55 protein-coding genes, 1 tRNA gene and 1 pseudogene (2 of these 57 only partly in view) are annotated in these 55,036 nt (G+C 65.1%); 40 read left to right on the top strand and 17 right to left on the bottom strand.

The genetic code is table 11. The annotated features are described in order from the left end of the window. Positions 1-159 carry the final stretch of a CPBP family intramembrane glutamic endopeptidase gene (locus NLM25_RS26290; protein WP_254138917.1) on the top strand. It extends 609 nt beyond the left edge of the window, so the window shows 159 of its 768 coding nt (coding positions 610-768); the start codon falls outside the window, past its left edge; its stop codon occupies positions 157-159. On the opposite strand, the gene NLM25_RS26285 is transcribed toward NLM25_RS26290, so the two are convergent. Together NLM25_RS26285 and ruvX are read right to left on the bottom strand one after the other, a co-directional pair. After that, positions 156-1,079 carry an AEC family transporter gene (locus NLM25_RS26285; protein WP_254138916.1) on the bottom strand — a complete coding sequence of 308 codons (924 nt, stop codon included), beginning with the start codon at positions 1,077-1,079 and terminating at the stop codon, positions 156-158. The genes NLM25_RS26290 and NLM25_RS26285 overlap by 4 nt on opposite strands. A gap of 3 nt (positions 1,080-1,082) precedes the next feature. Then, a complete protein-coding gene (ruvX, locus tag NLM25_RS26280) occupies positions 1,083-1,574 on the bottom strand; it encodes a Holliday junction resolvase RuvX (protein WP_254120257.1) in 492 nt (163 codons plus the stop codon). Between the two features lie 46 nt (positions 1,575-1,620). On the opposite strand from ruvX, the gene NLM25_RS26275 reads away from it, so the two are divergent. Further along, positions 1,621-1,839 (top strand): hypothetical protein, encoded by a 219-nt coding sequence (locus NLM25_RS26275; RefSeq protein WP_254138915.1) that lies wholly within the window; start codon positions 1,621-1,623, stop codon positions 1,837-1,839. A 56-nt stretch (positions 1,840-1,895) separates the two neighbouring features. Here NLM25_RS26275 and NLM25_RS26270 read toward each other — a convergent pair whose 3' ends face one another. Together NLM25_RS26270 and NLM25_RS26265 are read right to left on the bottom strand one after the other, a co-directional pair. Further along, positions 1,896-2,831 (bottom strand): cyclase family protein, encoded by a 936-nt coding sequence (locus NLM25_RS26270; protein ID WP_254120255.1) that lies wholly within the window; start codon positions 2,829-2,831, stop codon positions 1,896-1,898. A gap of 196 nt (positions 2,832-3,027) precedes the next feature. Next, positions 3,028-3,918: pseudogene (locus NLM25_RS26265) on the bottom strand (LysR substrate-binding domain-containing protein). 96 nt (positions 3,919-4,014) lie between these two features. On the opposite strand from NLM25_RS26265, the gene NLM25_RS26260 reads away from it, so the two are divergent. The 8 genes from NLM25_RS26260 to NLM25_RS26225 all read left to right on the top strand — a co-directional run bounded on the left by NLM25_RS26260 (position 4,015) and on the right by NLM25_RS26225 (position 11,905). Beyond that, complete coding sequence (locus tag NLM25_RS26260; RefSeq protein WP_254138914.1) at positions 4,015-5,034, top strand: nitronate monooxygenase family protein; 1,020 nt, start codon at positions 4,015-4,017, stop codon at positions 5,032-5,034. 148 nt (positions 5,035-5,182) lie between these two features. Continuing rightward, positions 5,183-6,259: a nitronate monooxygenase family protein gene (locus NLM25_RS26255; RefSeq protein ID WP_254138913.1), complete on the top strand. Its 1,077-nt coding sequence runs from the start codon at positions 5,183-5,185 to the stop codon at positions 6,257-6,259. Positions 6,260-6,337: 78 nt separating this feature from the next. Continuing rightward, positions 6,338-6,625, top strand: coding sequence for an Asp-tRNA(Asn)/Glu-tRNA(Gln) amidotransferase subunit GatC (gene gatC, locus NLM25_RS26250; protein WP_254120251.1), 288 nt, complete (start codon positions 6,338-6,340; stop codon positions 6,623-6,625). A gap of 18 nt (positions 6,626-6,643) precedes the next feature. Continuing rightward, the gene (locus tag NLM25_RS26245) at positions 6,644-6,856 is read left to right on the top strand and encodes a hypothetical protein (protein ID WP_212301069.1); all 213 of its coding nucleotides are present in this window, start codon (positions 6,644-6,646) and stop codon (positions 6,854-6,856) included. Next, on the top strand, positions 6,853-8,328 hold the full coding sequence (gene gatA / locus NLM25_RS26240; protein ID WP_254138912.1) for an Asp-tRNA(Asn)/Glu-tRNA(Gln) amidotransferase subunit GatA: 1,476 nt from the start codon (positions 6,853-6,855) through the stop codon (positions 8,326-8,328). Before NLM25_RS26245 ends, gatA begins: the two co-directional genes overlap by 4 nt. Then, a complete protein-coding gene (locus NLM25_RS26235; RefSeq protein ID WP_254138911.1) occupies positions 8,319-8,621 on the top strand; it encodes a hypothetical protein in 303 nt (100 codons plus the stop codon). The genes gatA and NLM25_RS26235 overlap by 10 nt, the downstream gene beginning before the upstream one ends. Then, positions 8,618-10,096, top strand: a complete 1,479-nt coding sequence (gene gatB, locus NLM25_RS26230; protein ID WP_254138910.1) for an Asp-tRNA(Asn)/Glu-tRNA(Gln) amidotransferase subunit GatB — start codon at positions 8,618-8,620, stop codon at positions 10,094-10,096. The genes NLM25_RS26235 and gatB overlap by 4 nt, the downstream gene beginning before the upstream one ends. A 1,542-nt stretch (positions 10,097-11,638) precedes the next feature. Beyond that, entirely contained in the window at positions 11,639-11,905 is a 267-nt protein-coding gene (locus NLM25_RS26225; RefSeq protein WP_254138909.1) for a hypothetical protein, read from the top strand. Between the two features lie 348 nt (positions 11,906-12,253). Here NLM25_RS26225 and NLM25_RS26220 read toward each other — a convergent pair. Beyond that, a tRNA-Ser gene (locus NLM25_RS26220) sits at positions 12,254-12,346 on the bottom strand. A gap of 705 nt (positions 12,347-13,051) precedes the next feature. Between NLM25_RS26220 and NLM25_RS26215 the strand changes: the two genes are divergently transcribed. After that, a complete protein-coding gene (locus NLM25_RS26215) occupies positions 13,052-14,623 on the top strand; it encodes a porin (protein ID WP_254138908.1) in 1,572 nt (523 codons plus the stop codon). Between the two features lie 131 nt (positions 14,624-14,754). Here NLM25_RS26215 and NLM25_RS26210 read toward each other — a convergent pair whose 3' ends face one another. Both NLM25_RS26210 and NLM25_RS26205 read right to left on the bottom strand, forming a co-directional pair. Continuing rightward, the gene (locus NLM25_RS26210) at positions 14,755-15,234 is read right to left on the bottom strand and encodes a MarR family winged helix-turn-helix transcriptional regulator (protein WP_254120246.1); all 480 of its coding nucleotides are present in this window, start codon (positions 15,232-15,234) and stop codon (positions 14,755-14,757) included. 149 nt (positions 15,235-15,383) lie between these two features. Then, positions 15,384-17,774 carry a lytic transglycosylase domain-containing protein gene (locus NLM25_RS26205; protein WP_254141269.1) on the bottom strand — a complete coding sequence of 797 codons (2,391 nt, stop codon included), beginning with the start codon at positions 17,772-17,774 and terminating at the stop codon, positions 15,384-15,386. A 279-nt stretch (positions 17,775-18,053) separates the two neighbouring features. Between NLM25_RS26205 and dapA the strand changes: the two genes are divergently transcribed. From dapA to NLM25_RS26185, 4 genes are all read left to right on the top strand, one after another. Further along, the gene (gene dapA / locus NLM25_RS26200) at positions 18,054-18,944 is read left to right on the top strand and encodes a 4-hydroxy-tetrahydrodipicolinate synthase (protein WP_254120245.1); all 891 of its coding nucleotides are present in this window, start codon (positions 18,054-18,056) and stop codon (positions 18,942-18,944) included. Between the two features lie 56 nt (positions 18,945-19,000). After that, entirely contained in the window at positions 19,001-19,408 is a 408-nt protein-coding gene (gene mscL, locus NLM25_RS26195) for a large conductance mechanosensitive channel protein MscL (protein ID WP_254141268.1), read from the top strand. Between the two features lie 73 nt (positions 19,409-19,481). Beyond that, the gene (gene smpB, locus NLM25_RS26190; protein ID WP_094891864.1) at positions 19,482-19,955 is read left to right on the top strand and encodes an SsrA-binding protein SmpB; all 474 of its coding nucleotides are present in this window, start codon (positions 19,482-19,484) and stop codon (positions 19,953-19,955) included. Between the two features lie 16 nt (positions 19,956-19,971). Next, the gene (locus NLM25_RS26185; protein ID WP_254138907.1) at positions 19,972-20,553 is read left to right on the top strand and encodes a peroxiredoxin; all 582 of its coding nucleotides are present in this window, start codon (positions 19,972-19,974) and stop codon (positions 20,551-20,553) included. Here NLM25_RS26185 and NLM25_RS26180 read toward each other — a convergent pair. Next, positions 20,550-21,224 carry a uracil-DNA glycosylase gene (locus tag NLM25_RS26180; protein WP_254138906.1) on the bottom strand — a complete coding sequence of 225 codons (675 nt, stop codon included), beginning with the start codon at positions 21,222-21,224 and terminating at the stop codon, positions 20,550-20,552. The two genes, NLM25_RS26185 and NLM25_RS26180, sit on opposite strands and share 4 nt — an antisense overlap. Beyond that, entirely contained in the window at positions 21,205-21,852 is a 648-nt protein-coding gene (locus NLM25_RS26175) for an NYN domain-containing protein (protein WP_014494741.1), read from the bottom strand. Before NLM25_RS26175 ends, NLM25_RS26180 begins: the two co-directional genes overlap by 20 nt. A 329-nt stretch (positions 21,853-22,181) precedes the next feature. On the opposite strand from NLM25_RS26175, the gene rpoZ reads away from it, so the two are divergent. The 13 genes from rpoZ to NLM25_RS26110 all read left to right on the top strand — a co-directional run bounded on the left by rpoZ (position 22,182) and on the right by NLM25_RS26110 (position 36,434). Then, positions 22,182-22,574, top strand: a complete 393-nt coding sequence (rpoZ, locus tag NLM25_RS26170; protein WP_014494742.1) for a DNA-directed RNA polymerase subunit omega — start codon at positions 22,182-22,184, stop codon at positions 22,572-22,574. Positions 22,575-22,782: 208 nt separating this feature from the next. Beyond that, a complete protein-coding gene (locus NLM25_RS26165; RefSeq protein ID WP_254120242.1) occupies positions 22,783-25,068 on the top strand; it encodes a bifunctional (p)ppGpp synthetase/guanosine-3',5'-bis(diphosphate) 3'-pyrophosphohydrolase in 2,286 nt (761 codons plus the stop codon). A 44-nt stretch (positions 25,069-25,112) separates the two neighbouring features. Continuing rightward, the gene (locus NLM25_RS26160; protein ID WP_254138905.1) at positions 25,113-25,865 is read left to right on the top strand and encodes a pyridoxine 5'-phosphate synthase; all 753 of its coding nucleotides are present in this window, start codon (positions 25,113-25,115) and stop codon (positions 25,863-25,865) included. After that, positions 25,862-26,281, top strand: coding sequence for a holo-ACP synthase (gene acpS, locus NLM25_RS26155; RefSeq protein ID WP_124157965.1), 420 nt, complete (start codon positions 25,862-25,864; stop codon positions 26,279-26,281). The genes NLM25_RS26160 and acpS overlap by 4 nt, the downstream gene beginning before the upstream one ends. A gap of 250 nt (positions 26,282-26,531) precedes the next feature. Next, positions 26,532-27,296: a signal peptidase I gene (gene lepB / locus NLM25_RS26150; protein ID WP_015685654.1), complete on the top strand. Its 765-nt coding sequence runs from the start codon at positions 26,532-26,534 to the stop codon at positions 27,294-27,296. Next, the gene (rnc, locus tag NLM25_RS26145) at positions 27,293-28,159 is read left to right on the top strand and encodes a ribonuclease III (RefSeq protein ID WP_254138904.1); all 867 of its coding nucleotides are present in this window, start codon (positions 27,293-27,295) and stop codon (positions 28,157-28,159) included. The genes lepB and rnc overlap by 4 nt, the downstream gene beginning before the upstream one ends. Further along, the gene (gene era / locus NLM25_RS26140; RefSeq protein WP_254120239.1) at positions 28,149-29,075 is read left to right on the top strand and encodes a GTPase Era; all 927 of its coding nucleotides are present in this window, start codon (positions 28,149-28,151) and stop codon (positions 29,073-29,075) included. Before rnc ends, era begins: the two co-directional genes overlap by 11 nt. A 21-nt stretch (positions 29,076-29,096) precedes the next feature. Then, the gene (locus NLM25_RS26135; RefSeq protein ID WP_254138903.1) at positions 29,097-29,477 is read left to right on the top strand and encodes a hypothetical protein; all 381 of its coding nucleotides are present in this window, start codon (positions 29,097-29,099) and stop codon (positions 29,475-29,477) included. Between the two features lie 133 nt (positions 29,478-29,610). After that, positions 29,611-30,363, top strand: coding sequence for a DNA repair protein RecO (gene recO, locus NLM25_RS26130; protein WP_254138902.1), 753 nt, complete (start codon positions 29,611-29,613; stop codon positions 30,361-30,363). Positions 30,364-30,488: 125 nt separating this feature from the next. Beyond that, on the top strand, positions 30,489-30,764 hold the full coding sequence (locus tag NLM25_RS26125) for a hypothetical protein (RefSeq protein WP_254138901.1): 276 nt from the start codon (positions 30,489-30,491) through the stop codon (positions 30,762-30,764). A 61-nt stretch (positions 30,765-30,825) separates the two neighbouring features. Beyond that, a complete protein-coding gene (gene parC / locus NLM25_RS26120; protein ID WP_254138900.1) occupies positions 30,826-33,084 on the top strand; it encodes a DNA topoisomerase IV subunit A in 2,259 nt (752 codons plus the stop codon). 250 nt (positions 33,085-33,334) lie between these two features. Next, a complete protein-coding gene (locus NLM25_RS26115) occupies positions 33,335-34,885 on the top strand; it encodes an ABC transporter substrate-binding protein (RefSeq protein ID WP_254138899.1) in 1,551 nt (516 codons plus the stop codon). Between the two features lie 4 nt (positions 34,886-34,889). Next, entirely contained in the window at positions 34,890-36,434 is a 1,545-nt protein-coding gene (locus NLM25_RS26110; protein WP_254138898.1) for a GMC family oxidoreductase, read from the top strand. Here NLM25_RS26110 and chrA read toward each other — a convergent pair. Continuing rightward, the gene (gene chrA, locus NLM25_RS26105; protein WP_254138897.1) at positions 36,431-37,816 is read right to left on the bottom strand and encodes a chromate efflux transporter; all 1,386 of its coding nucleotides are present in this window, start codon (positions 37,814-37,816) and stop codon (positions 36,431-36,433) included. The genes NLM25_RS26110 and chrA overlap by 4 nt on opposite strands. Then, positions 37,816-38,634 (bottom strand): chromate resistance protein ChrB domain-containing protein, encoded by an 819-nt coding sequence (locus NLM25_RS26100; protein WP_254138896.1) that lies wholly within the window; start codon positions 38,632-38,634, stop codon positions 37,816-37,818. Before NLM25_RS26100 ends, chrA begins: the two co-directional genes overlap by 1 nt. 196 nt (positions 38,635-38,830) lie before the next feature. On the opposite strand from NLM25_RS26100, the gene dmeF reads away from it, so the two are divergent. The 3 genes from dmeF (at position 38,831) to NLM25_RS26085 (ending at position 41,692) form a co-directional block, all read left to right on the top strand. Continuing rightward, positions 38,831-39,808: a CDF family Co(II)/Ni(II) efflux transporter DmeF gene (gene dmeF, locus NLM25_RS26095; RefSeq protein WP_254138895.1), complete on the top strand. Its 978-nt coding sequence runs from the start codon at positions 38,831-38,833 to the stop codon at positions 39,806-39,808. An 81-nt stretch (positions 39,809-39,889) separates the two neighbouring features. Then, on the top strand, positions 39,890-40,729 hold the full coding sequence (locus NLM25_RS26090; RefSeq protein ID WP_254138894.1) for an N-acyl homoserine lactonase family protein: 840 nt from the start codon (positions 39,890-39,892) through the stop codon (positions 40,727-40,729). A gap of 84 nt (positions 40,730-40,813) precedes the next feature. Beyond that, positions 40,814-41,692, top strand: a complete 879-nt coding sequence (locus NLM25_RS26085; protein ID WP_254138893.1) for a DMT family transporter — start codon at positions 40,814-40,816, stop codon at positions 41,690-41,692. Here NLM25_RS26085 and NLM25_RS26080 read toward each other — a convergent pair. Continuing rightward, entirely contained in the window at positions 41,689-41,880 is a 192-nt protein-coding gene (locus NLM25_RS26080; protein WP_254138892.1) for a hypothetical protein, read from the bottom strand. The two genes, NLM25_RS26085 and NLM25_RS26080, sit on opposite strands and share 4 nt — an antisense overlap. 31 nt (positions 41,881-41,911) lie before the next feature. Beyond that, positions 41,912-43,069: an MFS transporter gene (locus NLM25_RS26075; protein ID WP_254141267.1), complete on the bottom strand. Its 1,158-nt coding sequence runs from the start codon at positions 43,067-43,069 to the stop codon at positions 41,912-41,914. Between the two features lie 177 nt (positions 43,070-43,246). Here NLM25_RS26075 and NLM25_RS26070 point away from each other — a divergent pair, with 177 nt between their 5' ends. After that, positions 43,247-44,500: an adenylate/guanylate cyclase domain-containing protein gene (locus tag NLM25_RS26070; protein ID WP_254138891.1), complete on the top strand. Its 1,254-nt coding sequence runs from the start codon at positions 43,247-43,249 to the stop codon at positions 44,498-44,500. Positions 44,501-44,654: 154 nt separating this feature from the next. Here NLM25_RS26070 and NLM25_RS26065 read toward each other — a convergent pair whose 3' ends face one another. Then, positions 44,655-45,899, bottom strand: a complete 1,245-nt coding sequence (locus NLM25_RS26065; RefSeq protein ID WP_254138890.1) for an MFS transporter — start codon at positions 45,897-45,899, stop codon at positions 44,655-44,657. A 167-nt stretch (positions 45,900-46,066) separates the two neighbouring features. Here NLM25_RS26065 and NLM25_RS26060 point away from each other — a divergent pair, with 167 nt between their 5' ends. After that, complete coding sequence (locus NLM25_RS26060) at positions 46,067-47,419, top strand: Nramp family divalent metal transporter (protein ID WP_254138889.1); 1,353 nt, start codon at positions 46,067-46,069, stop codon at positions 47,417-47,419. A gap of 122 nt (positions 47,420-47,541) precedes the next feature. Here NLM25_RS26060 and NLM25_RS26055 read toward each other — a convergent pair whose 3' ends face one another. From NLM25_RS26055 to hemB, 3 genes are all read right to left on the bottom strand, one after another. Continuing rightward, positions 47,542-48,318 (bottom strand): arginyltransferase, encoded by a 777-nt coding sequence (locus tag NLM25_RS26055; protein WP_254138888.1) that lies wholly within the window; start codon positions 48,316-48,318, stop codon positions 47,542-47,544. A 165-nt stretch (positions 48,319-48,483) separates the two neighbouring features. Beyond that, entirely contained in the window at positions 48,484-49,026 is a 543-nt protein-coding gene (locus NLM25_RS26050) for an RDD family protein (RefSeq protein ID WP_254138887.1), read from the bottom strand. 340 nt (positions 49,027-49,366) lie between these two features. Continuing rightward, complete coding sequence (hemB, locus tag NLM25_RS26045) at positions 49,367-50,425, bottom strand: porphobilinogen synthase (protein WP_254141266.1); 1,059 nt, start codon at positions 50,423-50,425, stop codon at positions 49,367-49,369. Between the two features lie 123 nt (positions 50,426-50,548). Between hemB and NLM25_RS26040 the strand changes: the two genes are divergently transcribed. From NLM25_RS26040 to ribD, 7 genes are all read left to right on the top strand, one after another. Continuing rightward, positions 50,549-51,052, top strand: coding sequence for a DUF6163 family protein (locus tag NLM25_RS26040; RefSeq protein ID WP_254138886.1), 504 nt, complete (start codon positions 50,549-50,551; stop codon positions 51,050-51,052). Between the two features lie 507 nt (positions 51,053-51,559). After that, a complete protein-coding gene (gene ldtR / locus NLM25_RS26035) occupies positions 51,560-52,078 on the top strand; it encodes a transcriptional regulator LdtR (protein ID WP_011087797.1) in 519 nt (172 codons plus the stop codon). A 199-nt stretch (positions 52,079-52,277) separates the two neighbouring features. Continuing rightward, on the top strand, positions 52,278-52,514 hold the full coding sequence (locus NLM25_RS26030) for a hypothetical protein (protein WP_254120221.1): 237 nt from the start codon (positions 52,278-52,280) through the stop codon (positions 52,512-52,514). Positions 52,515-52,551: 37 nt separating this feature from the next. After that, entirely contained in the window at positions 52,552-52,773 is a 222-nt protein-coding gene (locus NLM25_RS26025; RefSeq protein ID WP_254120220.1) for a hypothetical protein, read from the top strand. A 265-nt stretch (positions 52,774-53,038) separates the two neighbouring features. Then, complete coding sequence (glyA, locus tag NLM25_RS26020; RefSeq protein WP_254120219.1) at positions 53,039-54,337, top strand: serine hydroxymethyltransferase; 1,299 nt, start codon at positions 53,039-53,041, stop codon at positions 54,335-54,337. Positions 54,338-54,353: 16 nt separating this feature from the next. Then, a complete protein-coding gene (gene nrdR / locus NLM25_RS26015; RefSeq protein ID WP_007603426.1) occupies positions 54,354-54,836 on the top strand; it encodes a transcriptional regulator NrdR in 483 nt (160 codons plus the stop codon). Then, positions 54,833-55,036, top strand: the 5' end (the start) of a protein-coding gene (gene ribD, locus NLM25_RS26010) for a bifunctional diaminohydroxyphosphoribosylaminopyrimidine deaminase/5-amino-6-(5-phosphoribosylamino)uracil reductase RibD (RefSeq protein ID WP_254138885.1). 945 nt of this gene lie beyond the right edge of the window; the window shows 204 of its 1,149 coding nt (coding positions 1-204); its start codon is at positions 54,833-54,835; its stop codon lies off the right edge, out of view. Before nrdR ends, ribD begins: the two co-directional genes overlap by 4 nt.

Raw genomic sequence — 55,036 nt, 5'->3', positions numbered from 1 at the left:
CATCTGCAATACGACATGTACTTCCTCGCCGAGGTCTTCACCATCGGCCTGTGGTTCGGCTACATGCGCTATCGCGCCAATTCGCTCTGGCTCACCATCGTGCTGCACGCGCTGAACAACCTGACCGCGGTGGTGCTGACGATGTGGCTGGGGAGCTAGGCCACCAGCGCGATCGCGACCGGCATCGTGATCGCCGCCAAAATCGTCTGCAGCGTGATGATCTGCGCCAGCAGCGGCGCATCGCCGCCCATCTGGCGGGCCAGCACATAGGCGCTGGGCGAGGTCGGCACCGCCGCGCAGATCGCGACGATCGCGAGGCTGTCGCCCGAGAGTCCGAACCAGGCGGCGAGCGCCAGCGCGAGCACGGGCATCAGCACCAGCTTGAACGCGACGCCGACCGTCGCGCTCACGCTCGGGCGGAGCAAACCCTCGAGCTGCAGGCCGGCGCCGGTGACGAGCAGGCCGATGGCGAGCGAGGACCGGCTCAGCGCGTCCGCCACGTCATGCCAGATCTTCGGCAACGGCAGGTGCAGCAGGTTGATGGCGAGCCCGATCACGCAGGCCCAGATCAGCGGATTGCGGACCACCGTCATGACGATGGCGCGCGCGGACTGCTTCTCGGGCGATGCATAGTGCGCGAGCACGGCGACGCTGAACACGTTGACCAGCGGAATGATCGCGACCATCGCCACCGAGGCCAGCGCCAACCCGACATCGCCGAACATGTTGGCGGAGACGGAGAGCGCGACATAGGTCTGCCAGCGCGTCGCGCCCTGGAAGATCGAGGTGAAGGCGGGACCGTCGATGTCGAGCCGCGCCAGCGCCGGGCGGAGCGCGAGGCAGAGCAGCGACATCGCGAGCACCGACAACAGCAGTGCGCCGCCGACGCCGGCGACCGGCACCCTTGAGAGGTCGGCCTTCACCAGCGTCTGGATCAGCAACATCGGGAACAGCACGAAATAGGTCAGCCGCTCCAGCCCGTGCCATTGCGTGTCGAGCCGCATCAGGGTGCGCCTGAGCACCACGCCGAGCACGATGAGGATGAAGACCGGCAGCAGCGCCGCGATCACGACCGCCATGGATCAGCCGGTCCCCGGGCTGGCGCGAAGATTGGCGAGGCGGTCGAGCGCGCCTTGCAGGATGAAAATCGCGGCATGCTCGTCGATCACCTCGGCGCGCTTGGCGCGGCTGACATCCATGCCGATCAGCTCGCGTTCGACCGCCGCGGTCGACAGGCGCTCGTCCCAGAGGCCGATGGGAAGCGTGGTCAGCCCGGCGAGGTTTCGAGCAAACGCCCGGGTGGATTGCGCCCGCGGGCCCTCGCTGCCGTCCATGTTGATGGGAAGGCCGAGCACGAAGCCGACCGCCTTGCGCTCCGCCGCGATCGCCAGCAACCGCGCCGCGTCCTGCTTGAACGCCTTGCGCTGGATGGTCTCGACGCCGGTGGCGAGGCGCCGGTCCGGATTGGACACCGCAACACCGATGGTCTTGGTGCCGAGATCAAGCCCGACCAACCCGCCGCGTTCGGGCCAATGGGTTGCAGCATCGATCAGGGGCAGGATAAGAGCGGGCATGGTCTAGCGCATATCATGCGTCGCGCTGCGGAGTGAACCCGGAACAATGGATGCGCTGACATTATTCGGCTTGTTCGCCGTCACGGCGATGCTGGTCACTTACGCCCTGGAAGACCGCAGCCACTGGTTCGTGCTGCTGTTCGCAATGTCCTGCGCGCTCGGCTCGGCCTATGGCTTCCTGCAAGGCGCCTGGCCGTTCGGCCTCGTCGAGGCGATCTGGGCCGTCGTGGCGCTGCGGCGGTGGCACGTGAAACCACAGGCATAGTTCGGGCGAGGGGCCTGCCGGATGGCAGGTGGATCCTCGCCCGCAGGTGGATCAGATCAGCGGATCGCGATCGGGTTGATCATTGCCTGCACGCCGCCGGTCCAGCGCGGCTGGCCCAGCACGAACAGGAATTCATAACCCTTGTCCCGCGCGAGCGCGGCCGTGTCCATGTTCTCGAGTATGTAGGTCCCGTTCATCGCGAGCAGGATCTGGTGCACCTCGAACACGTTCTTGGACTCGAACGGCAGCACCTCGAGCGCCCAGGTGTCGGCGCCGATCGCGACGACGCCCTTGCCGGTCAGGTACTTTGCGCCTTCGACGCCGAGCCCGGGCTCGCCCGCCGAGTACCGCTTGTCGTCCTTGCCGATCAGGCTGAGCCAGCCGGTATGGAAGATGACGACGTCGCCCTGGCGGATCTCGACGTTCTGTTGCTTGGCAGCTTCCTCGATCTCCTTGACGTTGAAGGCGGTGCCTTCCTTCACCACGTCGGTTTTGAAGTAAGCGGCCATGTCGAGCAGCACGCCGCGGGTGACCATCGGCGGCACCTTCTCGATGCCGAGCTTCTTCAGCCCGTTCGGATCGGCGAAGTCGGCGAGCTTGTTGCCGTTGTAATAGACGTGCTCGACGCCGAGATGGCCGAGACCGTCGAGCTGGCTGCCGATGCCGACCCAGGTGTCCAGGATGTCGTCATTGTAGGTGGCCTTGTTGGGTCCGAGGCCCGGGCTGCCGGCCTGTCCGGGCTGCACGATGGTGATCTTGAACGTGCGCGGCGGATAGGCGGGCGTCTGCGGCGTGACGGGGATGCCGAGTGCGTAGGTCTTTCCGGTCTTCACCAGAGAGGCGGCCTTCACCACGAGCTCGGGCGTCATGTAGTTGGCGGCGCCGATCTCGTCGTTCGGCCCCCATTTCGATTTGGTCCAGTCCTGAGCGCTTGCAGTTCCTGATATCGCCGAAAACGCGGCGACGCAGCACAACACGAGCGTATTGCGCATCGATAGTCCTCCCGATGTTTTTGCCGATGTTTGGGTTGCGTTATGGTTTCGCGCTGGCCAGTCGCTCATCCTAACGTAGAAGGGGCGCGCGCTTCAAAGTTTTTCGCGCGTATACTGCGTCGCGTCGACTGAACGCAGCGCAGTTTGAACGCGATGGATTTGTGACGAATTTCGTCGCGCGGAACACTGCGTCGCCTCAGGCCGCGATGACGTCGTCGTCTTTCTTCAGGCAGGAGATGAATCCGCCGAGTGCGCTGGTTTGGTGCCCGGCGCGGCGCTGGATGAAGAGCGTCTCGACGCGCGCGTGCGAGGCGCTCAGCGTGTGGATGGTCACGCTGCCGCTCATCGCGCTGCGTTCGACGACCGTGCGCGGCAACAGCGTCACGCCCATGCCGGCGGCGACGCAGCCGATCATGCCGTCGAGTGTGCCGAGCTCGAAGCGCGCCGCCGACGGCCAGCCGAACTCGACGAAGATCTGTTCGAGACGCTGGCGGTAGGTGCAGCCGGTGCGGAACGCCAGCGCCGTCGGGCCCGACTCCGGTGTGCCGGCGCGCAGCTCGGCGAGCGAACTCTAGCGCCGCGCGCTGACCAGCACCAGCTCTTCGCGGAAGGCGCTCGTCGCGGTGAGCTCGGCATGTGCGATGGGACCCGCGACGAAGGCGCCGTCGAGCGCGCCTTCGAGCACGCCGGCGACGAGGTCGGCGGTGGGCGCGGTGCGCAGGCTCAACCGGACGGCGGGGAAGTTGCGGTGGAAATCGGCGAGGAGGGGCGGCAACCGCACGGCGGCCGTCGTCTCCATCGAGCCGATCGCGAGCGGTCCCTTCGGCTCGCCATCGTCACGCGCAGCGAGCACGGCTTCGCGCGATAATGCGGCCATCCGCTGCGCGTAAGGCAAAAGACGTTTGCCGGCGCCGGTCAGAGTCATGCCGCGGCTGTGGCGTTCGAACAGCGGCGTGCCGATCTCTGCCTCCAGCGCCTTCACGCGCTGGGTGACGTTGGATTGCACCGTGTTGAGCTCTTCGGCGGCGCGGGTGATGCCGCCGGTGCGGGCGACCGCGGCAAAGGTCTGGATATCGCTGAGTTCCATGGCGTCGTTTCGCTTTTGAGATGGCAGCGTTCTCTAGAATTCAATTTTGAAGAATGCTATTCGCGCCTAATGTTCCTGTCCAGAGCGGGAGGACCCATGCCGATCACCACGCCGCTGACGGAGCTTCTCGGGATCAAGCATCCGATCCTGTCGGCGCCGATGGATACGATCGCAGGCAGCCGGCTGACCCGCGCCGTCAGCGGAGCGGGCGGATTTGGGATCCTGGGCGGTGGCTACGGCGACCGGGCGCGGCTGGAGGCCGAGACCAGGGAGCTGAAGGGTTTTGCGCCGTTCGGTATCGGCTTCATCACCTGGAGCCTGGCCAAGCAGCCCGAGCTTCTCGACATCGCGCTCGACGCCGAGCCGCAGGCCGTGATGCTGTCATTCGGCGATCCCGCGCCGTTCGCGCCGCGGATCACGACGCGCGGCGCGCGATTGATCTGTCAGGTGCAGAGCGAGGACATGGCGAAGCAGGCGCTCGATGCCGGGGCGGAGATTCTGATCGCACAGGGCACCGAGGCCGGCGGCCATGGCGCATCGCGCACCACGGTCGATATCGTGCCGGCGATCGTCGATCTCGCGGCAGGGCGGGTGCCGGTCGTCGCGGCCGGCGGTATCGCCGATGGCCGCGGGCTCGCCGCGATGATGATGCTGGGTGCATCCGGCGTGCTGATCGGCACGCGCTTCTATGCCAGCGTCGAGGCCAATGGCGCGGACGAGGCCAAGCAGCGCATTCGCGACGCCGACAGCAATGACACGGTGCGCGGCGTCATCGTCGACTGGTCGCGCAGCCTGTTCTGGCCGGCGCCGTTCACGGCGCGGACGCTGGTCAACGATCACATCAAGAGCTGGACCGGCCGCGAGGTCGAGCTGATGCAGCGCGCAGGCGAGGTTGCTGCCGCGTATGCCGCGGCGAGAGCCGCATGCAATTTCGAGGTCGCGGCGGTCTTTGCCGGCGAGGCCGTCGGCCTGATCCATGATATTCCCCCGGCGGCCGAGATCGTTGAACGCATCGCGATCGAGGCTGAGCAGTTACTTGCCGGCCGTCGCAATTCGGTGACGGCGGCGCAGAGTTCTTCACCCTCCCCTGGAGGGGGAGGGTCGCTGCGCATGTAGCGAAGCGCAATGCGTAGCGGGGTGGGGTGATCTCTCCACGCGGGCAGCGTCTCAATGGAGAGACCGTCACCCCACCCCGCTCGCGCTTCGCGCGATCGACCCTCCCCCTCCAGGGGAGGGTAAGGACAACAACTAGCGAGACCAAACCATGTGGCCTGACCGCCGACTGACCGACCTCTTCAAGACCGAACTCCCGATCGTGCTGGCGCCGATGGCCGGTGTGATGGATGCGGGGCTGGTGATCGCGGCCGCGCAAGGCGGTGCGCTGGGCTCGCTGCCCTGCGCGATGCTGTCGGCGGAGAAAGCGCGCGAGCAGGTCGGCCTCATCCGCCAGCGCGTGAAGGCGCCGGTGAACATGAACTTCTTCTGCCACACGCCCGTCGAGCTCACGGCCGAGGCCGAAGCGCGCTGGAAGCAACGGCTCACGGGCTATTATGCGGAGCATGGCCTCGACCCGGCGGCGCCCATCAGTGCGGCGAACCGTGCGCCATTCGATGCCGCCTTCTGCGAGGTCGTCGAGGAGCTGAAGCCGGAAGTCGTCAGCTTTCATTTCGGTCTGCCGGAGCCGGCGCTGCTCAAGCGCGTCAAGGCGGCCGGCTGCCTCGTCATCTCGTCCGCCACGACCGTGAAGGAAGCGGTCTGGCTCGAGCAGCACGGCGTCGATGCCGTGATCGCGCAAGGCGCCGAGGCTGGCGGCCATCGCGGCATGTTCCTGACCGACAGGATCTCCGAGCAGCCCGGCACGTTTGCGCTGGTGCCGCAGGTCGCCGACGCCGTGAAGGTGCCGGTGATCGCGGCCGGCGGCATCGCCGACGGGCGCGGCATTGCCGCGGCCTTTGCGCTCGGCGCCTCCGGCGTGCAGATCGGCAGTGCTTACTTGCGCTGTCCGGAATCCAAGGTCAGCGCGGGCGGCCGCAAGGCGCTCGCCGAGGCGGGCGACGATTCCACCGTCATCACCAACGTCATGACCGGACGTCCGGCGCGCGGGGTCCAGAACCGCCTGATGCGCGAGGCCGGCCCGGTCTCGCCGGATGCGCCGCCGTTTCCGCATGCCGCGACCGCGCTGGGGCCGCTGAAGACGGCTGCCGAAAAGCAGGGCAGGGTCGATTTCACCAATCTCTGGGCCGGCCAGGCCGTGGCCCTGGGCCGCGAGGTCCCGGCGGCCGAATTGACCCGGGATTTTGCCAAATCGGCGCTGGCCCGGATGAAGGCTCTGGCGGGGTAAGGTGGGAAGCGCCGGTTGCGGCGCAAAACCGGCCTCTGCTATACGGCACATAGGTTTTGCCGTGAGAGGCCTTATATAATGTCCGTCGACGCCGCTACCGTCCGCCGCATCGCGCATCTGGCGCGCATTGCGGTTTCCGAGGGCGAGGTTCCGCATCTGCAGGGCGAGCTCAACGCCATGCTCGCCTTTGTCGAGCAGCTCTCGGAGGTCAATGTCGAGGGCGTGGAGCCGATGACCTCGGTCACCCCGATGCAGATGAAGAAGCGGCAAGATTTGGTCAATGACGGCGAGATCGCCGAGGATATCGTTGCCAACGCGCCCGCGACCGAAGGTCACTTCTTTCTTGTGCCCAAAGTCGTCGAGTAACTTTCAGGACGCCGTCCGATGTGCATGCTTTGCGACGATGAGAAGGCCTATCAGGCCTACATGAACTATCTCGACAAGATGGAGCGGCAGGGCAAGGCTGCCGATCCCAATGTCGCCGTCAATGCCGTGCTCGACGAGCTCGAGGCCGCCGCGAATGCGGCCGCCAAAAAAGACGACCCGGCCAACGACAAAACCCTGTCTCCGTTCTTCTGCAGCCCGATCAATAAATGACCGATTTGACATCGCTGACGCTCGCCGAGGCCCGCAAGGGTCTCGCGGCAAAAACTTTCACGTCGCTCGAGCTGACCGACGCGCATCTGAACGCGATCGAAGCCGCGCGGGTGCTCAACGCCTTCGTGCTTGAGACGCCAGACCAGGCGCGCTCCATGGCGCGCGAGGCCGACGGCAAGATCGCCAAGGGCGATGCCGGTCCGCTCGCGGGCATTCCGCTCGGCATCAAGGACCTGTTCGCCACCAAGGGCGTGCGCACCACGGCGTGCTCGAAGATCCTCGGCAATTTCGTGCCGACCTATGAGTCCACGATCACCTCGCAGCTCTGGCGCGACGGCGCGGTGATGCTTGGCAAGCTCAACAATGACGAGTTCGCGATGGGCTCGGCGAACGAGACCTCGTGCTTCGGTCCCGTCGGCAATCCCTGGCGGCGCGACGGCTCCAACACCACGCTGGTGCCGGGCGGCTCGTCCGGCGGCTCGGCCTCGGCCGTGGCGGCGCTGCTCTGCATGGGCGCGACGGCGACCGACACTGGCGGCTCGATCCGCCAGCCGGCGGCATTCACCGCGACCGTCGGCATCAAGCCGACCTATGGCCGCTGCTCGCGCTGGGGCATCGTCGCCTTTGCCTCCTCGCTCGACCAGGCCGGTCCGATCGCCCGCAGCGTGCGCGACAGCGCGATGCTGCTGCGCTCGATGGCCGGGCACGATCCGAAGGACACGACCTCGGTCGACATTCCCGTGCCGGATTACGAGGCTGCGATCGGCAAGTCCGTGAAGGGCCTCAGGATCGGCATCCCCAAGGAGTATCGTCTCGACGGCATGCCGGCCGAGATCGAGAAACTCTGGAGCGAGGGCGCGGCCTGGCTGAAGGCGGCGGGCGCCGAGCTCGTCGAGGTGTCGCTGCCGCACACCAAATACGCGCTGCCGGCCTATTACATCGTGGCGCCGGCGGAAGCGTCCTCGAACCTGGCGCGCTATGACGGCGTCCGCTACGGGCTGCGCGAGCAGGGCAAGACGATCAACGAGCTGTACGAGAACACCCGCGCAGAAGGGTTTGGCGCAGAGGTGCGCCGCCGCGTCATGATCGGCACCTACGTGCTCTCGGCCGGCTATTACGACGCCTACTATCTGCGCGCCCAGAAAGTGCGCACGCTGATCAAGAAGGACTTTGAGGATTGCTTCGCCAAGGGCGTCGACGCGATCCTGACGCCGGCGACGCCGTCGGCGGCCTTCGGCATCGGCGAGAAGGGCGGTGCCGACCCGGTCGAGATGTATCTCAACGACATCTTCACGGTGACCGTGAACATGGCGGGCCTGCCCGGCATCGCCGTGCCCGCCGGCAAGGACGCGCAGGGGCTGCCGCTCGGCCTGCAACTGATCGGCCGTCCCTTCGACGAGGAGACGCTGTTCTCGCTCGGCGAGGTGATCGAGCAGGCCGCCGGCCGCTTCACGCCCGCGAGGTGGTGGTGAATGTCGCCGCGTTCATCGCAAGCCTCGACGGCGCGGCGCCCGCGCCTGGCCTGAACGCGCCGCTCGCCGGTCTCTGGTGGGCCGGCAAGGGCGACTGGGACCAGGCGCACAAAATCGTTCAGGACGACAACGGCCGCGACGCTGCCTGGGTGCACGCCTATCTGCACCGCGTCGAAGGCGATCTGGGCAATGCCGGCTACTGGTATCGCCAGGCCGGCCAGCCGACGGCAAAGGATTCATTGGAGGCAGAGTGGGAGCGGATCGCTGCCACGCTGCTCGGGAGCAAGACATGAGCACGGCCACGCACAAGCTTCTCAAGGGCGCCACCGGTGACTGGGAGATGGTCATCGGCATGGAGATCCACGCCCAGGTCACCTCGAAATCAAAATTGTTCTCGGGCGCCCCGACCGAATTCGGCGGCGAGCCGAACAGCCATGTCTCGCTGGTCGATGCCGCGATGCCGGGCATGCTGCCCGTGATCAATGAAGAGTGCGTCCGCCAGGCCGTGCTCACCGGGCTCGGCCTCAATGCGCAGATCAATCTGCGCTCGGTGTTCGACCGCAAGAACTATTTCTATCCGGACTCGCCGCAGGGCTACCAGATCAGCCAGTACAAGTCGCCGATCGTGGGCGAGGGCGAGGTCGTGGTCGAACTGGACGGCGGCAAGACCGCCACGATCGGGATCGAGCGGCTGCATCTGGAGCAGGACGCCGGCAAATTGCTGCACGATCAGTCGCCGACCATGTCCTATGTCGACCTCAACCGCTGCGGCGTGGCGCTGATGGAGATCGTGTCCAAGCCCGACATCCGCGATGCCGAGCAGGCCAAGGCCTACGTGACCAAGCTGCGCTCGATCCTGCGCTATCTCGGCACCTGCGACGGCGACATGGAGAAGGGATCCTTGCGCGCCGACGTCAACGTCTCCGTGCGCAAGCCGGGTGCGCCGCTCGGCACCCGCTGCGAGATCAAGAACATGAACTCGATCACCTTCATCGGCCAGGCGATCGAGTATGAGGCGCGGCGCCAGATCGAGATCCTGGAGGACGGCGGCGCGATCGAGCAGGAAACGCGGCTCTACGACCCCAACAAGGGCGAGACGCGATCGATGCGGTCCAAGGAAGAGGCGCACGACTACCGCTACTTCCCCGACCCCGACCTGCTGCCGCTCGAGTTCTCGCAAAGCTTCGTCGATGAGCTGAAGGCGGAGCTGCCGGAGCTGCCGGACCAGAAGAAGGCGCGCTTCGTTGCCAATTTCGGCTTGTCGGCTTACGATGCGAGCGTGCTGGTGGCCGAGCGCGAGAGCGCGGTGTTCTACGAGACGGTGCTGGACGCGCTCGGCAACCGTGCCCGCGACGGCAAGATGGCGGCGAACTGGGTGATCAACGAGCTGTTCGGCCGTCTCAACAAGGAAGGACGGGATATTACGGGCTCTCCGGTCAATGCCGAGCAGTTGGCTGCGATCATTGACCTGATCGGCGAGGGCACGATCTCGGGGAAGATCGCGAAGGATCTGTTCGAGATCGTCTGGCAGGAGGGCGGCGATCCCCGCGCGCTGGTCGAAAGCCGCGGCATGAAGCAGGTTACCGATCTGTCGGCGATCGAGAAGGTGGTCGACGACATCATCGCGGCCAATCCCGACAAGGCCGCGCAGGTCAAGGACAAGCCGCAGTCGCTCGGCTGGTTCGTCGGCCAGGTGATGAAGGCGTCGGGCGGCAAGGCCAACCCGCAGAGCGTCAACGACCTCTTGAAGTCGAAGCTCGGCGTCTGACGTCGCGCGTTCGAACGAGGTGACGGACACGCTTCGTCACCTCGCGCTGTGCTCGCGATGCGACGTTCGCGCGCATCTCGACGGCAAACTTCATCCCGATCAAGCCATGGCGTAGTTGCGAATCGCGGTGGTGCGATTCGCACAAAGCGGCGACTTCCACGCGCTCCGACGAGCGCCTCCGCCGTTAAGCATGAAAATAATTTCGTTGCCAAAATTCGCGACTCAGAGTCCGCGACTCGCCTCGGCGAGACGATCGAGCGCTTTGCAGCGCGCATCGTCACTCTGATCACGCGTGATGTGCGCGGACAGAATAATACTTGCTGCATAGGCTTTTCTTGCAATCACTGCACTTGCCGACGTCGATGTTGCGAGAAGCATTTGCAATCGCGGACGCGTGTCTCTGCGCGTCGGCAAATCAAGCGCGGCTGGCGCACGCGCGCTGCGTCGTCAACACTTCCTTAAGTGAGAAGATGTTTTTTTCGTCGTGTTGGTGTATTCGGGGTGAGTGCATTCGATCCCCGACTGCACGCAGCGATTAAAGCCATCTCACACATCGGAGGGCAACATGGCCAAGAAAGCAAAGAAGGCGAAGAAGGCGAAGAAGGCGAAGAGCGCAGTGAAGAAGACTGCGAAGAAGACCCGCAAGGTCGCCAAGAAGAAGTAACTTCGCTTCTGAAGTTGCCGGCTCCTAGAGAGCCGGCACGTCATCAGCGCCTCCTAAAAGGTTCTGGTCGACGATAGAGGGTGTCGGCGAGACATCAGGTCAACGGTCGGATCGTCATCTTTCGCGAGTTCGCTCGCCAAGGACCGGTCCGGCAGAAGAAACAAGTTTTCTTCGTTCGGTGCGGTTCTCCTTCCTAAGGGCTCCGCAATTTCACAACCGGCCTTCGGGCCAACGTGGAATTTGATCCTGACGTGTTCGCCGACGCCCTCGTTCTCTTGAGGCCGGGGTATTGCCGGCATTCCCATTTCCCACATTGCTGATCTGACCGAGACGTGGCCGCGCTGACGTGGTCGCTCCGCCTTGCCGCAGGCGAAGTCTGCTGCCGGACTGTTGAGCGTATCCTCAGGCGTTCGTCGCCCGGCTTGACCCGGCGATCCGGTACGCCGGGCGACAGTGGTTGAAGCGACGGACCGCTGCGTCCTGGATCCCCCGCGGGAGCCTGGGATCGGGCTCGTCGAAGGCGACGCGCGGTATGGTCACGACAGCGCGCCGCTCCCCACAAATAGAGCCGCAGGACACGCGTCACCGCGCGCGATGGTTATCGATGTCCCAAAATCCCACGGTAAACCAAATCTGACGAATCGCAGAAGTGCCCGCAAATCAGGGACTTCTTGAATTCCGCGCGCAGACGCCGCGCGCTCGCGTTTACGTCTGCTTCATCGCGATACTTAAACTGCCATTCAAATTTGCCCGCCATCATCCCTCCAACAAGCCGGCAAACGGCTTGGGCAAGAAGACTCGGGGATGAGTTGAACACTTGATTGGACGGGAGCCGCGCTCGGGGGAACGAGGCGGCATAAGAAAAAAGGGGATGCGTTATGTTTCAGGGTACTTTCGATCTGGAGACGGCCACGCCGATCGACGCGAGCGCGCTGTCGGACGTGCTGTTCGAGCGCGGGATCTATTGGGCGAGCGGCCGCTCCGGCCTCGTCGACCTCGTCGCCGCGCATAAATGGTTCAACCTCGCCGCCCTGAAGGGCCGCAAGGACGCCGTGACGCTGCGCCAGGAAGTCGCCGGCCAGATGTCGGACGCCGAGATCTCGGCCGCGCAGCGCGAGGCGAGGGCGTGGGTCTCGGCTCACTGAGCCGGGAATCGCATCCGCACCCGTGTTTCACGGGTTGAGCCCGGTTGCATTCAAACAAGTTCCTGCGTCGTGCCGCCGCTGGAATCGCGTGGCATGGCCGGTCCGGACAAGAATGAACAACGGTTGCCGATTCAGGTCGCGCCCGACGAATGCGATCTGGAACCCGGACGGCCCTCCGCGCCGCATTGGCGGAACTGGCGATCCCGCCGCGAGGTGCGGACGCACTTATATAAGGAGAGCGCGAATCGGGCTGGGCGCCGCGGCGCTGATCCTTGCGCCAGGCTTTCGCAGCCGCGCCACGGTCGCTTCAGGTGAAAGAACGCGCAGGTCTCTGATTCTGCCGCTGGGTGGCGGAGAGGGAGGGATTCGAACCCTCGATACAGCTTGAGACCGTATGACGCTTTAGCAAAGCGTTGCCTTCAGCCACTCGGCCACCTCTCCGGTGCGAGCCTTATGCATCTATTTGCTTGGGCCGGTCAATTTGTAACCGTGCGTTTGCGCTCGAATGTTCCCAACGATTTTCGTGACAGAGGGCCTGTCGGGGCTTCGAATCTTTCCGTCTCCGCAAACCGGGCTGCCGGCCCCGGTGCCAATAACCCCCACGACCCATAAAGAGTGTCCGTCGTGTGCGCCCTGAGCGCCGCCGTGATGAGTGTCTGCGCCTGGTGAAGACTCGCCCGAAGCCGGTTGCAGCATGTTCTCGAGTCGCCCTCTGATTCCACGATTCGAATGCGTCAAAGCCCCTTCTGGGTGAGCTCCCGTCCTTGGCGCCTCAGATGGGGAATTTTGACGGCGAAGGGAACCGTCCAGAAAACATAAACGAAAACAATGTGTTGCGAGGGCGCTTCGATCACATCTGCGTGTTATTTGTGCAACACCCTTCGGAAAACACACGTCATGGGCGCGTTACGGAGCGTTCTGTTGTTGTGTGTGCAAGGACGTTCGGTAATTGTGACTGAGCGACGGAGGGGGGCATCCCGAGGTCGTCCCGTTTTAGGTGGTTCGCTTAAGTCCCTCGCGTTCAGCGGGTGTGTCCGAAGGCGCGAAGCGACTAAGCGGTGAAGTTAAGGGACAAGGGAACCAACCTAGGGTGTTTCACCCAGCGGATCCGGAACCTTCCCTATAGAGCAAACTTGGAGGTTTAACATGAAGTTGGTTAAGAGCCTTTTGCTCGGTTCAGCGGCGGGTCTCATCGCTGTTGGCGGAGCTCAGGCGGCCGATCTCCCCGTGAAGGCCAAAGCGGTCGAATACGTGAAGATCTGCTCGCTGTACGGCGCGGGTTTCTACTACATCCCGGGCACCGATACCTGCATCAAGCTGGGTGGTTATCTGCGCGCTGAAGTCGCGCTGAACACGAACAGCGTCTATGGCGCTCAGAACGGCTCCCCGGCCGGTGCGCGCAACCGCCTGAGCAACTACTACACCGCTCGCGCTCGTGAAGATCTCAACATCGACACGCGCACCGCGACCGAATACGGCGTCGTCCGCACCTTCTTCGATGCGACGTTCTCCTGGACCACCGGTGGCTATCAGGGCATTGGCTCGCCGTTCGGCGGCACGGCCTACACCAGCACGCTGGCCCTCAACACCTCGGGTGCCACCCCGGCCCTCGTTGGCTCGACGATCAACCCGACTGACGGCGGTACCTCGGGCGGCTCGCTCGGCGTGTACTACGCCTTCATCCAGTTCGCCGGCTTCACGATGGGTAAGGCCGTGTCGCAGTTCGACGCGCCCTGGACCAACTATCCCGGCAACAACTTCGACGGTCTCGTCGGCGGCTCCGGTACGGTCACCGGCGTCAACCAGTTCACCTACACCGCTGACTTCGGTCAGGGCGTGACGGCGGCGTTCTCGGCGGAAGACGCGACGGCCTACTATCAGGCTGGCAACGTCAACCTCAGTGGTACATCTCTGGCCGGCCTCTTCGGCGGCACCAGCGGTACCAACGCCATCGGCGGTTCGCGCTCTCCGAACCTCGTCGGTATGGTCCGTGTCGACCAGGCTTGGGGTCTCTTCCAGGCGTCGGTTGCTGCGCATGACAACCACGTTGCCTACTACGGCGCGACCGAGACGACCGGCCACCCCGACGACAAGTGGGGTTGGGCTGTTCAGCTCGCTCTGTCGATCAAGAACATCCCGACCGGTGCGGGTGACGTGATCAACATCTCGGGCGTCTACACCGACGGTGCGACCCGCTACAACTTCCAGAACCTGGCGGGCAGCTCCTTCTCGATGTTCGGCAGCTCGGGCGTTGCCTACCAGAGCGTCGGCTTCGCCTTTGCTCCCGACACGGTGTTCATCACCGGCAGCGGCCAGGAGAGCGTCAAGTCTTGGGGCTTCCGTGGTGCCTACACCCACAACTGGGATCCCTACTGGAACACCGCAATCTACGGTGCTTACGCTGGGCTCCAGTACGGCAATCTCGGCAAGACGGCGATCTGCGGCGCGACCGGTACCGGTGGCTTCTTCGGCAGCCTGGCTGGCGTCACGGGTTGTAACCCTGACTTCAACATCGGTCAGATCGGCTTGATCACCCGCTGGACCCCGGTCAAGAACCTGACGTTCTCGGCTGACTTCACCTGGACCCATCTGGACCAGAAGTTCTCGGGCGTCGTTGCTAGCGCCGGTGCTGGTGCTATCGCGAAGCCGGCTGCGGCTTACGAGCTGAAGGATCAGGACTCGCTGACCCTGCTGCTCCGCGCTCAGCGCAACTGGTAAGTTCGGTCTAACGACCTGACAGAGAGCCCCGGCGGGAAACCGCCGGGGCTTTTCTTTTGTCTGCCGAGTCCTTCCGTCAGAGCTCGGCGAGTTCAGCTTTCGAGTAATTCAGGGTGACTGAGATCCGTAGATCAGGAAACGTCGATCGCCAGCAAGCGTGCAGCGAGGCGGGCGTTCCTGGCGATTGTCGCGAGCGCGGCGTTCAGATCAGCCAGGGTCTTCTCGTCGAGCTCGTTGAACATGGTTGAATTCAAGGCGAGCTTTCGCTTGGACAGTTTCTCGATGCCCGTTGTCGCCTTTGTCGTCAGCGACATCAGGACGAAACGCGCATCGTCCTGTCCCGGCCGCCGCGACAGGAAGCCGGCTTTTTCCAGGCTCTTGGTCTGGTTGGTCACGAAGGCCGGATGGACCCGCAGCTTCTCCGCAATGTCGACTCCTGCGACGCCTTGCCCCTCGTCCAGTTCGGTGATGGCCATCAGGATCAGCCACTGCGGCTCTGTAACGCCCAGCAGTGCGGCCCAGCTCGTATGGATGTTCTCGAGCTGAGCGTGAATTTCGACGACGTTCCAGATGAGGTCCGTAATCGCTCTGTCGAGTTTCTTCTCGAGCATATCGTCCGGCTTCCATCAAAACGATCAGATCATGTCTCATTCTACCGGCATATTTGGCCGGCGTCTCGACTGTCGCGGATCAGCGAGCGTCAATAGATCGTCTAGGGCCGGCGCAATTGGTCGCAGTAGATTCCCTCGCGTGGAGAGCTCTACTCAACGCTGCCGGCGCCGCGGCGCAAATCGGCCTCGATCTGCAAGCGCGTGCCGCCGCCGAAGCGGGCGCGATAGACCTGCAGGTTCTCCATGATCCGCTGCACGTAGTTGCGCGTCTCGGAGAACGGAATCAGCTCGACCCAGTCGACCGCGTCGACCTTGGGATCGCGCGGATCGCCGTAGCGGTCGACCCATTTCTTCACGCTGCCGCGGCCGGCATTGTAGGCGGCAAAAGTCATGATGTAGGAGCCGCGGTAATCCTCGAGCAGCCCGCCGAGTTCGGCCGAGCCGAGCGTGGCGTTGTAGACTGAATCGTTCTTCAGTCGCCCCAGATCGTAGGTCGCGCCGTGCCGCTTGCAGACATAGCGCGCGGCATCCGGCGTCACCTGCATCAGGCCATAGGCCTGCGCCGGCGAGACCACGGAGGGATTGAATGCGCTCTCCTGCCGCGCGATGGCATAGACGATGCTGCGCTCGACCTCGGGGCCGATCGGCGTGAACTGCGGGATGCCGTTGACGGGGTAGGCGTAGAAGTCGAACGGCAGGCCGCGGTTGAGCGCGGCCTTGCCGAGCAGCAGCATGCCGCGCGCGTCGCTGTAACGCTGGCTGAGCTCGCCGAGGCCGGCAAGCGCCTCGGGATCGCCGTTCTCGCCCATGTCGGCGAGCAGGGGCACGGCCATCTCGCGCTCGTCGAGTTCGTAAAGCAGGTGCGCGGCGCGCACGATCTCCAGCCGTTCGGCGCCGCGGCCGCGCGGCTGGCTGTTGAGCTCGATCTGCGGCAGGCCGAGCTTTGCGCGCGCGAGCTGGCCGTAATAGCTCGTGGATTGCTCGGCCGCGCGGGCATAGGCGTTGCGTGCCTCCTGCTGGCGGCCCGCAGCTTCCGCGGCGCGGCCCTGCCAATAGCCGGCGCGCGCCAGCGTGGTCGGATTGACGCTGCCGACGCCGATGCGGGCGAAGTGCTGGGTGGCCGCTGCCGGATCATTGAGGAAGCGCAGCGCGATCCAGCCCGCGGTGAATTCCTGCTCGGTCTTGTAGATGTCGCGCGAGGGCAGGGCGGCATCGCGCGCGATCAGATAGGCGCTGCGGAATTCCTCGGTGTCGATCATCTTGCGCGCCAGCAGGCGACGCTCGATCCACCATTCGTCGAGATTGTAGAGCCGGTTCGGATCCTTCGGTGCCGACAGCATCAGCTGCGCGGCTTCCGCAAACTTCTCCTCGCGGCGCAGGAGCTGGATCTTGCTGAAGATGAAGCCGGGATCATTGTGCAGCTCGCGCGGTACGGCGTCGAGCAGCGCGCGCGCGTTCGGCGCCTTCTTGACAGAGGCGATGCGGGCCCTGGCAAGCGCAACATAGCCGGCGCCGAGGCGCTTTGCGGCGCGGAGCGCAGCTTCGTTCTCGCTGCCGTAGAGCAGCGTGTCCATCCGCGCCTTCTGATCGCCCGGCGTCAGCAGTGCGCCGAACTGGTCGAGCGCGTTGTTCTCGGTGTCCTCCGACATCGGATCGCTGCGCCAGGCCTCGCGCACCAGCCGTTCGGCATTGGCGCGGTCGCCGCGCGCCAGCATCGCCTTGGCGAGCGTGAAGCGGCCCTTGGCGGAAACCGGGGATTCATTCTCGAACCACGACCACGCGACTGAATCGTCGCGCCTGTCGTCCCACATCGCGGCCTCGAGGCGCCGGCGCAGGAAGGTCTGCGACGGCCAGCTCGGATTGGCGGAGAGGAAAGCGCGGTAGCGTTCCACGGTTGCGCCATTGTCCTCGCTGCGCAGGATGATCCATTCGGCGAGCTTTCGTGCGACGGGATCCGAGATCGAGGCTGCGTAATTGGTGGCGTCGCCCGACTTGCGCTTGCGCACGAGCTCGATGACGGTCTCGAGCGTGTCCTTGTCGGCTTGCGACGTCGAGGAGGTTGCAGCGACCGCGGCCGGTGTCACCGGCTTGCGCGGCGTGGCGTGCTGGCGCGTCGCCGGCGCAAGCACGGGAGCTGCGACCGGTTTGGCGACGGGCGCCGGGGCGGTGGGTCTGACGGTGGCCGTCACGGCCGGCGCGGGTGCGGCTTTGGGAGCTGAACCGTGGGCGGCCGGGTGCGGTTTTGGCGCGGAGGCAGCCGCCGCAGGCTTGGGCTTGTCCTTCGCAGGTTCCTTGCCGGCGTTCTTGCCGGCATCCTTTCCAGCATCCTTGGCAGGTTTCTTCGCGGCATCCTTGGGCGGGGCGCTGGCCGCACCCTTGCTTCCACCCTTGGCTGCGTCCTTCGGAGTTTCCTTGCCAGTTCCTTTGGCCGAGCCCTTGGCGGCTTCCTTGGCGGCTGGTTTCGCGGTGTCCTTGGCGCCGTCCGGGATCGTCTCATTGGACTTCGCCAGGGCGGCGCAGCCGACCGACAGCCCTGCCATCAGGCACACGACCAGACCGGTGGATCGCCATGCGGCACGAGGAAGGGAGATCACGGCGTTCGTCGCCCCGAATCAGTCAAGTGGCCCAAGACCTAGCTGTATTTGATTGAATATGCGGGCAAAATACCAACAGCTACTTACCTTTGCCGGGTTTGCACCATTACCGCGGCAAAATCGCGGCCTAAACGGTGCGTCACACGGAAGCGGGTCTTTTACCGGCGGGATAGACCCGATATGAATGCGGCTTGCTCTCAAGATAGCCGCGTACGGAGGAAGTCCATGGCAGCCAAGACGAAATTCCGGGGATCGTTCACCGCCTTGGTCACGCCGTTCAAGAACGGCTCGCTGGACGAGGCGGCGTTCCGCTCCCTGGTCAACTGGCAGATCTCGGAGGGCACCAACGGCCTGGTCCCGGTCGGCACCACCGGCGAGAGCCCGACGCTCAGCCATGACGAGCACAAGAAGGTCGTCGAATGGTGCATCGCTGAAGCCAAGGGGCGTGTGCCGGTGGTCGCGGGTGCAGGCTCCAACTCGACGAAGGAGGCGATCGAGCTCGCCCAGCACGCCGAGAAGGCGGGTGCGGACGCCGTGCTGGTCGTGACGCCCTATTACAACAAGCCGACCCAGGAAGGGATGTACCAGCACTTCAAGGCGATCAACGATGCGATCGGCATCCCGATCATCATCTACAACATCCCGCCGCGCTCGGTGATCGACATGTCGGTCGACACCATGAAGCGGCTGTGGGAGCTGAAGAACATCGCCGGCGTCAAGGACGCCACCGCCAGCATGGTCCGCGTCTCGCAGCAGCGCGCGGCGATGGGTGAGGATTTCAACCAGCTCTCCGGCGAGGACGCGACCATCCTCGGCTACATGGCGCATGGCGGCCACGGCTGTATCTCGGTGACCTCGAACGTCGCGCCGCGCCTGTGCTCGGAGTTCCAGGCCGCCTGGGCGAAGGGCGACCATGCCACCGCGCTGAAGCTGCACGACAAGCTGATGCCGCTGCACAACAACCTCTTCATCGAGAGCAACCCGGCGCCGATCAAGTACGCGATGTCGCTGCTCGGCAAGCTGGACGAGACGCTGCGGCTGCCGATGGTGCCGGTCTCCGAACCGACCCGCGTTGCCGTGCGCAGTGCGATGGTGCACGCTGGGCTGATCAACTGATGCGTTAGCAAATCGGGGGGAAGCCGTTCATGAGCGCCGACGAAAAGGGCAGGCAGATGCTCAAGGAGTTCCGCGAATTCGCCATGAAGGGCAATGTCGTCGATCTCGCGGTCGGCGTCATCATCGGCGCGGCCTTCGGCGCCATCGTCACCTCGCTGGTCGGCGACATCATCATGCCGATCATCGGCGCCGCGACCGGTGGCCTCGACTTCTCGAACTACTTCGCCCCCTTGTCGAAGGCGGTGACCGCCACCAACTTGGCGGATGCTAAAAAGCAAGGCGCAGTACTTGCTTACGGTAGCTTCCTGACGCTGACGATCAACTTCATCATCGTCGCCTTCGTGCTGTTCCTGGTGATCCGTGCCATGAACACGCTGAAGCGTAAGGAGGAGGCCGCACCGGCTCCGAAGCTGTCGGCCGAAGTCGAGCTGCTGACCGAGATCCGCGATCTCCTCAAGAAGTGACGCGCGCGCTTCATCCAAACTGTTAGCTTACGCGCGCATCTCGATCAGGGTTGTTGTCCAGGTTTCGTAGGTCATGGCCGATAAGAACGAACGTCCTATCAAGGTCATGGCGGAGAATCGCAAGGCCCGCTTCAATTACGCCATCGAAGACACGATCGAGGCGGGCATTGCGCTGACCGGCACCGAGGTCAAGTCGATCCGCAACGGCAAGAGCACGATCGCGGAATCCTACGCCGATTCCAAGGACGGCGAGATCTGGCTGATCAACGCCACCATTCCCGAATATCTCCAGGGCAACCGCTTCAATCACGAGCCCAAGCGGCCGCGAAAGCTGCTTCTCCACCGCAAGCAGATCAACAAGCTGATGGGCGCGGTCGACCGCGAAGGCATGACGCTGATCCCGCTCAAGCTCTATTTCAACGAGCGCGGCCGCGCCAAATTGCAGCTGGCGGTTGCAAAGGGCAAGAAGCTGCACGACAAGCGCGAGACCGAGAAGAAGCGCGACTGGAGCCGGGAGAAGGGCCGCCTGATGCGGGCGAGGGGATAGCGGCAAGGATATTGGGATGACCCAGAAGAGCCTGCTCGAGGTCGATTGGAGTAAGATTCCTGCACCTGCCGATGACGGCGGCACCGCGCATCTCAAGGGCACGACGCTGCCGGCGATCACCCTGCTCGCCACCGACGACACGTCGGTCACGCTGTCGGCGCTACGCGGCCGGACCGTGGTCTTCGCCTATCCCCGCACCGGCGAGCCCGGCAAGATTGCGCTGGTCGACGATTGGGACATGATCCCGGGCGCGCGCGGTTGTACTCCGCAGACTTGCGCGTTTCGCGACCTGTTCGCCGAGCTGAAAGCCGCCGGCGCCGCCCAGGTGTACGGCCTCTCGACCCAGAGCAACGCGTACCAGACCGAGATGGCATCGCGGCTGCACCTGCCGTTCCCCGTGCTGTCGGACGAGAAGCTGGCGCTCACGCACGCTCTCGATCTGCCGACCCTGGAGGTTGCAGGCCTGACCTTGATCAAGCGGCTGGCGCTGATCATCGACGATGCCAGGGTCACGCATGTGTTCTATCCGGTGTTTCCGCCCGACCGGAACGCCGGCGATGTCCTGGACTGGCTGAAGGCCAATCCGGCCAAGCTCTAGTCGAGGTCGGCCTTCACCTTCGCGAATACGGACCGGAACATGTCCGTCGTCAGTACACCGGTGTTCGTGTTGTAGCGCGAGCAATGATAGCTGTCGTAGAGCCTGAACGCGCCGGCCTGATGCACAGCGCCGTGGCCGAAGGGGGCTTGCGAGGCCTTCAGGTTCAGCGGCTTGAGCACGGTGTCGTGTGCAATGCGTCCAAGCGCGACGATGGCGCGCAGGTTCGGCATCGTCGCGAGATTCGCAGCGAGGAACTGGCGGCAGGTGTTGATCTCGATCGGCAGCGGCTTGTTCTGCGGCGGCACGCAGTGCACGCCATTCGCGATCCGGCAGTCGACCAGCTTCAGGCCGTCATCCGGTCGCGCCTGGTAGACGCCCTTGGCAAATCCGTATTCGAGCAGCGTGGCGTAGAGCAGGTCGCCGGCATAGTCGCCGGTGAACGGACGGCCGGTGCGGTTGGCGCCCTGCATCCCGGGCGCGAGGCCGACGATCAGAAGCCGCGCCTTGATGTCGCCGAAGGGCGCAACCGGCGCATTGTGCCACGACGGCTCGCGCGCGCGGTTCGCCTCGCGAAAGGCCACCAGGCGCGGGCAGAGCGGACAGTCACGGTCGGGAACGAGGGTGAGGGGCTGGCGGCTTGACCGTGCCGCTTCACTCCTCGAAGTCGTCATCGCCCCTCGGCGCCATTGTGGTCGCGCGCTGGAGGAACTGCGGGGCGTGGTGGCGTCCCTCGCCGCGCTCGCCGCGGTCACGCGGGGCGGGGCGTTCGGACGGGTCGCGGCCGAGCTTGGATTGCAGCTCGACGAGGTCGGTGAAGACGTCGGCCTGGCGGCGCAACTCGTCGGCGATCATCGGCGGCTGGCTCGCGATGGTGGAGATCACGGTGACCCGAACGCCGCGGCGCTGGACGGCCTCGACCAGGGAGCGGAAGTCGCCGTCACCCGAGAACAGCACCATCTGGTCGATGTGCTCGGCGAGCTCCATGGCGTCCACGGCGAGCTCGATGTCCATGTTGCCCTTGACCTTGCGGCGGCCGGAGGCGTCGATGAACTCCTTGGTCGCCTTGGTGACGACGGTGTAGCCGTTGTAGTCGAGCCAGTCGATCAGCGGGCGGATCGAGGAGTATTCCTGATCCTCGATGATCGCGGTGTAGTAGAACGCCCGCAACAGCGTCCCGCGGCTCTGAAACTCCTTCAGCAGGCGCTTGTAGTCGATGTCGAAGCCCAGAGTTTTCGCCGTCGCGTACAGATTGGCCCCGTCGATGAAGAGCGCGATCTTGTTGGTAGCAGAAGGTGACATTCAGTTTGCTCGCGTAGTGGTCGTGATTGATCGTTTATTGTTGGCGCGGCGGCGGCAAGCCGCGCGGTCTTATGGTGCCGCCCAAACCCGTCGAAACCGCAAATCCGGAGAAGTCGGGGCAATCAAGGTATAGTTATGACGGACCTGCGCACGCCCGGCGCCGCCCTCAATGGCAGCCCGGCAAATCACCCATCCCAGCCCCAATGTGGGGGTAGCAGAGCCGTTTGGCGAGGCCAAATCACAAATTGGCCTTGCGAAATCGCCCTGTCCCCTATAACTAGCCCCGATCATCCACATATTTCGTCCCACCCACAACGGAGCGACAGTCCATGGCTCGCGTCACCGTAGAAGATTGTATCGACAAGGTCGACAACCGGTTTGACCTGGTCCTGCTGGCCGCCCACCGCGCCCGCATGATTTCGTCCGGTTCACAACTAACGGTTGACCGCGATAACGACAAGAACCCTGTTGTGTCTTTACGCGAAATTGCCGACGAGACCATCTCGCCGGAGGACCTCCGCGAGGAGCTGGTGCACTCGCTCCAGAAGTTCGTCGAGGTCGACGAGCCCGAGCCCGATACGGTGCCGCTGATCGGTTCCGCCGGCGCCAGCGTCGATGCGGACGATACCGAAGTTGCCGTTGAGCGCATGACCGAAGAGGAGCTCCTGAAGGGTCTCGAGGGCCTCGCGCCGCCGGAAGAGCAGCCCGAGGAGGACGAGTAAATCGTCCCATCGCAGTCGTCGACTTCTTGTGATCTTATCAAAGGCCCGAACCCGTGTTCGGGCCTTTGCTTTTGTTGGCGTTTTCGTGGTTACCATAGCGTTGCTACATCGCGCTGCGCACCTGTCACCGAATTGATCGGACGCACGCGCGATCGGAGCTAAGATGGATACAACGGGCCGCTCAGGGTCCGTTTGAAGGCAGGATGGCATGGTGTATCGGCGCCGGAGATCAACGCAGATGCTGGCCGCAACCGAATCGGTTGCCGTGGCCCCGACTGCGCCGGTGGCTCGCTCGGGCAAGCCTCGCGCGCGCATGATGCGTCAATATGACCTCGTCGAGCGCGTCAGGTCCTACAATCCCAACACCAACGAAGACCTGCTGAACCGCGCCTATGTCTACGCCATGAAGGCGCACGGCTCGCAGACCCGTGCCTCGGGCGATCCGTATTTCTCGCACCCGCTCGAAGTGGCGGCGATTCTCACCGATCTGAAGCTCGACGACGCCACCATCGTGGCCGCGCTGCTGCACGACACGATCGAGGACACCGAGGCGACCCGTGCCGAGATCGACCAGATCTTCGGGGCCGAGATCGGCGCGCTGGTCGAAGGGCTGACCAAGCTGAAGCGGCTGGAGCTGGTGTCGCGCGAGGCCAAGCAGGCCGAGAACCTGCGCAAATTGTTGCTGGCCATTGCCGACGATGTCCGCGTTCTCCTGGTCAAGCTCGCCGACCGCCTGCACAACATGCGTACGCTGGACTTCGTGCCGGCGGAGTCGCGACGGCGCATTGCCGAGGAGACGCTCGACATCTATGCGCCGCTGGCCGGCCGCATGGGCATGCAGGAAATGCGCGAGGAGCTGGAGGATTTGTCCTTCCGCACCCTCGATCCCGAGGCCTATTCGGTGGTGATGCAGCGGCTCGACTCGCTCGCCGAACGCAACCGCAATCTGATCGGCGAGATCGAGGACCAGCTCTCCAACAATCTGCGCCACCGCGGGCTCGGCGCGCGGGTCTATGGCCGCCGCAAGAAGCCATTCTCGATCTGGACCAAGATGGAGCGCAAGTCGGTCGGCTTCGAGCAATTGTCCGACATCTTCGGCTTCCGCCTCGTCGTCAACGACATCGAGGCCTGCTATCGCGCGCTCGGCATCGTTCACACCAACTGGCCGGTCGTGCCCGGGCGTTTCAAGGACTACATCTCGACGCCGAAGCAGAACGACTACCGCTCGATCCACACCACCGTGATCGGCCCCGGCAACCAGCGCGTCGAGCTCCAGATCCGCACCGAGGCGATGGACCAGATCGCCGAGCGCGGCATCGCGGCGCACGTGTTCTACAAGGAAGACGTGGGCTCGCCGACCGAATTTCTCAAGCGCGAGTCCACTGCGTTCGCCTGGTTGCGCCACACCATCGGCATTCTCTCGGAGAGCGCCAACCCCGAGGAATTCCTCGAGCACACCAAGCTCGAGCTGTTCCACGACCAGGTGTTCTGCTTCACCCCGAAGGGCAAGCTGATCGCGCTGCCGCGCCATGCCAATGTGATCGACTTCGCCTATGCCGTGCACACCGACGTCGGCAACAGCGCGGTGGGCTGCAAGATCAACGGCCAGTTCGCGCCGCTGTCCTCGGAGCTCCAGAACGGCGACGAAGTCGAGGTGCTGACCTCGGAAGCGCAAGCGGCGCCGCCGTCCGCCTGGGAAACGCTCGCGGTCACCGGCAAGGCGCGCGCCGCGATCCGCCGCGCGACGCGCACCGCCGTGCGCGATCAATATGTCGGTCTCGGCCGGCGCATCGTCGAGCGCCTGTTCGAGCGCGCCAAGATCGAATACGCCGACGACAAGCTCAAGGGCGCGCTGCCGCGGCTGGCGCGGACCTCGATCGAGGACGTCATGGCGGCGGTCGGCCGCGGCGAGATCAAGGCCTCCCACGTCGCGCGCGCGATGTATCCCGACTACAAGGAGGAGCGCATCGCGCGCTACGGCGTCAAGAAGGGGCTCGCCGCCAAGCTCAAGGAGAAGTCGTCGGAGCCGCCGCGCAGCCCGGTCGCGATCCCGATCCGCGGCATCAATTCGGACCTGCCGGTGAAGTTCGCGCCGAACGGCGGCGCCGTGCCCGGGGACCGCATCGTCGGCATCGTCACGCCGGGCGAGGGCATCACGATCTACCCGATCCAGGCGCCGGCGCTGAAGGATTTCGAGGAGGAGCCGGAGCGCTGGCTCGACGTGCGCTGGGACATCGAGGACTCCGCGCCGCAGCGCTTCCCGGCCCGCATCAAGGTCGAGAACGTCAACGAGCCCGGCGCGCTGGCGCAGATCGCGACCGTGATCGCCGAGCACGACGGCAACATCGACAACATCAGCATGCAGCGCCGCTCGCCCGACTTCACCGAAACGACGATCGATCTCGAAGTCTACGATCTGAAGCATTTGAGCGCGATCCTCGCCCAGTTGCGCGCGAAGGCGGTCGTCGCCCGCGTCGAACGTGTTAATGGATAGACGCCTCTCGCATTCGCCTGTCCCCCGATCTCGTGAGTCCTGAAATGCCCGCTACTCCGCTCCGCCTCGGCGTCAATGTCGACCATGTCGCGACCCTGCGTAACGCGCGCGGCGGCCGCAATCCCGATCCGGTGCGCGCGGCGCTGATCGCGATCGAGGCCGGTGCGGACGGCATCACCGCGCATCTGCGCGAGGATCGCCGGCACATCCGCGACGAGGACATGGCGCGGCTGAAGGCCGAGATCTCCAGGCCGCTCAATTTCGAGATGGCAGCAACCGACGACATGATGCGGATCTCGCTCGCGACCAGGCCGCACGCGGTGTGCCTCGTGCCGGAGCGCCGCCAGGAGGTGACGACCGAAGGCGGGCTCGACGTCGTCGGCCAGCACAATGCGCTCGCGCCCTACATCGCACGGCTGAACGATGCCGGCATCCGGGTCTCGCTGTTCATCGCCGCCGATCCCGCGCAGATCGAGATGGCGGCGCGGCTGCGGGCGCCCGTGATCGAGATCCACACCGGCGCCTGGTGCGACGCCGTCGTCGACGGTCATACCGACAAGGCCGAGGCCGAATGGAAGCGGATCGTCGCGGGCGTGAAGCTCGCGAAGGAAGCCGGGTTGGAAGTTCACGCCGGCCACGGGCTCGATTACGCGACGGCGGAGACGATCGCCGCGCTGCCGGAGATCATGGAGCTCAACATCGGCTACTACATGATCGGCGAGGCGCTGTTCGTCGGTCTCGCCGAGACAGTGCGCAGCATGCGCGCGGCGATGGACCGGGGCCGGAGCCGGGCATGATCATCGGCATCGGCTCCGACCTGATCGACATCACCCGCGTGGCTAAGGTGATCGAGCGCCATGGCGAGCGATTCCTGGACCGCATCTTCACCGCGGCCGAGCGGGCCAAGGCGGAGCGGCGCGCCAAGAACGAGAAGATGGTGGTCGCGACCTACGCCAAGCGCTTCGCCGCCAAGGAGGCCTGCTCGAAGGCGCTCGGCACCGGTATCCGGCGCGGCGTCTGGTGGCGCGACATGGGGGTGGTCAACCTGCCGGGGGGGCGGCCGACCATGCAATTGACGGGCGGGGCGCTGGCCCGGCTCCAGGCCCTGACCCCCGAGGGGTTCGAGGCGAGGATCGACGTGTCGATCACCGACGACTGGCCGCTGGCGCAGGCCTTCGTCATCATTTCCGCCGTGCCGCTGGCCAAGCCCTGACCGGCATCCGGTGATTTTTATAATTCGTATTAATATTCAATGCCTTATGAAGTTTTGATGCGATCCTTGATTGCGTGGCCCCAGACAACCGTCTAAAAGTCCGCGAACGCAAATCAGGCTGGGCGAATTCGGCTTTACGCCGGAATTGGCCCTCATTATCAGAATCAGGACAATCTCCTTGGGCCGCGAACCGGTGGGCTGTTCGCGGGAGGAGGGCGCTCTGTGATCGCCGGCCGGAATTGAGAGAGCAATGAGCGTGACTTCGGGAACGAAAACTGAGAGCGGCGTCGGCGAGACGATCCGGGTCGTGATCCACGCTCTCCTGATCGCGCTGGTGATCCGCACGTTCCTGTTCCAGCCGTTCAACATCCCGTCCGGTTCGATGAAGGCGACGCTGCTGGTCGGCGACTATCTGTTCGTCTCGAAATATTCCTACGGCTATAGCCACTACTCGATCCCGTTCTCGCCGCCGCTGTTCTCGGGGCGGATCTGGGGCTCGGACCCGAACCGCGGCGACATCGTCGTGTTCCGCCTGCCCAAGGACGACTCCACCGACTACATCAAGCGCGTCATCGGGCTTCCCGGCGACCGCGTCCAGATGAAGGACGGGCTGCTCTACATCAACGACACCCCGGTCGAGCGGCAGCGCATGAGCGAATTCGTCGGCGAGGATCCCTGCGGCTCCGAAGGCGGAGGCATCTCGCGGGTGAAGCGGTGGAAGGAGACGCTGCCGAACGGCGTGTCCTATGAGACGCTGGACTGCGCCGACAACGGCTACATGGACAACACCAACGTCTACAACGTGCCGCCGGGCCATTTCTTCATGATGGGCGACAACCGCGACAACTCCACCGACAGCCGCTTCCTCGGCCAGGTCGGCTACGTGCCGCAGGAGAATTTGATCGGCCGCGCCCAGATGATCTTCTTTTCCATCGCCGAAGGCGAGCATGCCTGGATGTTCTGGCGCTGGCCGTGGGCGGTGCGCTGGAACCGCTTCTTCAAAATTGTCCGATGAAAGACGAAGCCAAGGACATTCCGATCCAATCGCCCGAGCCCGCGGCGGGCGCCGACGGCGAAGCTGCGACCAAGACACTTGCGACCAAGACGCCCGAAACCAAGACGTCTGAAACCAAATCGCCTGCAAAGAAGAAGCGGGTGCGGAGCAGCAAGGCCAAGAACTCGGATGCGAACGCGGCACTCGAGGCGCGCATCGGCCACAGCTTTGCCGATCCGAATCTGCTGATGCAGGCGATCACGCATGTGTCGGCGCTGAAGTCCGGGCGCAAGCGCGGCGACAGCTATCAGCGGCTTGAATTCCTCGGCGACCACGTGCTCGGGCTCGTCGTCTCCGACATGCTCTATCACGCCTTCCCGAACGCCGACGAAGGCGAGCTGTCCAAGCGACTTGCCGAGCTGGTGCGCAAGGAGAGCTGCGCCGACGTCGCCAAGTCGCTCGGTTTGCTCGACGACGTCAAGCTCGGCTCGGTCGGACCGAGCGCCGATGCCCGCCTGCGCAAGAGCGTGCTCGGCGACATCTGCGAGGCCGTGATCGGTGCCGTCTTCCTCGACGGCGGCTATGCGGCGGCGGCGGAGTTCGTCCGGCGCAACTGGACCGAACGCATGCACAAGCCGCGGCGTCCCCTGCGCGATCCCAAGACCGTGCTGCAGGAATGGGCGCAGGGCAAGGGGCTGCCGACGCCGGTCTACCGCGAGGTCGAGCGCACCGGCCCGCATCACGATCCGCAGTTCCGCGTCGCGGTGGATCTGCCGGGATTGGCGCCGGCCGAAGGCGTCGGTGGCAGCAAGCGTGCGGCGGAAAAGGTGGCGGCTTCAGTGATGATCGAACGTGAAGGTGTTGGCGGCGGCAATGACGGCTGAAGCAAGCGGCGAGGCGCCCACTGCTACGCGCTGCGGCTTCGTTGCGCTGATCGGCGCGCCGAATGTCGGAAAATCCACGCTGGTCAACGCGCTGGTCGGGGCAAAGGTCACGATCGTCTCGCGCAAGGTGCAGACCACGCGCGCGCTTATCCGCGGCATCGTCATCGAGAACAACGCGCAAGTGATTTTGGTCGACACGCCCGGCATCTTCCTGCCGAAGCGCCGGCTCGACCGTGCCATGGTCTCGACCGCCTGGAGCGGTGCGCATGACGCGGACCTCGTCTGCGTGCTGCTCGACGCCAAGGCCGGAATCGACGAGGAGGCCGAGGCGATCCTCACCAAGGTCGCCAGCGTGAAACACGAGAAGATCCTGGTGATCAACAAGGTCGATCTGGTCCAGCGCGAGAAGCTGCTGGCGCTGGCGCAGGCCGCCAACGAGCGCATGCCGTTCGCGAAGACGTTCATGATCGCCGCGATCTCGGGCGACGGCGTCGACGACCTCAGGCATACGCTGGCCGAGATCGTGCCGCCGGGGCCGTTCCTCTATCCCGAAGACCAGATGTCGGACGCGCCGATGCGGCAACTGGCGGCCGAGATCACGCGCGAGAAGATCTATCGCAAGCTGCACCAGGAATTGCCCTACCAGTCCACGGTCGAGACCGACAAGTGGGAGGAGCGCAAGGACAAGTCGGTGCGCATCGAGCAGACGATCTTCGTCGAGCGCGAGAGCCAGCGCAAGATCGTGCTCGGCGCGGGCGGCGCCACCATCAAGTCGATCGGCGCGGACTCGCGCAAGGAGCTCGCCGAGATCCTGGGCGTGCCCGTGCATCTGTTCCTGTTCGTCAAGGTGCGCGAGAACTGGGGTGACGATCCCGATCGCTATCGCGAGATGGGCCTGGAATTCCCCAAAGAATAACCAAGAAAAGATCGGCTACCGATGAGCGTACCCAGCAACGTCCTGCGCTTCGAAGCGCTGCTCTATGCCTCGTTGATGCTGGATGCCCTGTCGGTCGCGGTGCAGGACCGCACGCCCAATGCGGAGATGACCGAGCAGATGCTCATGACGGCGACCCTGCTCGCCGGCGGCATGATCCTGCTGCTGGTCTACTTCGTCTGGCTCGCCGCGCGTTGGCGCAAGAACTGGCCGCGCTGGGTGCTGGCGGCAGCCCTCGTGCTGTCGGTGATCTCGCTCGGCCAGATCATCGGCGAGAAGGGCATGGAGCTCGACAGCGCCATCGAGATCGTCTCCTGCGTGCTGACGACGATGGGGCTGTATTTCTCCTTCACGGGCGACGCACAGGGCTGGTTCAACGCGTGAGGTTTTACGCGGTGCCGTAGGGTGGATTAGCGAAGCGTAATCCACCATTTTGGCGTGCACGGGCAATTGGCGGATTACGCCTTCGGCTAATCCGCCCTACGAATGAACGGCGGAATCCGCTACAGTTCACCCCATGGAATGGACCGACGAAGGCATCGTGCTGGGCGTGCGGCGGCATGGCGAGAGCAGCGCTATCGTCGAGCTGCTGACGCGGGAGCACGGCCGGCATCTCGGCCTCGTGCGCGGCGGCGCCAGCTCGCGGCTGCGGCCGCTCCTGCAGCCCGGCAACAGTGTCAGCGCGGTGTGGCGGGCGCGCCTCGACGAGCATCTCGGCACCTACGCCATCGAGGGATTGAAGCTGCGTGCGGCGACGCTGCTGGGAGCCTCCCACGGGGTCTACGGCGTCACCCATCTGGCCTCGATCGCGCGGCTCCTTCCCGAACGCGATCCCCACGAGGAGATCTTTGCGCTGCTCGAACATTCGCTCGATGATTTCGACGACATCGGTAGCGCCGCCGTGCACCTGATCCATTTCGAGCTGGCGATGCTGGCCGAGCTCGGCTTCGGGCTGGCGCTGGAGAATTGCGCCGTCACCGGCGAGACCACGGACCTGATCTATGTCTCGCCGAAATCCGGCGGCGCGGTGTCGCGCGGCGCGGGCGAGCCGTGGCGCGACCGGCTGTTGCGCCTGCCGCCGTTCCTGCGTCATGGCGAGGCCGCGAGCGAGCTCACCGAGCAGGATCTCCAGGACGGCTTTCGGCTCACCGGCCTGTTCCTGCTGCGCCATGTGCTGGAGCCGCGCGGGCAGGGCCATTCCGACGCGCGTGCCGGCTTCATCAACGCCCTGACGCGGCAGCAGGCCAAAGCGGCGCTCCCGGCGCCATAAGGCGGCTCTTCCCGGCGCCATGAACCGACCGCGCCCCTGCCTTGCCCCCTGACATAGAGTTCCGCGGAACCAAATCGGGCTGGTCGCATTGGCCAAGCTGGGTTCCACAACGGGGACAGCCAAATATGTTGATCAGGGGATTCGCCTTCTCGGCGGCGCTGCTCGCGTTTGCGCCTGATGCAATGGCCGGCGAGCCGCAACCCGGCGTGTTTCGCCGGGCATCCTGTACCGTCGTCCGGTACTATGTGGCGAAATATTCTGCTGCAGCCGCAGAGACATGGGCGCGATCCCACGGTGCGACGGAGGCTGAGATCGAGGCCGCCCGCCGCTGTGTGACCAATGCGCCGGCGCCGGCCCAGGCCAAAACCGAGACCGTTACCGCTGGCTGGGCTGGCCACTAGGTCGTCCATCGGGAACCAATCGATCCTTGCCCGATTCGCTTCCACGGTTTAACCGGGCGGCATGGGAAAACGATTGATTCCGCCGGAGGAACCGGCCGAAATTCACGAGGTGCCGCTGCGTGAGGCGCTGGAAGAGCGCTATCTCGCCTATGCGCTCTCCACCATCATGCACCGCGCGCTGCCGGACGCCCGCGACGGCCTGAAGCCGGTGCACCGGCGCATCCTCTATGGCATGCGCCTGCTCCGGCTCGACCCCGGCACAAGTTTCAAGAAGTCCGCCAAGATCGTCGGCGACGTGATGGGCTCGTTCCATCCGCACGGCGACCAGGCGATCTATGACGCCATGGTGCGCCTCGCGCAGGATTTCTCCTCGCGCTACCCGCTGGTCGACGGCCAGGGCAACTTTGGCAACATCGACGGCGATAATCCCGCCGCCTACCGCTACACCGAAGCGCGCATGACCGATGTCGCGCGGCTTCTGCTCGACGGCATCGATGAGGACGGCGTCGAATTCCGCGCCAATTACGACGGCCAGTCGAAAGAGCCCGTCGTGCTGCCCGGCGGCTTCCCGAACCTGCTCGCCAACGGTGCGCAAGGCATCGCGGTCGGCATGGCGACCTCGATCCCGCCGCACAACGCCGCCGAGCTCTGCGACGCCGCGCTGCATCTGATCGAGAAGCCCGACGCGAAATCCAAGGCGCTGCTGAAATGGGTCAAGGGCCCGGATTTCCCGACTGGCGGCATCTGCGTCGATTCCAAGCAGGCTATTGCTGAAGCCTACACCACCGGCCGCGGCTCGTTCCGCGTCCGCTCCAGATGGCAGCAGGAAGAGGGCGCGCGCGGCACCTGGGTTGTCGTCGTCACCGAGATCCCCTTCCTGGTGCAGAAGTCGCGCCTGATCGAGAAGATCGCCGAGCTGCTGGATCAGAAGAAGCTGCCGCTGGTCGGCGACATCAGAGACGAGTCGGCCGAAGACGTCCGCATCGTGATCGAGCCGAAATCGAAGAACGTCGATCCCGCTTTGATGATGGAATCGCTGTTCCGGCTGACCGAGCTCGAAAACAAGATCCCGCTGAACCTCAACGTTCTGATCAAGGGGCGCGTGCCCAAGGTGGTGGGCCTTGCGGAGTGCCTGCGCGAATGGCTCGACCATCTGCGCGACGTGCTGATCCGCCGCAGCAATTACCGCAAGGCGCAGATCGAGCACCGCCTGGAAGTCCTCGGCGGTCATCTGGTCGCCTATCTGAACCTCGACAAGGTGATCAAGATCATCCGCACCGAGGACGAGCCGAAGCCGGCCCTGATCAAGGCGTTCAAGCTTACGGAGATCCAGGCGGAGGCCATCCTCAATATGCGTTTGCGCAATCTGCGCAGGCTTGAGGAAATGGAGATCCGCAACGAGGACAGGGATCTCCGCAAGGAGCTGAAGGGCATTGAAGGCGTGCTCGCCTCGGAAGCCGAGCAGTGGAAGAAGGTCGGCGAGCAGGTCGGCAAGGTCCGCGACATGTTCGGACCGAAGACGCCGCTGGGCAAGCGCCGCACCACCTTTGCCGACGCGCCCGAGCACGATCTCGCCGCGATGGAGGAAGCCCTCGTCGAGCGCGAGCCGGTGACGGTCGTCGTCTCCGACAAGGGCTGGATTCGCACCATGAAGGGGCACGTCGAGGACCTCTCGGGCCTCGCCTTCAAGCAGGACGACAAGCTCGGCATCGCCTTCTTCGCGGAGACGACGTCGAAGCTCCTGCTGTTCGCGACCAACGGAAAGTTCTTCTCGATCGACGTGGCGAAGCTTCCGGGCGGCCGTGGCCATGGCGAGCCGATCCGCCAGTTCATCGATCTCGAGCCGGAGGCGGCACCCGTCACGCTGTTCGTCAACAAGGGCGGACGCAAATTCCTGGTCGCGAGCCACGAGGGCCAGGGTTTTGTCGTCAACGAGGACGATTGTGTCGGCACCACCAAGAAGGGCAAGCAGGTCCTCAACGTCGACATGCCGAACGAGGCGCGCTCGGTCACCGAGGTGATCGGCGATACCGTCGCGGTCATCGGCGAGAACCGCAAGATGCTGATCTTCCCGCTTGACCAGGTGCCGGAGATGGCGCGCGGCCGCGGCGTGCGCCTTCAGAAGTACAAGGACGGCGGCCTCTCCGACGTCGCCGTGTTCGAGGCCAAGGCAGGGCTGACCTGGAAGGACTCGGCTGGCCGCGAATTCTCCGCGACCATGAAGGAACTGGCCGAGTGGCAGGGCACCCGTGCGGACGCCGGCCGCCTGCCGCCGAAGGGATTCCCGAAGTCGAACAAGTTCGGCAAGGTGATCGGGTAGGGGCGGCTCTGCCGTCGCCACAACACAGGTGTCATGCCCCGGCTTGACCGGGGCATCCAGTACGCCGCGGCCTATCGATTCAATCACAGCTGTCTCTGGAATACTGGATCGCCCGGTCAAGCCGGGCGATGACACCGAAGGTGTCGCGCGCAAACGCGTGGCAGCTAGCCACGAGCGCATACGTACGGGCACGAACATTGCTTTTTCCTGGCGACTGCGAACGTTTCAGTCAAAAGGCAAGAAGACACCAATGTTCAAACTGAAGGCTTTCATTCCGGCGCTGTTGGGACTCGCGATTGTCGCAGCTCCCGCGCATGCGGCAGGCAATCTCGTCGCCGTGCTCGAGGCGGAGATCGTCACGCTCGATCCGCATTTCTCCACGGCCTACATTTCGCGCACGTTCGGCTACATGGTGTTCGACACGCTGTTCGCGAAAGACTCCAAGGGCGACGTCAAGCCGCAGATGGTGCAGGATTGGAAAGTCTCTGCGGACGGACTGACCTACACATTTACGCTGCGCGACGGCCTGAAATGGCATGACGGCCAGCCGGTGACGGCGGCCGATTGCGTCGCCTCGCTGCGGCGCTGGGGCACCCGCAGCGCGCTCGGCCGTCGCATCTTCGCGATCACGGCATCGCTCGAACCGACCGACGCGAAAACCTTCGTGCTGACGCTGAAGGAGCCGTCCGGTCTCGTCATCGACGCGCTCGGAAATCCCGTCAGCCCCGTCGCTTTCATGATGCCCGAGCGCATCGCGAAGACGCCCGGCGACCAGCGCATCACGGAGATCGTCGGCTCCGGCCCGTTCGTCTACAGCAAGGCCGATCATCGCACCGGCGACCGCATGGTCCTGAAGAAATTCGCCGATTATGTGCGGCGCCCCGAACCGGCCGACTTCCTCGCCGGCGGCAAGCGCGTCAACATCGACACGCTCGAGATCCGCGTCATTCCCGATGGTGCGACCGCCGCTTCCGCGCTGCAGGCCGGCGAGGTCGATTTCATGCAATACGCGCCGTTCGATCTGCTGCCGACCATGGAAAAGAACTCTCGCGTCAAGCTCGTCAATTTCACCGGCGGCAACATGTTCGCAGGCGCCTATCGCCTCAACGCCGCATCAAAACCGTTCGACGATCCCGCCATCAGGCGCGTGCTGTGGAAGCTGGTCGATCAGCGCGAGGTGCTGGATGCGCTCGGCCTCGACGCCAAATACGCCGCGCCTTGCGCGACGTACTTCACCTGCGGCACCACTTACGACAGCAAGGCCGGCACGGAAGCCGCCGCCAAGCCGTCGATCGAAGCGGCGAAGGCCGCGCTGAAGGCGACGAAATATGCCGGCGAGCCCGTCGTCGTCATGGAAGCCAACGATCTCGAAGCGCCGCGCGTCTCGGCGCAGGTGCTGGCCGAGCGGTTGAAGCAGGCCGGGTTCAACGTCGATCTCCAGGTGATGGACTGGGCGAGCGTGCTGGCGCGCCGCGCCAAGAAGGAGGGCTGGAGCGTTTACGGCGTTCACGCCGGCGGTTTCGACCTCGGCTCGCCCCTGACCAACGTCATGGTCGCCTTCAATTGCGCCGACTTCACCGGCTGGCAGTGCGACGCGCGCATCACGCCGCTGATGGAAGCCTTCGCGAAGGCGCCGGCGGAAGAGGATCGCAAGAAGATCGCAGGCGAGATCCAGGCCGTCATGTACGATCAGGCGCCCGCGATCCCGTGGGGCCAGTTCGCCCAGCCGGCCGCCTATCGCGCCACCTTGCGCGGTCTGATACCGTCCGCCATCCCGGTGTTCTGGAACGTTGAGAAGTAACGCGATGTACGATGTCATTGTTGTCGGCGGCGGCTCCGCCGGCGCCGCTGTTGCGGCACGGCTTTCGGAAGATCCCGCGCGGCGGGTGTTGCTGCTCGAAGCGGGTCTGGACTGGCGCGCTGATGAAGCGCCCTGGGAGGTGATGACGCCGAACCCGATCCCGATCATCCACAAGCGCGAGTACCAGGAGAAATGGCAGTGGCCTGATCTCCTGACGCGCCGGGTGGCCGGGCAGGAGCCGCGCTTTTATTGGCGCGGCAAGGGGCTCGGCGGCTCATCGATGATGAACGGCCAGATCGCGATCCGCGGCGTCGCCGACGCGTTCGACGAATGGGCCGCCAATGGCTGCGCCGGCTGGTCGGCGAAAGAGGTGATGCCGCTGTTCTCGGTGATCGAGGACGATCTGGAATTCGGCGACGTCGAGGGGCATGGACGCGGCGGACCGTTGCCGGTCTATCGCGCGCCGCCGGAGAAATGGGGCCCGATCGATCGTGGCTTGCGCGATGCGGCACTGGCGAGCGGCTATCCCTGGTGCGCCGACGTCAACGGCCCGGATGGCGAGGGCGTCGCCTGCTATCCCATCAACAGCCGCGACAGCCGCCGCATCACGACCAATGAGGGCTATCTCGAGCCCGCGCGCGGTCGCGCCAATCTGGAAATCCGCGGGCACGCGCTGGTCGACCGGGTGCTGATCAGTGACGGCCGGGCGACCGGCCTTCGTGTTCACATCGAAGGCCAGGGCACCCACGAGATCAGCGCACGCCAGATCGTGCTCTGCGCGGGTGCCATCCACAGCCCCGCGATCCTGCTGCGCTCGGGCATTGGACCTGCGGATGAGCTGAAGGCGATGGGGATTGCGGTCGAGCGCGACCTGCCGGTCGGCCGCCACTTCTTCGACCACCCGCTGTTTCGCGCGACGATCCAGCTCCAGGAAAATCTGAGGCCGACCGATCCGGACACCCGCCACACCAATTGCTGCGTGACCTATTCCTCGGGCCTCGCCGATGGCGGCAAGCGCGACATGATCCTGATCGCGTTCAACCATCGCGGCATCGGCGTGCCCGGCGCGATCGGCGCAGGGCTGTTCAACGCCTATTCGCGCGGAACGCTCAAGCTCGCCTCGACCGATCCCGCGATCGATCCAATCGTCGAGGAGAACATGCTGGCCGATCCCCGCGACATGCTGCGCATGATGGATGCGGTGAAACGGCTGGCCGTGATCACCTCGCAGCCGGCGCTATCAGGCATCGCCGACTGGATCAGGCTCACCGACACCGACCTGACCCTGCCGCAGGCAGCCGCATTGCCGGATCACGAGCTCGATGCGCTGCTGCGCCGTGAGACCGGCGACATCCAGCATGCCGCCGGCAGTTGCCGCATGACTGGGGTCAACGACCCCGATGGCGTGGTCAATCCCGACGGCACGGTGAAAGGAATCTCCGGCCTGCGCGTCGCCGACGCCTCGATCATGCCGTCCGATTGCCGCGCCAACACCCACTTCACGACGGTGGTGATCGGCGAGGCGATCGCGCGGATGATGATGCGTTAAATCACTCCCGCCATTCGCAACACCACGCCGGCGGCGCAGCTGCCGGCGAGGACCGTCAACATCCCCAGCTTGAACCGGAAGATTGCAGCCGCAGCCGCGATCGACAGCACCAGCGCCGGCACATCGACGCTCGTCAGCACCGGCCTGTCGAAGTTCAGCGGGAAGGCATGCACCGGCACGGTTTCGCGGAACAGCGTATGCAGCGCGAACCAGATCGAGAGGTTGAGGATCACGCCGACGACCGCGGCCGTGATCGCACTGAGTGCGCCGGCGAGCCCGGTATTGCCGCGCAGGCGCTCGATATAGGGAGCGCCGACGAAGATCCAGAGGAAGCAGGGCGTGAACGTGACCCAGGTCGCGAGCAATCCGCCGAGCGTCGCCGCGAGCATCGGCGATAGCCCGCCCGGATCGCGGAAGGCCGCCATGAAGCCAACGAACTGCAGCACCATGATCAGCGGGCCAGGCGTGGTCTCGGCCATCCCGAGCCCGTCGAGCATCTCGTGCGGCTTCAGCCAGTGATAATGCTCGACCGCCTGCTGCGCGACATAGGCCAGCACGGCATAAGCACCGCCGAAAGTGACCAGCGCCATCTTCGAGAAGAACAGCGCGATCTGGCTGAACACGCTGGCCTGCCCGAGGATCAAAAGCAGCGCGATCACCGGCACGAGCCAGAGCGCAAGCCACACCGCACCGACGCGGATCGCGCGCGCGGTGTTGGGACGCACGTGCTCGGGCACGGCTTCGCCGAGCATGCTATCGAGCACGGCGCCGTTGCCGCCATGGCCATGACCGGCCGGGGCGAATTCCGGACGGCCCTGTTTGGCGCCGACATATCCGATCACGCCGGCGGCGATGATGATGATGGGGAAGGGAACCGCGAAGAAGAAGATCGCGACGAAGGCGATGGCCGCGAGCGCGATCATGATGCGGTTCTTCAGCGCGCGCTTGCCGACGCGCACCACGGCCTCGACGACGATGGCGAGCACGGCGGCCTTCAGGCCGAAGAACAGCGCCTCGACGAAGCTGACATTGCCGTAGGCGGCATAGATGTAGCTGAGGCCCATGATGGCGATGATGCCGGGCAGGATGAAGAGCCCGCCCGCCATCAGCCCGCCGGCGGTGCGATGCATCAGCCAGCCCACATAGGTCGCGAGCTGCTGCGCCTCCGGCCCGGGCAGCAGCATGCAATAGTTCAGCGCATGCAGGAAACGGCCTTCCGAGATCCAGTTTTTCTCCTCGACCAGGATGCGGTGCATCACCGCGATCTGGCCCGCGGGCCCGCCAAAGCTTAAGCAGGCGACGCGGAGCCAGACGCGAAATGCTTCACCGAAGCTGATGCCGTGACCGGCATCAGCTCCTGCTTGAACGTTACGGGTATCCATTACGCCTTCACCTTGTTGGTCGGCCAGTTGTGGGTCTCGGTGGTGGCGTCACGGCACCAGCGGTAGAAGGCGTCATAGAGCAGCATGCCGGCCTCGAGCTGTTCGAGGTCGTCGTCATACATCCGCGACAGCCCGAGCGAGGCCGCGAGCAGGCCGGGCGCCTCCGGTGCCAGATCAGGCCGCGCGGTGTCGGCGCCGCGCACCAGCGTGGCAAGCCGCAGCAGCGGCGGCGTCGCGATGCCGAACTCCTCGATCATGACGTCGAACGTGCAGAGCTCGCCGCGGTGGCTCCAGAACACGTTCTCGATGTCGAAAGGGGCGGCATTGAAGCGCTCGCCGACGGCGACCACCTCGGACGGTGCCACATACAGGAACACCGCATTGGGGTCGACGAAGCGGCGGATCAGCCAGGGGCAGGCGATACGGTCGACCTTGGGCCGTGCCCGGGTCACCCAGACGGTGCGCCCCTTCGCGTCGCGCGGCGGCAGCTTGCTTGTGTCGAGCAACGGTAGCTTTGCGGCCTTCCAGCCCTCGAAGCCGTCTTCCAGGGTTTCCGCCTCAGCGCCGAGCTGCCTGAGCCAGGCGGCCGTGCCCTGCGCGAGCTTGGCGCCGCGCAAGCAGGAGACGATGGCGGAGCGGCCGGCAAATTCACCGCCCCATTCCGCAACGGTCTCGTGGCTGAGCTTGATCGAGCCGGGGATCAGCCGCCGGTCGGCGGCAAAATCCTCTTCAGTCCGCACATCGATCAGGGCAGGCGCGTTCGCCGTGCCGATCAGCCGTGCCAATTTGTCAGATGATATGGTCGTGAACGTTGACATGATGCGTCCTCGCAAAAAACGAACGGGACGCGATACTTGGGCATGTCGCCTCGTGGGGAGATCGCTCAAATCCCCATGCACTGATTACAGCTAAACTAAGGGGGACTGTCAATCCGCAGGGCGATTGGCCCTTAGAAAATTGCTGTCCGCCGGTCTATAGTGCGCGCCAACAGACCTGAATCTTCTGGAGAATTCGATGCATTCCCACTCCATTGAACAGTGGACCCATGACCATGCCTTCCTCGGCGAGAAGCACGACGAGAACGAGCGGCGTACCTGGCTCGTGGTCGTCCTGACGCTGGTGATGATGGTCGGTGAAATCGTCGCCGGCTCGCTGTTCGGCTCGATGGCGCTGCTTGCCGACGGCTGGCACATGGGCACGCATGCGGCGGCGCTGGGGATTGCCGCCTTTGCCTACCGCTTCGCGCGCCGGCATCTGGGGAATTCGCATTTCACTTTCGGCACGGGCAAGTTCGGCGATCTCGCCGCCTTCTCCAGCGCGATCATCTTGGGATTGATCGCGGTCGAGATCGCCTATGAGAGCGTGCTGCGGCTGATTACCCCGGTGCCGATCGTCTATGGCGAGGCGATCGCGGTCGCCGCCCTCGGCCTCTGCGTCAACCTTGCCAGCGCCTGGCTGCTGCGCGGCAGCCATGATCACCATCATCACGGCCACGACCATGTCCACGCCCATGACGAGCACGATGATCATGATCACGGCCACGATCATCACGGTCAACACCACCATCATCACGACAACAATCTTCGTGCTGCCTACGTCCACGTCATGGCGGATGCGGCGACCTCGGTGCTGGCGATCGCAGCGCTGGTCGTCGCGATGTATTCGGGATGGGTCTGGGCGGATCCAGCCGTCGGCCTGATCGGCAGCGTCGTGATCGCGAGCTGGGCCTTCGGCCTGATCAAGACATCCGGCGCGGTGCTCCTCGACGTACGCGCGGACGAGAAGCTGGAGCGGGTCATCCGCGCGCGCATGGAGGTCGGCGACGACCGCGTGACCGATCTGCATCTCTGGCAGGTCGGCCCCGGCCATTGCGCCGTACTGCTCTCTGTGGTGTCGGACACGCCGCAGCAGCCGGCCGTCTACAAGCGGCGGCTCGCCGGCCTGAAGGGGCTCAGCCACGTCACGGTCGAGGTCGAGGCCTGCCCGCATTGATGTGATCGGCGGGAGCGGAATTCGGCGGCGCGGCCGGGGTTGATCCTCGGTCGCAGCCGATACAACAGGTTGCAAGGAGGGATGATGCCCAGGATGACGAAGATCACGTTGGCTCTCGCCGTCGCCGCGCTCGCTCTGTCCGGACAGGCTGCGCTGGCGCAGTCGGAAAAGACCGGCGTCGAAAAGCTCTACGTCCTCAATTGCGGGGAAGGCACCGCCGGAGACATCTCGCGATGGACGCCCGGCCTGAACGAGGGCAAGACGATGGACTTCGTCGACAGCTGCTATCTCATCAAGCACAGCAAGGGCTGGTTCCTGTGGGACACCGGCATCGCCGATGCAGTCGCGGCGATGCCTAGCGGCCTTGTGCCCGCCGATCCTAAGGCCGTCACCTGGCGCCGGCCGAAGACGCTTGCCGCCCAGCTCGAGCAGCTGGGCCTCAAGCCTGACGACGTCAAGGCGATGGCGGTCTCGCACACGCATCCCGACCATACCGGCAATGTCGAGCTGTTCCCGCAGGCCATGCTCTACGTGCAGAAGGCCGAATATGACTGGCCCGGCGCCAACAACGAGCCGCGCTTTAAGCCCTCGCATCCCGTCGAACTGCTGGCGGGCGACAAGGACGTGTTCGGCGACGGCAGCGTGACCATCCTGTCGACGCCCGGCCATACGCCGGGACACCAGTCGCTGCTGGTGAAACTGCCGAAGACCGGCGCGGTGGTACTGTCGGGCGACGCCGTCCACTTCAAGGACAATTGGGACAACCGCCGTGTGCCCAGCATGAACGCCAACAAGGATCAAAGCGCGGCCTCGATGCAGAAGATCGCCGATACGCTCGCCAAGGAAAAAGGCCAGCTCTGGATCAACCACGACAAGGCGCAGCGCGACAGCCAGAAGATGGCGCCGGAGTTTTACGAGTAACGTCGCGCGTCGTTCCTGCTGCCATGATGGTGGCAGCAGGACCGTGCTAGGCGCCCCGACAGAGCTCCACGAGAGGAGGCGATTGTGGGGGAGTGGCTCGGGGTCGCGATCGCGCTGGCATCGAGCACCCTCGGCGGCACCGCGGCGGCGATCACCCGGTATCTCGTCGGCGGTGCGGATCCGATCATGCTCGCGATCCTGCGCTGGGGGATCGGCTTTCTCTGCCTGCTGCCATGTGCGCTTCTACTCGGCGTGCGCTGGCCGCAGCGGTCCGACTGGCCGGCCGTGGCGCTGCTCGGCATCTGCTTCTTCGGCCTGTTCTTCATCCTGTACAACATCGCGGTGTCCTACACGACCGCGGCGCGGGCCAGCCTCGCGCTTGCGACGCTGCCGCTGCACACCATGGTGGTCGGCGCGATCCTTGGCGTCGAGCAGCTGACGGTGCGCAAGATCACCGGCGTCGGCATCGCCGTGCTCGGCGTGGCGGCGGCGCTGGCCGCGGGCCTCGCCCAGAGTCCGCCCGGCGCCTGGCGCGGCGAACTGATCATGACCGGTGCCGTGTTCTGCATGGCGTTCTACAACGTGCTGTCGCGCCCGCTGATGCGGCGCTCCAGCGCCTTGGGCTTTCTCACCGTCGGCATGGGCGCGGGCGCCGCCGTGCTGGTGCTGGCGGGAGTCGCGAAGGGGAGCTTTGCGGCGCTCGATCGCTTTACGACCGGGCAGTGGATTGCCGGCATCTATCTCGGCATCGGCGGTGGTGCGCTCGCCTTCATCCTGTGGGTCATGGCGCTGGCGCGGGCGACGCCGACGCGGGTCGCCAACACGATGACGGTCAATCCAATCGCGGCTGCCTTGTTGGCGGCGCTGCTGATCGGCGAGCCGATCACGCCCAATCTGCTTGTTGGGCTGGTTGCTGTGTTCGCCGGCATCTGGATCGCGACCAGCGAAGCGAAGCCGGCCTAGCTCCGCGGTGCGGTCGCCGCGGGCGGGCTTGCCTCGGGCGCCTTCTTCGGCTTCAGCGTGCCGGCGTAGAAGGAGATCAGCCAGACCAGGATGATGGCGAGGAGATAGACACCCCAGGCCTGCGGCGGCGTGGTCGCCCAACGCAGAAGGCCTTTGAACGTGCGGGGCGGGCCGGTGTCGTCGCTCATGGCCTGCTTGTGCGCGAAAGCTCTGGCCCGGTCAATCCGGCCGCCGTTCCGGGCGGACCAGGAACAGCGCCGCCAGCGCCGACAGGCTGAGCGCGGACGAGACGATCAGCACCTTGGCCCCCATGACGTCGATGAGCAGGCCGAAGGCCAGCGGCGCCACGGCCTGCGCCATTCGTGCCGGCGCGCCGATGATGCCGAGGCGGTAGCCGAAATCCTTCGGGCCGAAGATCGACAGCGGCAGCGTGCCGCGTGCGATCGTCAGGATGCCGTTGCCCGAACCGTAGAGCAGTGCAAATGCGCTTGCGGCGGGAGCGCCGAAGATGGCGACGACGGCCGCGCCGAGCGGATGGGTGACGCAGGCAAGGCGCGTCGACCACAGCGGATGGAAGCGGCTCAGAAAGCCCGCTTCGAGAATGCGCGCGGCCACCTGCGCCGGTCCGATCAGCGCGCCGGCCGCAATCGCCTCGACATGCGTCGCGCCCATCGTCTCCAGCAGGCGCGGAAAATGCACGGCCATGGCGCCGGTGACGGTCCAGACCGCCGCGAAGATGAAGGCGAGCAGCACCATGGTGCGGTCGAGCGGCAAATGCGGCTTTTCCGCCGTCGCCGCGGCCTGCTTGGCGCCCTTGATCGCCGGCAGCATGAAGAAGTTGAGGGGCAGGCCGATCAGGATGTTGGCGGCCGCCCAGGCAAAGCAGGTCTCGCGCCAGCCGATATGCGACAGCCCCCAGGCGGTGAGGGGCCAGCCCACGGTCGAGGCAAATCCGGCCATCAGCGTGATGCCGGTGATGGGCCTGCGCGCCTCCGTGCCGTAGATGCGGCTGAGGGCGGCGAAGGCGGCGTCATAGAGGCCCATCGCCATGCCGATGCCGAGCACGAGCCAGGCGAACGCCATCACCGGAACGGAGTGGGAGAAGCCGAGCAGCACGAGGCCGGCTGCGATCGTCAGGTTCGAGGCCGACAGCACCTGCCGGCCCCCCACGAGATCGATCTGCCGCCCGATGCGCGGGCCGAGCATCGCCGAGATCACCAGCGAGGCCGAGAACGCGCCAAAGATCCAGTTGGAGGAGACGCCGAGGTCGCGCGCCATGGGATCGGCGAGCAGCGCCGGCAGATAGTAGCTGGAAGCCCACGCCAGGGTCTGCGTGGTGCCGAGCGCCAGGATGATCGGAAGCTGGCGCTGGCTCATCCGCGCGTGCGTCCGTTTCTGGCCGGCAAGGTCATCATCGCGGTCATTTGCCGCTCGCGCGCCGAATGCGTCAACCGCGGCTGCGACATATTCGACCTGCAGGGGACGGGAGCCTTGCGCACGGCCCGCGCGTGGCTTGCGCCTTTCGCTCGTCACGAATGCACGCCATAATGGCGCATGCAATTGACCTCCCGCCTCGCGCTGATGAACTGGCTGACCGGCCAGGGGCTCACGGGCCTGCCCGAAAACGAACTGCTCCGCGGCTTCTGCGAGCGCTGCCGCGCCGAGGGGCTGGAACTCTCGCGCGGGCTCGTCGTCATCGACACGCTCCATCCGATCTATGAGGGCCGCGGCTTCCGCTGGAGCGACCGCGCCAGCAACGAGAGCGACATGTTCGAATACGGCTCGACCGCCGAGGGCGATGCCGCCAAGAGCTGGCGCCAGTCTGTGTTCTTCCACATGCTCGAGCACGGCCACGACGAGATGGTGATCGATCTCGCCGACGCGCCGTCGATGGATTTTTCCCAGATCGGCGAGCTCGCCGAGAAGGGCCACAAGCACTATCTCGCCTTCGTGCATCGCTTCGGCGAGAATGGCGCGCTCGGCCTGATGGACTGTCTCTATTCCTGCTGGACCACGCGCCGCGACAGCGGTTTCTCCGAACCCGAGCTCGAAGACCTGCGCGATCTCGTGCCGGTGCTGGGGCTCGCCATCAAGTCGGCGCAGCAGGTCGACATCGCGCGAACACTCGGCCGCGTCTATCTCGGCCGCGATGCCTCTGCGCAGGTGCTGCGCGGGCGCATCTCGCGCGGCGTCACCGAGCGTATCAACGCCGTGCTGTGGTATTCGGATTTGCGCGGCTCGACCGGGATCAGCGAGAGCATCGGCCCCGACGAGATCATCCCGTTCCTCAACGATTACGCGCAAGCCGTGATCGACGCGATCCACGATGCCGGCGGCGACGTGCTGAAGCTGATCGGCGATGGCGTGCTCGCGATGTTCTGGGGCGAGGACATGTCGGATGCGCGGCGCGCTGCGCTGCGCGCCGAGCATGTGTTCCGCAAGAACGTCGCCGCGCTGAACAAGCGGCGGGAGGCCGATGGCCGTCCCACCACGTCGGCCTATATCGGCCTGCATGTCGGCGAAGTCTTTTACGGCAACATCGGCAGCGAGGACCGGCTCGACTTCACCGTCGTCGGCCCGACCGTCAACGAGGTCAGCCGCATCGCCTCGATGAGCCGCTCGGTCGACCGCGAGCTGCTGGCATCGTCCGAGTTCTACAAGGGCCTGGATGCCGCCGGCCGCCGCTACCTCGTCTCCACCGGCCGCTACGCGCTGCGCGGCATCGGCCGTGCACAGGATCTGTACACGCTGGATCCGGAGGTCGATGCGAGCGAGCCGGTGAGCTACGAGCGGTATCTGGCGGGTTAGCAGGCTGTCGTCCCCGCGAACGCGGGGACCCATACCGCGTGATCTATCGAACGCGCACGGTGCTAGTCCCAACGAGCATCGTGTAACTGACAGTCGTCGTCAAACTTCTCCCTGGGGGTATGGGTCCCCGCGTTCGCGGGGACGACATCCCAGGCTAACACCGCGCCGGCACTTCGTCCCCCACCATGGCCGGTTGCCGATCCAGTGCCACGGCCGGCGACAGCCAGATCACCAGCGCCTGCACGCCGAACACGGCGGCTGCGAGATACAGGCACGCCTCCGCACTCCAGAGGCCGCCGACGATCGCGCCCAGCGCCGAGCCGAGCGGTCGGGCACCGTAGCTCATGATGTTGATGGCGGAGACGCGTCCGAGCAGGCGCGGCGGCGTCACGGACTGGCGCAGGGTCGTGGTCGAGATCACCCAGAGGATGGGCCCGACGCCGAGCAGGAAGAAGCTGAGGGCCGCGAGCCAGGGCGAGGGGATCAGCACCGTCAGCGCCATCACCACCGCGGCGACGAAGCCGGTGACCGGGCCGAGGCCGACCACGGTGCCGAACGCGATGCGCTTCATCACGCGGGTGGCGAGCAGCGCGCCGATCACCATGCCGATTCCGTACATCGTCAGCACGGTGCCGACACCGGCGGCGGTGAGGCCGAGATGGCGCACGGCGTACGGTACGAACACCGCGATCTGCAGGAACCATCCGGTGTTGAAGATGAACTGGGTGATGAACACCGGCCGCAGCAGGGGATGATGGAACACGAAGGCTGCGCCCTCGCGGATGTCCTGGAACGGATGGCGCCGAGGCACCGGTGCGCGCGCGGGCTCGTAGATGCCGGAGAGCAGCACGACGGCGATGGCCGAAAGCGCCGCGGCAAAGCCGAAGGCCGGGCTTGCGCCCCACCAGCCCACCAGCGCGCCGCCAAGCGCAGGCCCGCTGGCAAAGGCGATGGTGCGGGCGAGCTCGATGCGGGCATTGGCCGACGGCAACAGCTCCGCGCTCACCAGCGAGGGCACCAGGGCCGGCGCCGCCACGCTGTAGACGACGGTGCCGCACACCGCCGCGAAACCGAGCAGCGCCAGCAGCGGCAGATTGAGTGCGCCGAGCGTGAGAAGCAGCACGATGGCCGCCAGCGCGACCGCCCGCAGCGCTTCGGCACCCGCCATCAGCGAGCGGCGCGAGATGCGGTCGGCGAGCAGGCCGGCCGGAATGGCGAACAGGACGAAGGGCAAGGTCAGCGCGGTCTGGAGCAGGCCGGTCTGGCCTTCCGCAACGCCCAGCGTGAGCACCGCGACGATGGGGGCCGCGGCCAGCGCGATCTGCTCGGCCGACTGGGCTGCGAGGTTGGACCAGGCGAGGCGGTTGAAAGTGTCGGGGAGGCGCGGGGGATTTGACATGGCTCATTTCCTGCGAAGTCGGGCTGGCGCCAATATCCGCCTCCGGGGACGGCCAAACCCACCCGCTTCCCGACAGGACGGCGAACAACGGTCATCCCGGGAACCCATGCGGCTAGATGCAGTTGCAAATGAGTTGCAATAAGCCTCGACTTAGGTATTCTCGCCTCATGGATGCTCGATCGCCTGATTTGACCCCAAATGTCGCCGGCTGGCGCGCTGATGCGCCCGCTACCAAGAGCCTCGCCGAGGTGAACGCCACCATTGCCATCCCCACGGCGGGGGTATGGTGGCGGCGGTTACTTGCCTTTGTCGGCCCGGGCTATCTGGTCTCGGTCGGCTATATGGACCCCGGCAACTGGGCGACCGACCTCGCTGGCGGGTCGAAGTTCGGCTACACGCTGCTCTCGGTCATCCTGCTCTCGAATTTGATGGCGATCCTGCTCCAGTCGCTCGCGGCGCGGCTCGGCATCGTCACCGACCGCGATCTCGCGCAGGCCTGCCGCGCGACCTATTCGCCCGCGGTGAACTTCATGCTGTGGCTCGCCTGCGAGGCGGCGATCATCGCCTGCGACCTCGCCGAGGTCATCGGCACCGCGATTGCGCTCAAGCTGCTGTTCGGCATTCCCCTGATCGGCGGCGCGCTGCTTACCGCGCTCGATGCGTTCCTGCTGTTGCTTCTGATGAACCGCGGCTTTCGCTTCCTCGAAGCGTTCGTCATCGCGATGCTGGTCGTGATCGCGGTCTGCTTCGTGGTCCAGGTCGTGGCCGCCGCGCCGCCGGTGGCGGAAGTTCTGCGCGGCTTCATGCCGAAGACCGAGATCTTCACCAATCCGGAAATGCTCTACATCGCGATCGGCATCATCGGCGCGACCGTGATGCCGCATAATCTCTATCTGCACTCCTCGATCGTGCAGACGCGTGCCTATGAGCGCAACGACACCGGCCGCCGTGAGGCGATCAAATGGGCGACGACGGACTCGACCATCGCCCTGATGCTGGCGCTGTTCATCAACGCCGCGATCCTCATCGTCGCCGCGGCAACGTTCCACAACAGCGGCCATTCGGATGTCGCCGAGATCGGCCAGGCCTTCGAGCTGCTCTCGCCCTTGCTGGGTCTCGGCATCGCATCGACGCTGTTCGCAGTGGCACTGCTTGCCTCCGGCCTCAACTCGACCGTGACGGCAACGCTCGCCGGCCAGATCGTGATGGAAGGCTTTCTCGACCTGCGCCTGCCGAGCTGGGCGCGCCGCCTGCTCACGCGCGGCATCGCGATCATTCCGGTGATCGTCGTCACCGCGATCTATGGCGAGCGTGGCACAGCGGATCTGCTGGTCTTCAGCCAGGTCGTGCTGTCGATGCAGCTGCCCTTCGCGGTCATCCCGCTGGTGCGCTTCGTCTCGGACCGCCGCAAGATGGGCAAGTTCGCGATACCCACGTCCGTCGCCGCGGTGGCGTGGATCGTCGCCGGCATCATCGTGATTTTGAACGTGAAGCTGCTCGTGGATACGCTGTTCGGGTGACCGCACACCGCTGTCATCGCCCGGTTTAGCCGGGCGATCCAGTATTCCAGAGATAGTTGTGATTGAGCCGAGAAGCCGCGGCGTACTGGATGCCCCGCCTTCGCGGGGCATGACGGTGTGAGCTAATCCTGCGGCTCGGACGCCGCATCGCCTTGCGCATCGATGCGCAGCCAGCCTGACGGCGCAAGGCGCTGCTGCGGCAGGAAGCGGGCCTTGTAGTCCATCTTCTTCGAGCCCTCGATCCAGTAGCCGAGATAGACGTAGGGCAGGCCTTGCCGGCGGGCGCGGGCGATGTGGTCCAGGATCATGAAGGTGCCCATCGAGCGGCTGACCTGGCTCGGCTCGAAGAACGAGTAGACCATCGACAGTCCGTCGCTGAGCACGTCGGTCAGCGCCACCGCGATCAGCTCCTCGCCGCGGCCGGTGATGCCGCTGTCGGGGCCACGCTTGCGGTACTCGATGATGCGGGTCTCGACATGGCTGTCCTCGACCATCATGGCGTAGTCGAGCACGGTCATGTCGGCCATGCCGCCATGGCGATGGCGGGCGTCGAGATAGGCGCGGAACACCGAATATTGCTCGGAGGTCGGCACCGCGCTGCGCTGCTCGCCGATGATGTCGGCGTTGCGCGCGATGACTTTTCGGAAGTTGCGGGAGGCGCGGAACTCATTGGCCACGACCCGGACCGAGACGCAGGCACGGCATTGGTCACAGGCCGGCCGGTAGGCGATCGACTGACTGCGGCGGAACCCGCCATGGGTCAGGAGGTCGTTGAGGTCGCCTGCGCGTTCGCCCACGAGGTGCGTGAACACCTTGCGCTCATGCCGGCCCGGCAGATACGGGCAGGGGGATGGCGCCGTGAGGTAAAATTGTGGGGTGTCGCGCGAGTGCTGGGTCAAGGGACGTCGTGGGCCTCCAAAGTGGGTATCAGCATCGCGCTACGAAGGCCCCCGGTCAATCGGTCTACTCGGCAGGGCAGATCAGTCAGCTTAGTCGGTCCTGGTTGATAGGTCCTTGATCACCAGGACCTTGATCACCAGGACCTTGATCACCAGGAACCTTGGTCACCAGGTCCTGGCCGCCTGCGGGACGGGCGCGCGGACCGAGTTGTTGATCACGACGGTTCCCAGCACGAAATCGTGCAGCAGGCGACGGCGGCCGTTGAACGGGCCGACCAGCACCACGAAGGGCGTCAGGAACGAGACCGTCACCCAGAACAGCACGGCATGGGTCGCACCGAGCACGAAATAGCCGGGCGCGCCGTACCAGGTGCGCAGCTCCAGATCCATCAGGCGCATGCCGATCGTCGCGGACGAGGAGCCGCCGACGCAGGCGCCGTAATAGACGATGGCCCAGACCACGGAAGCCGGCCAGGCGATCCCGAACAGAAGAAAGCCGACGCCGAGGGTGACCACGCCGAACACGAAAATGAAGATATAGCCAAGGATCACCGGCACCGAGATGATGACCAGATCGATCAGGAAGGCGAACGCCCTCCGCGTCGCGACGCCGCGGAACAGCTCCGGATGCAGGTCAGGGTCGTAGGCGTGCGGCTGTGCCCCGCCGTCATTGCGCCAGACGCCTGAACTACCCGAGTCGTACGACATGGTCCGTTCTCCCAGAGGAAACCCTCAAGGCAGGACATGGGAACAGGCCATCCCCGTGCCAAGGGCGCACAGGCGTCAACAAGCCGAAATATTCCGGCGATTCGGGGGCGGTGCTGTTACCGCCGTCATCCCGGGGCGATAAGGGGCCGTACTCAGGAGCCACACTCTCCGCTGTCGTCCCGGACAAGCGAAGCGCAGATCCGGGATCCATAGCCCCAGGGAGGTGTTTGGCGAAGACAGCGAGTTGATTTCTTCGTCGGGACAAATACCGCGCATCATCGATGGATCACGCGGTATGGGTCCCTGCGTCCGCAGGGACGACGCCGGAGAAGCAGTACGCCTACTGCGCCCGCAGCTTCTCCGCCACCTTCGGCGCAAAGTAGCTGAGCACGCCATCGGCGCCGGCGCGCTTGAAGGCGAGCAGGCTCTCCATCATCGCGCGCTCGCCGTCGAGCCAGCCGTTGTTCGCGGCGGCTGCGATCATCGCGTATTCGCCGGAGACCTGGTAGGCGAAGGTCGGCATTGCGAAGGTGTCCTTCACGCGGCGCACCACGTCGAGATAGGGCATGCCGGGCTTCACCATCACCATGTCGGCGCCCTCGGCGATGTCGAGCTCGACCTCGCGCAGCGCCTCGTCGGTGTTGGCGCTGTCCATCTGGTAGGTTCGCTTGTCGCCCGTCAGCGTCTTGGCCGAGCCGATGGCATCGCGGAACGGGCCATAGAAGGCGGAGGCGTATTTGGCGGCATAGGCCATGATCTGCACGTCGAGCAGGCCTGAACGGTCCAGCCCCTCGCGGATCGCGGCGACGCGGCCGTCCATCATGTCGGAGGGCGCGATGATGTCGCAGCCGGCTTCGGCCTGCACCAGCGCCTGACGCACCAGCACCGCGACCGTCTCGTCGTTCAAGATCTTGCCGTCGGAGATCAGGCCGTCATGGCCGTGGCTGGTGAAGGGATCGAGCGCGACGTCGCAGAGGATGCCGATCTCCGGAAACTCCTTCTTGATCGCGCGCACCGCCTGGCAGACCAGATTGTTCGGATTGGTTGCTTCCGAGCCTTCCTCGTCGCGCAGGGACGGGTCGGTGTAGGGAAACAGCGCGAGGCAGGGGATGGTGAGCTTCATCGCGCGCTCGGCCTCACGCACGGCCTGGTCGACGCTGAGGCGCTCGACGCCCGGCATCGAGGCGATCTGCTCGCGCTTGTTGTCGCCGTCGATCAGGAACAGCGGCCAAATCAGATCGTCCGTCGTCAGCACATTCTCGCGCACCATGCGCCGGGCCCATTCGGCCTTGCGGTTGCGGCGCGGGCGGACGGTCAGATCGAGGGCAGGGGAGGCCGCAGTGCCATCCCGGCGCGAAACTTCGCGCAATTCGATCGGACGTCCGTATTTGATGGCCATCATTCTTCCTCCGGCTGGAATTATTCTTATACCAGCTCGCATGGTTCCCGCCACCGCGGCTTGACTTGCCGCAAGGGATTGCAGGCGATTGATTTTGCGGGGCGAAACAGCCAGAAGGGGGCCATGTCCGAGATCTCCACCCGCGATGCGGCCCGCGACGGCGCCAGTGCCAGGGACGCTGCCAGAGACAACGCCAGAGACAATGCGATGTCGGTGGCGGCGATCTCGTCGGAGCGCGCCGAGTCCGACGACAATGTCTGGACGCGCCGGCTGGTGCTGTTCCTGCGGGTGATGGCGCTGCTCTCGATCCTCAAGGGCCTCTATCACTGGGCCCAGGTCACCGGCTTCGTCGGCGGCGAGGACGAGGCGTTCGAGAACCAGTCGATGGCCTGGCAGGCCGCCACCGTCTACTTCGCCGTGATCGAGCTCGTTGCCGCGGTCGGCCTCTGGCTGGCGACGCCCTGGGGCGCGGTGGTGTGGCTGACGACCGTGGTGTCGATGGCGGTGATCGAGCTGATGTTCCCGGGCATCTATGGCGGCAGCCTGATCGTCGTCGGCGTCGAAGCCTTCATGCTCGCTGCGTATCTGGCGCTCGCCTGGATGGCCGCGCGCGAACGGCCGCCGTAGGCGACTTCGTCTCTGACAAGAATACTCTCGTGCCCCGGGCGCCATGCAGCGCGCCACACTTGCGGCGTGATGTGTTGCAGGGCCGGGGCCCATTTCGCTGCGATCTCGCTTTGGGACATCTCGGCTCTGCGCTTCGCTGCGCCTGTCCGGGACACGAGAGTGTCGCACTTGGTTGACCGATGGTTGCGTAAGATTTGCCGTAACTTTTCACTAACCAGCGTGTTCCGCCACAGCTCTTACGCGGCCGTTTCGAAACGGGGCGGGGCTGTTCTGGAATGCGACATCAGGTGCGGACGGAGGGTGAACAGGACCTTGCGAGAGTCAACAGACGGTTGCGAAAAGTGCTTGTGGCACAGGCTTAATCCGCAATTCACTGTCTTAAATTCATGATCTCTTTATTCTCTTATTTAAGCCGATCTTCAAACGAGCCCCTTAAGTTGCACCTATCAGACGGGACACAAGTTTCGTCGAATAAGTGTCGATAAAAACGACAACAGGGGAAGTGTCATGATGAAAGCCGTCGCAACTGCGGCAGATACGGCAGAGCGCGTCTCCGGCCAGCAGGGTTCGGTGCAGTCGCTCTATCTGGAAGCTTTGACTCTGGTGGAGCGGCTGCATCGCCGGCTCCTCGACGTCATCAAGGATGAATTCGATCGCCGCGGCCGTGCGGACATCAACTCGGTGCAGGCGCTCCTGCTCTACAACATCGGCGACAAGGAGCTGACCGCGGGCGAACTGCGCACGCGCGGTTATTATCTCGGCTCCAACGTCTCCTACAATCTGAAGAAGCTCGTCGAGCTCGGCTTCCTCGATCATCAGCGCTCGCGCGTTGATCGCCGCTCGGTGCGCATCCGCCTGACGCCGCAGGGCCAGGAAGTCCGTCGCATCGTCGACTCCCTCTACCAGAAGCACGTCAAGACGGTGGAGCAGGTCGGCGGCATCTCGGGCGAGGAATTCTCGACCCTCAACAAGTCGCTGCATCGCCTCGAGCGGTTCTGGACCGACCAGATCCTGTATCGTCTCTGAGTTCTTTTCGACGGGACTTGGCCAAGCCGGCCCACAACAAGACCGGCAAGCCTCCCGAACGTGCCTAACTTCCCCAAGCGCGCCGGCCCGGCCTTGCCCGGACCGGTGCGTTTTGTCGTCTTCGCGACTGCGAAATAATTACCCGGCCTTCGGAACCAGTTCCCCGCATCGCAGTTACTTCTCCGGATCGGAGGATGCGATGCTGGTCGAGCGCGGGCTTCAGGCAATGAACGTCGAACTCGTGAGCGATGCCTACGCCATCGCCGCGAATTATCTCCGCCGCTCCGGTGCGATCCCCGACACGCTCGTCACCAACGAGAGCCTGCTCGAGATCATCATCAAGCTGATCCAGCACGGCGAATTCAACAAGATCAGGCTGGCCAACAAGGCCATCGCCAGGTTCGAGGCGCAGTCCGAGGCCAGAGCGGTTGCCTGATCAGAACTCCCAAATTTCCAGAGAAGCAGAGGGTGCCATGGAAGCTGCCATCGACCGCATCATGCAGACCTATGACCTGCTCGCCAACCGCACCGCTGCGGCGAGCGAGGAGGCGCGCATGAAGGTGACGAATTACCTCAACACGTTGATGGAAGCCGGCGAGAAGGACACCCACAGGTTGACGGTGTGCGGACTGACCTATCTGCGCCAGCTCGACGGCAGCGTCGACCCGGTGAAGGCGGGGTATACCGGGCTGTAGGGGAGGGCCTGATCGGCCGGCGCCCGCACGGATTTTAAGGTCCATATCGGACCCTTCAGGACTGATCGGGGCGGACGGTTCCAGGGAGCCGTCCAGCCCCCCGGATCCTCCGGTCCCCCACCATATCTTGCATAAATATCAGGCCCGACCCGCAAATACTTGGCCGGGGGCGGGCGATGTGGTAGATCGCGCTCGCCGCTTCCGATCGCCACACCAGACCGCCCGTAGCCCGCCAAAAGGCTGCGGCGGTGGAGATATTCGCAAGATGACGTCAGCCAAAACCGCCTCCGCGCCCGATTCGTTTTTCACCGCCTCGCTCGAGCAGGCCGACCCGGAAATCGCCGCCGCCATCAAGGGCGAACTCGGCCGCCAGCGCCATGAGGTCGAGCTGATCGCCTCCGAGAACATCGTCAGCCGGGCCGTGCTGGAAGCGCAGGGTTCGGTGATGACCAACAAATACGCGGAAGGCTATCCGGGCGCGCGCTACTACGGCGGTTGTGAGTGGGTCGACGTTGCCGAGAACCTCGCGATCGATCGCGCCAAGAAGCTGTTCGGTGCCGGCTTTGCCAACGTGCAGCCGAACTCTGGCAGCCAGATGAACCAGGCGGTGTTCCTGGCGCTGCTCCAGCCCGGCGACACCTTCATGGGTCTCGACCTCGCGGCCGGCGGCCATCTCACCCACGGCTCGCCCGTCAACATGAGCGGCAAATGGTTCAAGGCCGCGCACTACACGGTGCGCCGCGAGGACCAGATCATCGACATGGACGCGGTCGCCAAGCAGGCCGAAGAGGTCAAGCCGAAGCTGATCGTCGCCGGCGGCTCGGCCTATTCGCGCGCCTGGGACTTCAAGCGCTTCCGCGAGATCGCTGACAGCGTCGGTGCGTACCTCCTGGTCGACATGGCGCACTTCGCGGGCCTCGTCGCCGGCGGCGTGCATGCCTCGCCCGTGCCGTATGCGCACGTCACCACCACCACGACGCACAAATCGCTGCGCGGTCCGCGCGGCGGCCTGATCCTCTCCAACGACGAGGCGCTCGCCAAGAAGCTCAACTCGGCGATCTTCCCGGGCCTGCAGGGCGGTCCCTTGATGCATGTGATCGCGGCGAAGGCGGTCGCCTTCGGCGAGGCGCTGCGTCCGGACTTCAAGGTCTATGCGAAGAACGTCGTCGAGAACGCCAAGGCGCTGGCGGAGGCGATGAAGAGCCACGGCTTCGATATTGTCTCCGGCGGTACCGATAACCATCTGATGCTCGTCGACCTCCGGCCGAAGGGCCTGAAGGGCAACGTCTCGGAGAAGGCGCTGGTCCGCGCTGCCATCACCTGCAACAAGAACGGCATTCCGTTCGACCCCGAAAAGCCGTTCGTCACCTCGGGCCTGCGTCTCGGCACGCCCGCTGCGACGACCCGCGGCTTCGGCGTCGCCGAATTCCAGCAGGTCGGCGGCATGATCGCCGAGGTCCTGAACGCGATCGCGCAATCCGATGACGGCAAGGCGCCGCTCGTCGAAGCCGCGATCAAGGAACGGGTCAAGGCGCTCACTGACCGGTTCCCGATCTATCAGTAAGGTCTAGGGTAAACGGATGCGCTGCCCGAACTGCAACAGTCTCGATACGCAGGTAAAGGACTCGCGTCCGACCGAGGATTCTTCCGTCATCCGCAGGCGGCGCGTGTGCGTCGCCTGCAATTTCCGCTTCACCACCTTCGAGCGCGTGCAGCTGCGCGAGCTCACGGTGATCAAGCGCAACGGCCGCCGCGTGCCGTTCGACCGCGACAAGCTGATGCGGTCGGTGTCGATCAGCTTGCGCAAGCGGCAGGTCGAGCCGGAGCGGGTCGAGAAGATGGTCTCCACCATCGTCCGCGAGCTCGAGACCGGCGGCGAGGCCGAGATCTCCTCCGAGGTGATCGGCGAGACCGTGATGGAGCATCTGCGCACGCTCGACGACGTCGCCTATGTGCGCTTCGCCTCCGTCTACCGCAATTTCCGCGAGGCCAAGGATTTCGCCGACGTGCTCGGCGAGCTCTCCGGTGAGGAGGAAGCGCGGCTCGCCGCGATCCGCAAATGATCTTCCGGATCCTGGAGGATCAGTTCGCGCAGAAGGCCCGCGAGTCCAAAGACGCCGATCGCCGCTTCATGCAGCTTGCGCTGGCGCTCGGCCGGCGCGGACAGGGGCGCACCTGGCCCAATCCCGCCGTCGGCGCGGTCATCGTGAAAGACGGGGTCATCGTCGGCCGCGGCTGGACGCAGCCAGGCGGGCGGCCGCAT

The sequence above is a fragment of the Bradyrhizobium sp. CCGB01 genome (assembly GCF_024199795.1).
Classification (GTDB): Bacteria; Pseudomonadota; Alphaproteobacteria; order Rhizobiales; family Xanthobacteraceae; genus Bradyrhizobium.
This window is presented reverse-complemented; position numbering and strand designations above follow the sequence as displayed.

Excerpts from the sequence above, each read along its gene's own strand:
- NLM25_RS26285 (WP_254138916.1), bottom strand. The coding sequence starts at position 1,079 with ATGGCGGTCGTGATCGCGGCGCTGCTGCCGGTCTTCATCCTCATCGTG.
- ruvX (WP_254120257.1), bottom strand. The coding sequence starts at position 1,574 with ATGCCCGCTCTTATCCTGCCCCTGATCGATGCTGCAACCCATTGGCCC.
- NLM25_RS26275 (WP_254138915.1), top strand. The coding sequence starts at position 1,621 with ATGGATGCGCTGACATTATTCGGCTTGTTCGCCGTCACGGCGATGCTG.
- NLM25_RS26270 (WP_254120255.1), bottom strand. The coding sequence starts at position 2,831 with ATGCGCAATACGCTCGTGTTGTGCTGCGTCGCCGCGTTTTCGGCGATA.
- NLM25_RS26260 (WP_254138914.1), top strand. The coding sequence starts at position 4,015 with ATGCCGATCACCACGCCGCTGACGGAGCTTCTCGGGATCAAGCATCCG.
- NLM25_RS26255 (WP_254138913.1), top strand. The coding sequence starts at position 5,183 with ATGTGGCCTGACCGCCGACTGACCGACCTCTTCAAGACCGAACTCCCG.
- gatC (WP_254120251.1), top strand. The coding sequence starts at position 6,338 with ATGTCCGTCGACGCCGCTACCGTCCGCCGCATCGCGCATCTGGCGCGC.
- NLM25_RS26245 (WP_212301069.1), top strand. The coding sequence starts at position 6,644 with ATGTGCATGCTTTGCGACGATGAGAAGGCCTATCAGGCCTACATGAAC.
- gatA (WP_254138912.1), top strand. The coding sequence starts at position 6,853 with ATGACCGATTTGACATCGCTGACGCTCGCCGAGGCCCGCAAGGGTCTC.
- gatB (WP_254138910.1), top strand. The coding sequence starts at position 8,618 with ATGAGCACGGCCACGCACAAGCTTCTCAAGGGCGCCACCGGTGACTGG.
- NLM25_RS26225 (WP_254138909.1), top strand. The coding sequence starts at position 11,639 with ATGTTTCAGGGTACTTTCGATCTGGAGACGGCCACGCCGATCGACGCG.
- NLM25_RS26215 (WP_254138908.1), top strand. The coding sequence starts at position 13,052 with ATGAAGTTGGTTAAGAGCCTTTTGCTCGGTTCAGCGGCGGGTCTCATC.
- NLM25_RS26210 (WP_254120246.1), bottom strand. The coding sequence starts at position 15,234 with ATGCTCGAGAAGAAACTCGACAGAGCGATTACGGACCTCATCTGGAAC.
- NLM25_RS26205 (WP_254141269.1), bottom strand. The coding sequence starts at position 17,774 with ATGGCAGGGCTGTCGGTCGGCTGCGCCGCCCTGGCGAAGTCCAATGAG.
- dapA (WP_254120245.1), top strand. The coding sequence starts at position 18,054 with ATGGCAGCCAAGACGAAATTCCGGGGATCGTTCACCGCCTTGGTCACG.
- mscL (WP_254141268.1), top strand. The coding sequence starts at position 19,001 with ATGCTCAAGGAGTTCCGCGAATTCGCCATGAAGGGCAATGTCGTCGAT.
- smpB (WP_094891864.1), top strand. The coding sequence starts at position 19,482 with ATGGCCGATAAGAACGAACGTCCTATCAAGGTCATGGCGGAGAATCGC.
- NLM25_RS26185 (WP_254138907.1), top strand. The coding sequence starts at position 19,972 with ATGACCCAGAAGAGCCTGCTCGAGGTCGATTGGAGTAAGATTCCTGCA.
- NLM25_RS26180 (WP_254138906.1), bottom strand. The coding sequence starts at position 21,224 with ATGACGACTTCGAGGAGTGAAGCGGCACGGTCAAGCCGCCAGCCCCTC.
- NLM25_RS26175 (WP_014494741.1), bottom strand. The coding sequence starts at position 21,852 with ATGTCACCTTCTGCTACCAACAAGATCGCGCTCTTCATCGACGGGGCC.
- rpoZ (WP_014494742.1), top strand. The coding sequence starts at position 22,182 with ATGGCTCGCGTCACCGTAGAAGATTGTATCGACAAGGTCGACAACCGG.
- NLM25_RS26165 (WP_254120242.1), top strand. The coding sequence starts at position 22,783 with ATGGTGTATCGGCGCCGGAGATCAACGCAGATGCTGGCCGCAACCGAA.
- NLM25_RS26160 (WP_254138905.1), top strand. The coding sequence starts at position 25,113 with ATGCCCGCTACTCCGCTCCGCCTCGGCGTCAATGTCGACCATGTCGCG.
- acpS (WP_124157965.1), top strand. The coding sequence starts at position 25,862 with ATGATCATCGGCATCGGCTCCGACCTGATCGACATCACCCGCGTGGCT.
- lepB (WP_015685654.1), top strand. The coding sequence starts at position 26,532 with ATGAGCGTGACTTCGGGAACGAAAACTGAGAGCGGCGTCGGCGAGACG.
- rnc (WP_254138904.1), top strand. The coding sequence starts at position 27,293 with ATGAAAGACGAAGCCAAGGACATTCCGATCCAATCGCCCGAGCCCGCG.
- era (WP_254120239.1), top strand. The coding sequence starts at position 28,149 with ATGACGGCTGAAGCAAGCGGCGAGGCGCCCACTGCTACGCGCTGCGGC.
- NLM25_RS26135 (WP_254138903.1), top strand. The coding sequence starts at position 29,097 with ATGAGCGTACCCAGCAACGTCCTGCGCTTCGAAGCGCTGCTCTATGCC.
- recO (WP_254138902.1), top strand. The coding sequence starts at position 29,611 with ATGGAATGGACCGACGAAGGCATCGTGCTGGGCGTGCGGCGGCATGGC.
- NLM25_RS26125 (WP_254138901.1), top strand. The coding sequence starts at position 30,489 with ATGTTGATCAGGGGATTCGCCTTCTCGGCGGCGCTGCTCGCGTTTGCG.
- parC (WP_254138900.1), top strand. The coding sequence starts at position 30,826 with ATGGGAAAACGATTGATTCCGCCGGAGGAACCGGCCGAAATTCACGAG.
- NLM25_RS26115 (WP_254138899.1), top strand. The coding sequence starts at position 33,335 with ATGTTCAAACTGAAGGCTTTCATTCCGGCGCTGTTGGGACTCGCGATT.
- NLM25_RS26110 (WP_254138898.1), top strand. The coding sequence starts at position 34,890 with ATGTACGATGTCATTGTTGTCGGCGGCGGCTCCGCCGGCGCCGCTGTT.
- chrA (WP_254138897.1), bottom strand. The coding sequence starts at position 37,816 with ATGGATACCCGTAACGTTCAAGCAGGAGCTGATGCCGGTCACGGCATC.
- NLM25_RS26100 (WP_254138896.1), bottom strand. The coding sequence starts at position 38,634 with ATGTCAACGTTCACGACCATATCATCTGACAAATTGGCACGGCTGATC.
- dmeF (WP_254138895.1), top strand. The coding sequence starts at position 38,831 with ATGCATTCCCACTCCATTGAACAGTGGACCCATGACCATGCCTTCCTC.
- NLM25_RS26090 (WP_254138894.1), top strand. The coding sequence starts at position 39,890 with ATGATGCCCAGGATGACGAAGATCACGTTGGCTCTCGCCGTCGCCGCG.
- NLM25_RS26080 (WP_254138892.1), bottom strand. The coding sequence starts at position 41,880 with ATGAGCGACGACACCGGCCCGCCCCGCACGTTCAAAGGCCTTCTGCGT.
- NLM25_RS26075 (WP_254141267.1), bottom strand. The coding sequence starts at position 43,069 with ATGAGCCAGCGCCAGCTTCCGATCATCCTGGCGCTCGGCACCACGCAG.
- NLM25_RS26070 (WP_254138891.1), top strand. The coding sequence starts at position 43,247 with ATGCAATTGACCTCCCGCCTCGCGCTGATGAACTGGCTGACCGGCCAG.
- NLM25_RS26065 (WP_254138890.1), bottom strand. The coding sequence starts at position 45,899 with ATGTCAAATCCCCCGCGCCTCCCCGACACTTTCAACCGCCTCGCCTGG.
- NLM25_RS26060 (WP_254138889.1), top strand. The coding sequence starts at position 46,067 with ATGGATGCTCGATCGCCTGATTTGACCCCAAATGTCGCCGGCTGGCGC.
- NLM25_RS26050 (WP_254138887.1), bottom strand. The coding sequence starts at position 49,026 with ATGTCGTACGACTCGGGTAGTTCAGGCGTCTGGCGCAATGACGGCGGG.
- hemB (WP_254141266.1), bottom strand. The coding sequence starts at position 50,425 with ATGGCCATCAAATACGGACGTCCGATCGAATTGCGCGAAGTTTCGCGC.
- NLM25_RS26040 (WP_254138886.1), top strand. The coding sequence starts at position 50,549 with ATGTCCGAGATCTCCACCCGCGATGCGGCCCGCGACGGCGCCAGTGCC.
- ldtR (WP_011087797.1), top strand. The coding sequence starts at position 51,560 with ATGATGAAAGCCGTCGCAACTGCGGCAGATACGGCAGAGCGCGTCTCC.
- NLM25_RS26030 (WP_254120221.1), top strand. The coding sequence starts at position 52,278 with ATGCTGGTCGAGCGCGGGCTTCAGGCAATGAACGTCGAACTCGTGAGC.
- NLM25_RS26025 (WP_254120220.1), top strand. The coding sequence starts at position 52,552 with ATGGAAGCTGCCATCGACCGCATCATGCAGACCTATGACCTGCTCGCC.
- glyA (WP_254120219.1), top strand. The coding sequence starts at position 53,039 with ATGACGTCAGCCAAAACCGCCTCCGCGCCCGATTCGTTTTTCACCGCC.
- nrdR (WP_007603426.1), top strand. The coding sequence starts at position 54,354 with ATGCGCTGCCCGAACTGCAACAGTCTCGATACGCAGGTAAAGGACTCG.